Raw genomic sequence first — 53,634 nt, forward strand, 5'->3', positions numbered from 1 at the left:
AATCCCATGTCGATCCGATTGCTGCTGGCAGCCGCGTTTGTCCTGTGCGCCATCCCCGCTGCGCAGGCTGTCGAGTACACCCGGGTCAACACCCACGCCAGTCAGATCAGTTTCACCTACAACCAGATGGGCTCGCGGATGTACGGCACCTTCGCCAGGTTCGAGGCGACGCTGGATTTCGACACTGAGCATCTCGACCGCGCCCACACCACCTTGCACATCGACCTCACCAGCATCGACGCCGGCAGCGAAGACGCCAACGCCGAACTGGTGAAACCGGCGTGGTTCGACACGGCAAAATTTCCCGTGGCAGTGTTCGAATCGAGCCACTTCACCGAGGTCGCCGAGAACCGCTATCTGATTGCCGGCCAACTGACCCTCAAAGGCATTACCCGCGATGTGCAAGTACCGGTGGAATTGAAACCGGACAGCGCCATCGGCATTTTTGACGGCGAACTGCTGCTCAAACGCGAAGAGTTCGGCCTCGGCGCGGGGGAGTGGGCGGACAGCGTGGTGTCCAAGGACATCGCCATCAAGTTCAAGGTGGTGGCGCCCCAGCAGTGAGTCCGTTGGCTGGGGTGACAAGGTATGATGTCGCGGTTTTCTGCCGGAGTTCACCCGCCATGCCACGCATCACCCACTACAAATCCCCTTGCCCGGAAGGCGTCAACAGCCAGATTCTGCAGATGGTCGTCGACTACCTGACGGACATCAGCGCCGTGGGCCTGGGCCCGAGCAATCTGCTCTACAACGTCTATCAGTACGCGGTCGGCTATGAGGTGCATCTGTATCTGGAAGCGTTGAATGGCGAGAAGGGCACCGAGGTGGAGTTGTTGGTGGCGACTGATGAGGATGATCCCGAGCAGGTCATCGGTTTCCTCCTGTACCTGCCGGTGCAGGGCGATTGGGAAGCCTGCAGCGTCGCCTACATGGCAGTGCGCGAAGGGCACCGGCGCCAGGGTGTGGCGCGGGCGATGATTGCTGAAATGGTTGGCCGCTATCCCCATGCCGAACTGGGGTGCACGGTCGGCAAAGTCCCGTATTTCGAAGCGATGGATTTTGAAGTGATCGGCTCGCGTGAGACCCAAGTGCTGATGAGCACACGGCACTATCGCAGCAACGGCTTGCGCGGATTTATCGATACCACGCCGATCTACCGTTCGCTGGAAGTGCAGCAGATTCACACCTATCTGCTCCAGAAAAACAGCAAGCGCGCGATGCTCGATGCCGAGAAACAGCGGGATCGGCACCTTGATCAAACCACTCGCCACACCGAAGAGTTTGTCCGCCAGCGCCTGACGCTGCACTGAGGCGTGGACTGTTCGCATAGCCCCTTGTAGGCCTTCGCCTGCTCGCGATAGCGGTGCGTCAGTCGAATCATCAATAACTGATAGACCGCTATCGCGAGCAGGCGAAGGTCTACAGGTTCTGCGGGGTTAGCGCGAGCCGGGCCAACCTGCTTTTTCGAGCGCGGCGAGCAGCGTTTCCGCGTCCAAGCCTTGCACGGAATGCCCATTGCCCTCGGTGCTGTCGCTGGCGAGCAAGGCGTTGATGATCGCTTCCTCGACCGCCTCAGTGGCCGCCAGAAACAGCTCGCTGATGTGATCGTTATTGACCATGCGCAAGCCGTCGCAGGTTGGCGCGCCTCTGCCTTCGTAGGCTGCTGGCGGGACGTGGTCGTTGCCGGTGGCGAAGGCGATGAAGATGTCGCCGCTGTGATCTTCGTTACCGCCGCCGGTGCGGGCCAGGCCGAGGCTCGCCCGTTGCGCTAGACGCGTGCATTGATGGGGTAACAGCGGCGCGTCTGTCGCCAGGCACACGACAATCGAACCCATGCCTGGGTGCGGTAGGGAAGCGCGCAGAAACGGCGAATCCTTCTGTTCCATGGAGCGCCCGACCGGGTAACCGTCGACGCGCAATTCGCTGCGAATGCCGTGGTTGGCCTGGACGATGGCGCCGACAGTCCAGCCGCCCTGCACATCGCTCAACTGGCGCGAGGCGGTGCCGATGCCACCCTTGAATTCGTGGCAGATCATGCCGCTGCCACCGCCGACCGCGCCTTCCACAACAGGCCCGTCAGTGGCTGTATTCAAGGCCTCAGCGACGTGCAGCGGTTTGACGTGGAAACCGTTGATGTCATTGATCAGGCCATCGTAAGTCTCCAGCACCACTGGCATGTTCCAGTAGAGACGACCGTCGTCCGGTTGCTGCTCACGGTCCAGCGCAATCAGCGCATCACGCACCACGCCGAGGCTGTGGGTATTGGTGAAGGCAATCGGGCTGGTGAGCAAACCGGCTTCGCGAATCCACTCAAGGCCCGTGGCATCGCCATTGCCGTTGAGCACATGCACCCCGGCGAAACACGGTTGCTGGTTGGTCGAACCCCGACGCGGTTCGATCAGCGTGACGCCGGTGCAGATGTCCCGACCGGCCTCGCTACGACCGCGCACATTGCTATGGCCGACTCGCACACCGGGCACATCGGTGATCGCGTTGAGCGGGCCGGGTTGCATCTGGCCAATGCGAATGTTGAGGTCACGGGCACGAGGTTTCATCGATTCTTGTCTCTCTTTAAAGGCAGATAAAAATGGCCCGGTGTTGCAACCGGGCCGGGTTGAACTCGGCCATGCGACACCGCATGATGCGGCGGGCCGGTATTCATAACGGGGGTCAGCCTATCGGGCCGATCGCGCCTGACCCATTCCCATCATGGGTTACACCGAAGGGGTAGAACGTGGACGCGTTGTTGCAGGAATTGCCGGTGCATCAGAGCCTGGCGCGGGTATTTGCCAGTGTCGGGCAGGACGGGTTCTGGCGTGCGCTGGTCGACACCCTGCGCTTGCTGGTGCCCGTGGACAACGCGCTGGTGGCGGTGATGAAAGCCGGACAAATACCGCAATTGCTGATCGACTTCGACAGCAAAGGCAGTGCCGCCGAACAGGAGGAACTGGCCGATTACACCGCCGGCATGTACCTGCTCGATCCGTTTTATCAAGCCGCGTCGGTGGGCATCAGCGATGGCCTACACAGTCTGGCTTCGGTCGCGCCGGACCAGTTTCTACACAGCGAGTACTACCAGAGCTACTTCCGATCGGTGGTCGGCGAGGACGAGTTGCAGTTCATGATCAACCTCGAAGCAGGCGTGCTCGGATTGTCCTTGGGGCGTTCGACGGCGTTCGGCTTGGCCGAGCAGGGCAGGTTGCTATGCGTGAGGGACTGGGTGTTGGCGGCGATGCGCAGACACGTGCAGTTGCTGCCACCGCAGGGGCCGGTGGCTGACGTGGCGGTCGGTGACCTGGCGACGTTGCTCGATCGCTTCGATGCCCGACTGACCGCCCGCGAAGTCGATACGGCGCGGCTGATTCTGCGGGGCTTCTCCAGCAAAGCGATTGCCCAGCAGCTGGGCATTTCACCGGAGACGGTGAAAGTGCATCGGCGCAATCTTTATCAGAAGCTCAACGTCAGCGGGCATGGAGAGTTGTTTGCGCTGGTGTTGCGCCCACACGTGAACTGAGTCACCGCGAACCCTTGTAGGAGTGAGCCTGCTCGCGATAGCGGTGTGTCAGATATCACCTATTTGACTGATAGACCGCTATCGCGAGCAGGCTCACTCCTACAAAGGAACTTCTCGGTGTCAGATAGCGCGCTGGAAGACTAAAGCCTTGAGTCCGCTTTCAGGATCGACATCCGCAAACTCCGGCGGATTCTCCAGCCGCTGCTCAAAACGCAGCCCCGGCGCTTCCTGCGTAACGCCATCAATCAGAAAGTCCGAACCGAACGCCGGATCGTTCATGCACGCGAGCACGGTGCCCTGCGCCGTCAACAATTCCGGCAAGCGGCGCAGTACGCGCTGGTAATCCTTGGTCAGCAGAAAGCTGCCTTTCTGAAACGATGGCGGGTCGATGATCACCAGATCGTAGGGGCCGCTGTTGATGACTTTACCCCAGGATTTGAACAAGTCGTGGCCGAGGAAACTGACCTTGCTCAGGTCATGGCCGTTCAAGCGGTGATTGTCGCGACCGCGGCTCAAGGCTGCGCGGGACATGTCCAGATTGACCACGTGATCGGCGCCACCCTCGATCGCGGCCACGGAAAATCCGCAGGTGTAGGCGAACAGATTCAACACACGCTTGCCGTTTGCCTGTTCGCGTACCCAGTTGCGGCCGTAGCGCATGTCGAGAAACAACCCGGTGTTTTGCTTGAGGCCCAGATCGACGCGGTATTGCAAACCGCCCTCGACAATGGTCATTTCCTCGATCTCACTGCCGACCAGCCATTCAGCGGTGCTTTGTGGCAGATAGCGATGCTGGATCAACAAGGTGTGCGCGCCGCACTGCTGCCATGCCGGCGAACGGCTGATCTCCAGCAGCAAACGCTTGAGGTCGTCCAGTTGCTCGGGCAGTGGCTCTTTGAACAACGCCACCAGCACCACGCCTTGCAGCCAGTCCACGGTCAACTGTTCCAGGCCCGGCCAGCAACGTCCGCGTCCGTGGAACAGGCGACGGGTTTCGCCGGGTGCCGCCGCCAGCGCGGGCAGCAAATGAGCGTGGAGGGTGGCGAGGGCTTCAGGGTTCATCGGTCACGGTCGGCAAGCAAAAGGGCCGGCATTTTAACCATAAACCAGACGCCGCGAACGATTGTCGCTGAAGGGCCAAACCGGCCTTTTTGAAAAGAGCTGTATCAAAAATGAATTTCTGCAGAGTCCGCTGCTCATACCAGATAAGCAGCGGATTCAAGCCGCTAAATCGTTAATGCTATTCAGGGAGTGCAGTTTCATGTGCCCAACACCAACGGCGGACGCGCACCTTCCTGGCGGGTTGATTCTGGTAGTCGAAGATGATCCGTTGATTCTGGAGTTTCTCTGCGAAATTCTTCAGGAGGAAGGTTTTGTGGTCGAACCGCACACCAGTGCGGACGCGGCTTCGCTCTATCTGGAGCAGCATGCGCAGCAAGTGGCGCTATTGCTCACCGATATCACCATGCCCGGCACCCTCAACGGTGCTGATTTGGCCAACCTGGTCGGTGACCGCTGGCCGGAAAAACCGGTGATGGTCATGTCCGGCTATGAAACGCCGGAGACTTCCGGGGTCAAGCATTCGGTGGCGTTCATCAAAAAGCCTTGGGCCATCGGTCAGTTGCTCGACTGTGTGGACAGCGCTTTCAAGTCCAAGGCCCCGCGCCTGCACTGACACGCTGGGTGAATCGGCCCGGCAAGTGCTACATTGCCGGCCCGGTTTCTTGTCAGAGGATGCGACGTTTTGTCTGCTCACGATTCTGTTTTCGATCGCGCGTTCGGCGCGTTCCTGTTCGACATGGACGGCACCGTCCTCAATTCCATCGCCGCTGCCGAGCGCATCTGGTCAGCGTGGGCCGTGCGTCATGGGGTTGATGTGGCAACATTCCTGCCGACCATTCACGGTGCGCGAGCCATCGACACGATCAATCGCCTGAACCTGCCCGGCGTCGATGCCGAGGCGCAAGCGGCGTTAATCACCCAAGCGGAAATCGAAGACGTCGAAGGCATTGTCGAGATTCCCGGCGCGGCAGCGTTTCTCAACAGTCTGCCGAAAGATCGCTGGGCGATGGTGACCTCGGCGCCACGGGATCTGGCCTTGCGGCGCATGGCGGCGGCGGGAATTCCCGAGCCTTTGCTGATGATTACCGCTGAAGATGTGCAGGCGGGCAAACCGGATCCGGCGGGTTATCTGCTGGCCGCCAAACGTCTGGGACTCGAACCGTGCGATTGCCTGATTTTCGAAGACGCCACGGTCGGGATCCAGGCGGCTGAAGCGGCCGGCGCGCCGTTGGTGATCATCACCACCACGCATCAGCATCCGCTGCAAACGGCGCATGCAACGTTGGCCAGTTACGCGGACCTCCGCGTTGAAGTCGACAGTGATGGTCTGCGCCTGCAACGCCACTGACACACCGTAATTCCTTGTAGGAGTGAGCCTGCTCGCGATTGCGGTGTGTCAGACCCACAGATTTCACTGACAGACCGCGATCGCGAGCAGGCTCACTCCTACAAGGGGTGGTCTTCGGTAATCAGTAAACACCCGGCACCAGCCGCCAACTCCGCGCGCAGTAAGCGTCGTACTCCGCGCCAAACTGCGCACGCAGCAGCGCCTCTTCAGAATGAATCCGGGCAATCAGCGGAATCAACGTCAGCGCCGCCAGCAGTAATCCGACCGTTGAGCGAAACGCCAGCGCCCAGCCCACGGCATTGATCACCAGCCCCAGATAACTCGGGTTGCGCAGGTGCTGATAGATGCCATCGGTGACCAACCGATGCCCCGGCTGAATCGCCACCAAGCCGCTAAACCGTCGCCCAAGCACAAACACTGGCCACAACCGCAGCGCGCCGCCGACGATAAACAGCAACGCCCCCAACCAGCGCACGCCGTCGCCACCGAACGTCCAGACGTTCACCCGGTCGCAGTAAGCAGGCAAAAAACCACTGAGCAAACCGATCACGGCAAACGCCGGCAGCACCCAGCGATTGGCGCGGTCTTCGCGTTTGCCAGAGCTGAGATTGACTTCGGTAAACAGCGACGCCACCACCATCGCCACGGTTGCCAAAGCCACCACGACCAGCGAGCCGTGGGAGAAAAAGATCGCCACGCCGCCAATGCCCCACACCGCCAGGCCCAGGTAGGCGAGGGTGGCGAGCACGGCGACCACGGTCATTTGCGCGGACATTCTCATGGCGATCTCACGGCGGATGGCTGATTCGGTCAGTGTAGATCCGTCACAAAATCTGTGGCTGAGCACTGCGTTCAGGATGGTCACAAAACATTGTGGGAGCTGGCTTGCCAGCGATAGCGGAGGGTCAGTCACCCTCGATTTTGGCTGTTCCGGCCTAATCGCTGGCAAGCCAGCTCCCACAGGGATTGGCGTCGTACAGAGGACATCAAATCCCTACTGAACCTGTGGGAGCGAGCTTGCTCGCGAAGGGGCCATCTCAGTCAGCGGAAATCTCGCCGTCAGTCAGCACTTTGCGGAACGTTTCCACCAACGGCCGCAAATTGACCCGGTGCCACGCCGCCCACAATGGCGTGGTCAACGTCAGCCACGGCACTTCACGCAACACCACCCCGGGCGGTGCGTTATGGCTCAAGCCCTTCTGGATCATCGCAATCCCCAGCCCCGACGCCACCAGCCCCAGTGCGGTAAACGGCTCGGTCGCCTGCATGCGCACATCCGGGGTGAAGCCTGCGCGGATGCACGCGCTGACGAATTCGTCGTTGGCATCCTGGCGCGGCTGCACGCCGATCCATTCCTGACCAGCCAAATCCTCGGGCTTCAGTGAAGCCTGCTGCGCCAACCGATGATGCTCGGGCAACGCCAGCAGCATTGGATCATCCAGCACCTGAAACCCCAGCAGATCCGGGTCGTCAGCGGTCGGCGGCTCACTCACCAAGGCAATATCGAGACTACGCTGTCGCAAGCCTTCCAGTTGCTCGGCGGAACTGAGGTTGTACAGCGCAACGTGGACGTTGGGGCGATCGCCGCGCAGCACGCGCAAGGCATTCGGCAGCACCCCGGCGTGCATGGCGTTTTCGATGTAGCCGATGCACAAACCACCTTCTTCGCCACGGCCCAGACGCTTGCCGAGGGATTCCAGGCGATTGGCGTGGGTGAGCAGGGCGCGGGTTTCGGCGAGGAAGATCTGGCCATCGCGGGTCAGGCGGATGCGCTGCTGGCTGCGCTCGAACAGGGTCAGGCCCAAACGTTCTTCGAGCTGGGCGATCTGCCGGCTCAGTGGCGACTGGGAAATATGCAGCCGTTCGGCGGCGCGGCCGACGTGTTCTTCCTCGGCGACTACAACGAAATAGCGCAATTGACGGATGTCGATCATGTCAGACCTATAGGGACTCAAGTGCTGCACATTATGTCTTGGACGGTCTCGGTGTCGCAATCTAGGATCTGCTCAACGGTCACACAGACCCAGAACCTATCGAGGAAAAACCAATGAGCTTGAAAGACAAACTGCCCGGTCAACTGGGCTTCGGCACCGCGCCACTGGGCAACATGTTCCGCGCCATTCCCGAAGCGGAAGCGCAAGCCACCGTGCATGCCGCGTGGGAGGCTGGCGTGCGTTATTTCGACACCGCGCCGTTCTATGGCTCCGGACTGTCGGAAATCCGCCTCGGCGAAGCGCTCAAGCAATACAAGCGTGACGACTACGTGCTCAGCAGCAAGGTCGGCCGGGTCATTCTCGATGAAGTCGAAGATGCCGCCGCCCGCGATCTCGGCGAGAAAAGCGGGGTGTTCGAGCACGGTCGCCCCAACAAGATCGTCAACGACTACAGCGCCGACGCGACCCTGCGCTCCATCGAAGACAGCCTGAAACGCTTGCAGACTGACCGTCTCGATATCGTTTGGGTACATGACATTGCTCAGGATTTCTACGGCGATCAATGGCTGGAATACTTCAACCAGGCCCGCACCGGCGCGTTCAAAGTGCTGACCCGCTTGCGCGAAGAAGGCGTGATCAAGGGCTGGGGCCTGGGCGTGAACAAAGTCGAGCCGTGCGAACTGACCCTCGACCTCAGCGAAGCGCAGCCGGACGGCTTCCTGTTGGCCGGTCGCTACACGCTGCTCGATCACGAACGTCCGCTGCAACGGCTGATGGATGCAGCGCGGGCGCAGAACGTCGAAATCGTCGTCGGCGGGCCTTACAGCTCGGGCATCCTCGCCGGCGGCTCGCACTTCGAATACCAGCAGGCCAGCCCTGAAATCATCGCCAAGGTGGAGCAGATCAAACGCATCGCCGCCGCGTACAACGTCGATATCAAGGCCGCTGCGCTACAGTTCTCGCTGGCTAATCCTGCTGTTGCGGCGGTGATTCCCGGGGCGAGCAAACCGGGTCGAATCGCTGAAGATGTCGCGGCGCTGTCGGCAACCATTCCTGCCGGTTTCTGGCAGGCCATGCGCGACGCCAAACTGGTTTCCGAACGTGCACCATTGCCAATCGATGAGGTGAAAGCATGAAGATTGATCTGAGTGGAAAACTGGCCATCGTCAGCGGCAGCACCGCTGGTATCGGTTTGGGCATCAGCCAGTCGCTGGCCGAAGCCGGCGCGACGGTAGTGGTGATCGGCCGCGACACCGGCAAGGTCGAGCAGGCGTTGGCGAGCATCCGCGAGAAAGTCCCGGGCGCGCAATTGCGCGGTTTGGCTGCGGATCTCGGCACAGCAGAGGGCGCGCAGACTCTGTTCGCCGCCGAACCGCGCGCCGACATTCTGGTGAACAACCTTGGCATCTTCGACGCTGTCGACTTCTTCGAAGCGCCGGACAGCGAGTGGACGCGTTTCTATGAGGTCAATGTGATTTCCGGCGTGCGCCTGGCGCGGCATTACGTGCCGGCGATGGTCGAGCAGGGTTGGGGCCGGGTGATTTTCCTGTCTTCGGAATCCGGTGTGGCAACGCCGGCCGACATGATCAATTACGGCGTGACCAAAAGCGCCAATCTGGCGGTGTCCCACGGTTTAGCCAAACGTCTGGCTGGCACCGGGGTGACGGTCAATGCGATCCTGCCGGGGCCGACCTTCACCGATGGCCTGCAAGACATGCTTAAAGATGCCGCCGCTGAATCCGGGCGCAACTTGCGCGATGAGGCCGACGCCTTTGTACTCAAGGCCCGCCCGACCTCGATCATCCAGCGTGTCGCGGACGTTGAAGAGGTTGCGCACCTGGTCACCTATATCGCTTCGCCGCTGTCCTCGGCCACCACCGGCGCTGCTCTGCGCGTCGATGGCGGCGTGGTCGATAGCCTGACGATCTGAATTCCCCAGAGAGACGTTTATTTATGCCTACAGCATCAGCAACCATTGATATTCCAGCTTCGGCTGATCAGGTCTGGCAATTGATCGGCGGCTTCAACACGCTGCCGGACTGGCTGCCGTTCATTCCCAACAGTGAACTGAGCGACGGCGGGCGTGTACGCACGCTGCAAACCGCTGACGGCGGCGTGGTGGTCGAGCGTCTGCAAGCGTTCGACAACGCCGCCAAGACCTACAGCTACTCCATCGAGCAGGCACCGTTCCCGGCGACGGATTATCTGGCGACGATCAAGGTCGAAGCCCAAGGGCAGGGCGCACGGGTGACGTGGTCGGGGCGCTTCAACGCCAAAGGCGTGAGCGATGAGGAAGTGGTGGCGCTGTTTAGCGGGATCTACCAAGGTGGCCTCGACGCACTGCGAGCCAACTACCCAACTTAATCATCCAGCACAAAAACCTGTGATGATCGTTCCCACGCTCTGCGTGGGAATGCAGCCCGGGACGCTCCGCGTCCCTTTCGCAAGCTGGAACGCGGAGCGTCCCTTGAGGCATTCCCACGCAGAGCGTGGGAACGATCATGTCGGGAATCAGGAATTTTCGATCAGGCTCTGCCGGCAATCGAGCACCAGTTTCGCCCCGCCCAGATCACTGCTGCCGACTTCAAGGCTGAAGCCATGCAGGCTGACAATCGCCGCGACAATCGATAACCCCAAACCAAAACCACCCTGCGGCTGCCCGCCCTCGGCGCGATAGAAGCGCTGGAACACCGCCTCACGCTCAGCCTCGGGAATCCCCGGCCCGGAGTCGTGCACTTCAATCCGCGTCCGCCCACCCGCATTCACGCCGCGCAACATCACCGTGCCGCCCGGCGGGGTGAACTTGATCGAGTTGCTCAGCAGGTTCGCCAACGCTTCGAACAGCAATGCCCGATCACCGTTCAGCGGCGGCAACGTCTCTGGCATGTTCAGCTCAAAACGCAGTTCGCCTTCCTCGGCCAGCGGCAGGTAAAACTCATGCAATTCTTCCAGCAACTGCACCGGATCGAGCTCGACAAAACCTGAGCGGCGCTGACGATCCTCCAGCTCGGAAATCCGCAGCAATCCGCGAAACCGCGCCATCAGCGTATCCGCTTCCGCCAGCACCAGATCCAGTTGCGCTGCTTCCTGCGACCCTTCGCCGGCCTGTTGCTGCATGCGGTAAAGCTGCGCGCGCAGGCGCGTCAGCGGCGTGCGCAAATCATGGGCGATGTTGTCGCAGACGCCTTTGACTTCATTCATCAAGCGCTCGATGCGCTCCAGCATCGCGTTGACGATGGCGGCGAGCATGTCCAGTTCATCGCGGCGATTGGACAACGGCAAGCGGTGTGTCAGGTCGCCGGCGACAATCGCTTGGGCGCTGGCCTGAATCGCCCGGATCCGCCGCAGCGGTCGGCGCCGCAGCAAATGCCAACCGGCAATCCCCGGCAGAATCGTCAGCGATACGCCCCAGAACAATGCATGCAAAATGATCCGCGTCACCGCGAACAGCGAGCCGTTGTCGCGCAACAACACCAGCCAGCGCCCGTCGCGGGTTTGCGTGGCGACGGCGTCGCAGCTGTCATTGGGCAGGGTCGGGTCATCGGAGTTGGCGCAGTCGGCGAGCATGTGGATCTTGCCGTCCAGCGGCAGGCCTGCGGGGATCTGCTGGAGTGCGCCGCCGAGGTAAACGCCTTCGGCATCGAACAGGCCATAGGCGTCGATGCCGCGAATGTCGAAGGTCATGCTGGCGGCGAGCGCTTCTTCCAGTTGCTCACCGCGAAAGTGCGAGAACAGGTGCTGACGTTGCATCAGCGAATGTTTGGCGAGGTTGTCGAGGTAGCCGGAGACTTCGTAGTACATGACCCCCATGAGGATCGCGCTCCACGCCACGAACAGCGAACTGTACAGCGCCAGCAAGCGGCTGCTGGAAGAGCGCCAACCGTCAGACGGGTTCGGCAATGACATAACCCGAGCCCCGTACCGTGCGGATCAGCGGAACATTGCCCGCAGCGTCGATTTTCTTGCGCAGACGGCCAATGTGCACATCGATCAGGTTGGTCCCCGGGTCGAAGTGATAACCCCAGACCTCTTCGAAAATCATCATCCGCGAGAGTATCTGGCCGCTGTTGCGCATCAGGAATTCCAGCAGTTTGTATTCGGTCGGCAGCAGCGTCAGCACCTGCTCGGCACGGCGTGCTTCATGGCTGATCAAGTCGAGTTCGAGGTCGGCCACCTGCAACGTTGTAGCTTGGGTAGCGCCGCTGTTTTGTCGACGCAGCAACACTTCAACCCGCGCCGCCATTTCATCGGTGGCGAACGGTTTGGTCAGGTAGTCATCGCCGCCGGCGCGCAAGCCGCGCACACGTTCGTCAACATCGGAGAGGGCGCTGATCATCAGAATCGGCGTGGCCACGCCCATGGTGCGCAGGGTAGTGACGATGGCCAGACCGTCGAGTTCGGGCAACATGCGGTCGAGGGTAATCAGGTCATAGTTGCCGCTCACGGCACGGTCGAGACCTTCGCGGCCATTGTCGACCCAGTCGACCTCCAGCCCGTGGCTGCTCAATTCGGCAACGATTTCCCGGGCGGTCACGGCGTCGTCTTCGATGGTCAAGATACGAGTCATAGGCAGGCCTGCTGATCGGTTCAAACGGAATGGCTGCATTTTGCCAAGAAATTTCCGTGACGCTTTAAATTAACTTTCATGTTGACCTGTCACAAACGCAAATTTCGAACCTTATGGATATTCGCCGCCAATGCATAAAACCCGCTGTTATTCGGCGCTTGTTGCAATTTGCATGGTCTTAGGAAGTTCATCTTTTCTAAGTCATTGAAACAAAAGGATTAATTTAATTGATGCGACTGGCACGGTCACTGCAATTCATCTGATGACGAGTTGTAACACTATTTTTCATGCCTGGAGCAGAACAACAATGAATAGATCCCCTGATGGGTTTTATCCTGCCGCAGAAGAGTCGAGCAGCGTTTCGGGCGTGTCCTGGGGCGCGATCTTCGCCGGTGCTGCGGCTGCCGCTGCACTGTCGATGATTTTGGTCCTGCTCGGGTTCGGTTTGGGTTTCTCTGCCGTTTCACCGTGGGCCGGAGAGGGCGTCAGCGCCAAGGGCCTGGGCATTTCAACGATTGTCTGGCTGGCGGTGACGCAGATCATCGCTTCCGGTATGGGTGGCTACATCGCCGGTCGCTTGCGCGTGAAGTGGGCGAACATGCACGGTGACGAGGTGTATTTCCGTGACACTGCTCACGGCTTCCTCGCTTGGTGCGTGGCTACTCTGGTCACTGCAGTTCTGGTGGTCGGCTCGGTCAGCAGCGTGATCAGTGGCGGTGTGCAGGCCGGTGCCAGCGTTGCTGGCGGTGCAGCCAGCGCCATGACCCAAGCGGCCGGTACTGCTGCAGCGAACACCGACAGCAACCAGTATGGCTACTACATCGACAGCCTGTTCCGCGATGATCGTCCAGCCTCCGTCAGCGATGACGCAGCCCACGGCGCCGTGGCCCGTATCTTCGCGCAAAGCCTGGCCGATGGTCAGATGAGCGCCGAAGACCGTACCTACCTGGCGCAGTTGGTTGCACAACGCACCAACCTGACTCAGGCAGATGCTGAGCGCCGTGTCGACGAGATCTACGCCCGCACTCAAAAAGCTCTGGCCGACGCCAAACTGAAAGCTCAGCAAGCTGCTGACACCGCCGCCAAAGTCGCCGCCCTGACGTCGCTGTGGATGTTCGTCGCGCTGCTGGCCGGTGCGTTCTTCGCCAGCTTCGCTGCAACCTTCGGCGGTCGTCGTCGCGATGCGGTCGAGTACGTCGAAGTCGACACCTACACCACTACCACTCCGGTCCGTTAAACAAGGAGATCCGCCATGCGCTCACTACTGCTGTTTTTCCTCGGCATACCGATCCCGATCATTATCCTGATCGCCCTGTTCGTGCACTGATTGCTCTATTGAGGCTCGTGCCTCGGCCGCTTCCACCTTCGGGTGGAAGCGGCTTTTTGCTTTCTGGCTGCCAACAGGGCGAGAATCCGCGCTGAAACATTTGCTGTGTTTCATTTCGGGTTTACCTCTGATTAAGGATGAGTACGTTGGACAAGAAGGAAATCAAACGCCAAGTGGGTGAAATGCTGGCGGCCGGCCGCTCGAAAACCGAGATTTTCAAGGCGTTTTCAGGTGGCGCGATCAAGGACAAGGTGTTGGCGTATCTGATCGGTTCTCGGCCTGATCCAGAGCTGGTGGATCGGCACGCCGGGAAGATAAAAATCCTCCTGGGGCTGACTTATGTCCAGGCGTTGATCGGGTTGGTGGGCGGTTATTTTGTCGGTCTTTCGATCGGCACCGGTTGGGCCATTGGCATAGGCTTGTTTGCCGGTGGCGTGCCCTTGCTGTTCGCTTGGGGTTTTTACCGCAATGTGGCGCAGGCCTACACCGTGTACGTGTTCCTCTCGATCATGCAGGTATCGCAGTTGTTCAAGGACTATGGCGAAGATCCGATAGGCACGCTGATCGGTATAGCCATCACGCTGGCCATGGTGTTCTTCGTCGCCTGGGTGAAAAACCTGCTGTTCCCTGATCTGGGTTTCTTCGGCGCCAAGAAGATCAAAGGGCAGTTCGTCTTCTCCAACTGATCGTTGGACAATCCCACCGCATTCACTGGCCTGGATCAATATTTCGTCCGGCGATATCGCCTACCTTAAATGATCCAAGCCTTTGCTGCGGTATCGACTACATTGCCTGTACGCGCACCGGTTGCGCTGACGGAGTACCGCAGTCAGACCCTCAAAATGCATTAGAAAAACGGGTCGACTCGGTGTAGTGCAGCAAGGAGCTGGCGCAACACTCCACTGACATTTCACGGAAGATCATCGCAATGCACTGCCTAGAAAGAACCTTCGATATCCAGCCGTTGGCGCAGGCGGATATGACCGTGCACATCAACGGTCAACCCGTAACGGCCGCCATCGGCGAAACCGTCCTCAGCGTCATCCAGTCCCTCGGCGTACGCCAGATCGCGCGCAATGACCATAACCAGATCACGGGCGCCTATTGCGGCATGGGCGTGTGCCAGTGCTGTCTGGTGAAAATCAACGGCCGGCACAAGCGCCGCGCTTGCCAGACCGTGGTGCGCGACGGCATGCAGATTGAAACCCAGGTCAACCGCATCACCGCGCAGGAGGTCGTATGAGCCTGCAACCGGTGATCGTCGGCGGTGGCCCGGCGGGGATGGCAGCGGCCATCGAACTGGCGCGCCACGGCGTGCGCTGCACTTTGCTGGAGGAAGCCTCGCGCCTGGGCGGCGTGGTCTATCGCGGACCGCTGCGTGACGGCGTGCAACTGGATTACCTGGGGCCGCGTTACGCCGAAGCGCTGGGCACACTGCACGGCGAATTCCAGGAGCAATCCGGGCTGATCGATGTGCGCCTCAACCATCGCGTGGTCGGCGCCGAAGGCACCCGCGCATTGATCGTGCTCGACAGCGATGAGCAACTGCACGAAATCGAATATCCACAGTTGCTGCTGGCTGCCGGTTGCCACGAACGCAGTGTGCCGTTCCCAGGCTGGACCTTGCCGGGAGTGATCATGCTTGGCGGTCTGCAACTGCAAATCAAAAGCGGCGTGGTCAAGCCGCAAGGGCCGGTCATCATCGCCGGCACCGGGCCGTTGCTGCCGCTGGTGGCGACGCAACTGCATGCCTCCGGCGTCACCGTCGCCGGCGTCTATGAGGCCTGCGCGCTCGGCAAGATCGCCCGGGAAAGCCTGGCGCTGTTGAACAAGCCGCAGCTGTTCCTCGATGGCTTGAGCATGCTCGCCTACCTGAAACTCCATGGCATCCCGATGCAGTACGGCTGGGGCGTGGTCGAAGCCCACGGCGAGGGCGAATTGAAAAGCGTCAGCGTCGCGCCATACTCGGCCACGTGGGAACCGGACCTGTCTCGCATCGAACGCTTCGAGGCGAAAACGCTGGCGGTGGGTTACGGCTTCATTCCGCGCACCCAACTCAGTCAGCAAATGGGCCTCGATCACGGTTTCAGTGACGACGGTTACCTGCGCGCCAACTCGAACATCTGGCAGCAAAGCAACGAACCCCATGTGCATCTGGCCGGCGACATGGGCGGGATTCGCGGTGGCGAAGCGGCGATGCTCGCCGGCAAGATCGCCGCAACCTCGATTCTGCTGCAACGCGGCGTGCTCGAAGAGGAATTGGCTCGCGTGCGCCGCGACCGTTACCTGGGCAAACTCAAAGCCATCGTGCGTTTCCGCGCTGCCGTGGATCGCTACACCGAACGCGGCGCCGGCCAGACCGCATTGCCCGCCGCCGACACGGTGATCTGCCGGTGCGAACACGCCACCCGCGCCGACATCGACAAAGCGCTGGAGCAGGGCGTGCAAGACATCGCCAGCCTGAAAATGCGCACCCGCGTGAGCATGGGCGATTGTCAGGGGCGCATGTGCATCGGCTATTGCAGTGACCGACTGCGTCAGGCCACCGGGCGCAAGGACGTCGGTTGGCTGCGTCCGCGTTTCCCGATCGATCCGATTCCTTTTTCCGCGTTCCAGTCCGTCGACACGGAGGCCGCTTCCCATGAGTAAGTTCTACGATGTGATCATCGCCGGCGGTGGTGTGATCGGCGCGTCCTGCGCCTATCAATTGTCCAAGCGCAAAAACCTCAAGGTAGCGCTGATCGATGCCAAGCGTCCGGGCAACGCGACCCGTGCTTCAGCCGGCGGTTTGTGGGCGATTGGCGAGTCGGTCGGCCTCGGCTGCGGGGTGATTTTCTTCCGCATGATGTCGGCCAATCGCAAGCGCGAAACCCAAGGCGCAGCGGTGGCTGTGGACGCCAGTACGCCGCACATTCTGCCGCCGTCGTTCTTCGATTTCGCCTTGCAGTCCAACGCCTTGTACCCGGCGCTGCACCGTGAGCTGAAAGACAATCACGGCATGGATTTCAAGTTCGAAAAGACCGGGCTGAAATTCGTTATTTATGACGACGAAGACCGGCTCTACGCCGAGCACATTGTCGGCTGCATTCCGCACCTGGCCGATCAGGTGCGCTGGCTCGATCAAGCCCAATTGCGCGAAGCCGAACCGAGCGTCAGCCATGCAGCACGCGGCGCGCTGGAGTTTCTCTGCGACCATCAGGTCAGCCCGTTCCGCCTCGCCGACGCCTACATGGAAGGTGCGCGGCAAAACGGCGTCGACATCTTCGTCAACACCAATGTCACCGGCGTGTTGCACCACGGCACCCGCGTGACCGGTGTGCAGACGGCCGAGGAGGGCGTGTTCCACTGCAAGACCCTGATCAATGCGGCGGGCGCGTGGGCGGCGGATCTGAGCGAGTGGGCCAGCGGCATTCGCATTCCGGTCAAACCGGTCAAAGGCCAGATTCTGCTGACCGAGCGCATGCCGAAAATCCTCAACGGCTGCCTGACCACCAGCGATTGCTACGTGGCGCAGAAGGACAACGGCGAGATCCTGATCGGCAGCACCACCGAAGACAAAGGCTTCGACGTCACCACCACCTACCCGGAAATCGCCGGGCTGGTACAGGGCGCCGTGCGCTGCTTGCCGGAGCTGAAGGACGTCAACCTCAAGCGTACGTGGGCGGGGCTGCGTCCGGGCTCGCCGGATGAGTTGCCGATCCTCGGGCCAATGCGCGGCGTGGAAGGGTATTTGAATGCCTGCGGACACTTCCGCACCGGCATTCTGACCTCGGCGATTACCGGCGTGCTGCTGGACAAACTGCTCAACGATGAACCGCTGCCGCTGGACATTACGCCGTTTTTGGCAGATCGCTTTGAGGTGGCTCCGGTCAAGCAAGCGCCCGAACTCGAACTGGCCTGACCTCGGCAAGATGATCGTTCCCACGCTCTGCGTGGGAATGCCTCAAGGGACGCTCCGCGTTCCAGCTTTCGAATTGGAACGCGGAGCGTCCCGGGCTGTATTCCCACGCGGAGCGTGGGAACAATCAGGTAAGGCTCAGGATTTTCGGGATTCCTCTTCGAGCTGATCCGATTCAAACAGCCGCGCCAATTCCGCCCGGGCTTCCTGGGCGGTTTGCAGGACTTTCGCGGCGTCGTCGTAGACCGCGTGCTGCGCCTCCAGCACCTGTTCGTCGTGATGTTTGAAGCGCTTGATCCGCGCATCGGCCTGAGCTTGGGTCAGCCCCAGCCCCACCAGCGTGCGCCGGCTCATTTCCAGGCTCGAATAATAGGTTTCACGAATCGCCTCCGCGCCGACATCGACCAAGCGGTGCACGTGCTGACGGTTACGTGCCCGGGCGATGATCTTCATGTGCGGGTACAGCTTGCGCACCACCTCAGCGGTCTTGATATTGGTCTCCGGATCATCCGTGGCAATCACGAAATATTCCGCCTCGCCAACCTTGGCCGCGTTAAGGATTTCCGGACGCATCGGGTCGCCGTAGAACACCGGCACACCGCCGAAACTGCGCGACAGTTCGATGGTTTCCACCGACGTATCCAGCGCCACGAACTTGATGTTCTGCGCACGCAGAATACGCGCCACGATCTGGCCCATCCGGCCCATGCCGGCAATCACCACGCGCGGCGTGTCAGTGTCGATCTCACGGTATTGTTCCGGCACTTCCACCGGTTGCACTTTCGGGCTGACCAGGCGCGCGCAGATCAACAGCAGCAACGGTGTGACCGCCATCGACAGGGTGATGGTCAGCACCAGCAAGTCGTACAGACGCGGCTCAAACAGACCTTGATCGCGACCGATCTTGAACACCACAAAGGCAAACTCACCGCCGGCCGCCAAGACAATCCCGAGGCGAATCGCACTGATCTTGTTCAAGCCGCCGGCCAGGCGACCGACCACAAACAGCAGCGGCAATTTCAGACCAATCAACAGTAGCGTCAGGCCCAGCACCGTGATCGGTGCGCTGAGCAGCAGACTCAGGTTCGCGCCCATGCCGACGCTGATGAAAAACAGCCCGAGCAGCAGGCCCTTGAACGGCTCGATCTGCGCTTCCAGTTCATGCCGATATTCCGAATCTGCCAGCAGCAGACCGGCGAGAAACGCCCCCAGCGCCATCGACACACCGACCAGATCCATCAACCACGCCGTGCCAATCACCACCAGCAACGCCGTGGCCGTGGACACTTCGGGCAGACCGGTTTTCGCCACCACGCGGAACACCGGACGCAGCAGATAACGCCCGCCGACCACGACCACGGCGATGCCGCCGAGCACTTGCAAGGCGTGATTCAGGTCTTCGGCGGTGCTGGTGGTGTGATTGCCGCCCGCGAGCATTGGCACCAAGGCAATCAACGGGATCGCGGCGATGTCCTGGAACAGCAGAATCGCAAACGCCAGCCGCCCGTGGGGGCTGGTCAGTTCCTTGCGTTCAGCGAGGCTTTGCAGGCCGAACGCCGTGGACGACAGCGCCAAGCCGAGGCCGAGCACAATCGCACTGTTCAACGGTTGGCCGAACACCGACAGCGCCAGCACGCCGATCACCGAAGCGGTCAGCAGCACCTGCGCCAGGCCGACGCCGAACACCGATTTGCGCATCACCCACAAGCGTCGCGGCGACAGCTCAAGCCCAATGATGAACAGCAGCAACACCACGCCCAGTTCGGAGATATGCGCAACGCTCTGCGGATTGCCGATCAGGCCCAGCACCGACGGGCCGATGATCACCCCGGCAAACAGATAACCGAGCACCGCGCCCAGTTGCAGACGTTTGGCCAAAGGCACGGTGAGCACGGCCGCGAACAGAAACACGACAGCGGCTTGCAACAGATTGCCTTCATGGGGCATGGGGAAACTCCTGACAGCGGTACGGCGGGGGGTGACAAGCATAAGGGCTGAATCGATTTCAGATCCACCGAAGATCCCCTTGTAGGAGCTGACGAGTGCAACGAGGCTGCGATCTTTTGATCTTGTTTTTGGATTGCAAAGAATCAAGATCAAAAGATCGCAGCCTGCGGCAGCTCCTACAGGGGATCTTCATGGTTTCTGTAATAATTGGCATCAATTAGTTACATTCATCACCTCTACGAATCAATCACTCCGAGTCTCGCCATGGCCATCAACTTCGACCTCAACGACCTGCAAGCCTTCCGCGCCGTGGTCGAGCAGGGCAGCTTTCGCAAGGCCGCCGATACCGTGCGCCTGTCGCAACCGGCGCTGAGCCGGCGCATCGAAAAGCTCGAAGACGCCCTCGGCGTGAAGCTGTTCGAGCGCACCACGCGCAAGGTCAGTCTGACCCAGGCCGGACGCGGTTTCATGCCGAGTGTCGAGCGGTTGCTGGATGATCTCGATATCGCCCTGTTAGGGATTAGCGAGGTGGCGTCAACGCGACTGGGCCACGTTACCGTCGCCTGCGTGCCTTCGGCGGCGTACTACTTCATGCCGCGGGTGGTCGCCCGCTATCACCAGCAATTCCCGCGGATCAAGGTCAAAGTCCTCGATTCCAGCGCCCACGATGTGCTTAGCGCAGTGGTCAATGGCGAGGCGGATTTCGGTTTGAGTTTCTTGGGCACGCAGGATGCCAAAGTCGACTTCGAAGCGCTTGTGCAGGAGTGCTACGTGGTCGCCTGTCGCCGCGATCACCCGTTGGCCGGGCGCAACAGCGTGACGTGGGACGAGTTTTATCAGCAGGATTACATCTCGCTGGACAAGACGTCCGGCAACCGCTTTTTGCTCGATCAAGCCCTGAGCACCGTGGTGCCGCAGCGGCAGAGCATCTGCGAAACCAAGCATGTGACGACCATGATCGGTCTGGTCGAGGCGGGGTTGGGAGTGGCGGCGGTACCGCTGATGGCGATGCCCGGCCCGGATCACCCGATCCTGACGCGGGTGCCGTTGACCGATCCGCAAGTGATGCGCAGTGTCGGCATCATCAAGCGCCGGGGTCGCACGTTGACCCCGGCGGCATTGGAACTGGAGCGGCTGGTGGTGGAAATGAAAGTCCAGCCGCCAACGATCAGCGCTTGACCGAATCCAGCCCGGTGGCCTGCACGTCAGCTTGCGCTGCCGGAGCGGCGAGGTAGGCGAGCAGGGCTTTCGCCTCTTGCGGGTGCTGTGCGCCAACCGGGATGCCAGCGGCAAAACGCGTCACCGACTGCACCGATTCTGGAATCTTCGCGACGAAACTTACCCCCGGCACCGGCAGCAATTCGCTGACCTGCTGGAAGCCGAGTTGATAGTCGCCGGTGGCAACGACCGAGCCGACCGGGACTTTCGGAATCATCTTCGCCTTCGGTTTCAGTTGATCTTCGATGCCCAGTTTCTTGAACAACTGCTGCTCGATGTACACGCCGCTGGCGCTGTCGGAGTAGGCCACCGACTGCGCGTCGAGCAAGGTTTTCTTCAGATTGTCGACGCTGCTGATATCCGGTTTCGCCGCGCCTTCGCGCACCACCAGGCCGATCCGCGAATCCGCCAGTTCCACGCGGGAAGCCGGGTCGACCTTGCCTTGTTTGATCAAGTCATCGAGGGCGTAGCCGACCATGATCACCACGTCGGCATGCTCACCGCGCGCGAGGCGATTGGGGATCGCTTCCGGCGCCTTGCCCATCGACGGGCCGAGTTGGGTGTCGAGGGTGTTGTCGGTGGCGGCGGCGAATTTCGGGCCGAGGATTTTATAGGCGGCGGTGAAGCCCCCGGAAGTCATCACGTTCAGCTGTTCAGCATGGGCCAGGGCGCTGAAAGCGAAGAGGGCAATGGCGGTGAAGTTGACGAGTTTTTTCATGATCAGGGTTCCTTATGCTGCAACCGGTTGCAGACGACCGCCCGCGCGGCGATAGAGGTACAGCGTGGCGCACAACGCGCAGAGCGCACCGATGCTCATCCAGTAACCCGGCGCGGCTTTGTCGCCGGTGTACTGAATCAGGAAGGTCGACATCGCCGGGGTGAAACCACCGAAAATCGCCGTCGCCAGGCTATACGCGAGGGAGAAACCGGCCACGCGCACTTCCACCGGCATGATCTCGGTCAGCGCCGGAATCATCGCGCCGTTGTACATGCCGTAGATGAACGACAACCACAGCAGCGACAGCAACATGTGGCTGAAGCTCGGCGCCTGCACCAGGTACGACAGCGCCGGATACGTGGTGGCCAGCGCCAGCAGCGACATCGCAATCAGCACCGGACGACGACCGATGCGATCGGACAACATGCCGCCAATCGGCAACCAGAAGAAGTTCGACACACCGACCAGCAAGGTCACCAGCAGCGCATCGGACGTGCTCAGGTGCAGCACGGTTTTACCGAAGGTCGGCGCATACACGGTGATCAGGTAAAACGCCGTGGTGGTCAGGGCGACCATCAGCATGCCGCCGAGCACGACCGCCCAGTTCTGGCCGAGGGTGCGGAACACTTCGCCCATGCTCGGACGGTGTTTGCGTGCGGCGAACTCTTCGGTTTCTGCCAGATTGCGGCGCAGAAAAAAGATGAACGGCACGATCATGCAGCCGACGAAAAACGGAATCCGCCAGCCCCAATCGGCAATCACGTCCGGCGCCATCCACGCGTTCAGCGCGTAGCCCAGCGCCGCGGCAACGATGATCGCCACTTGCTGACTGGCCGACTGCCAAGCGGTGAAGAACCCTTTGCGGCCCGGTGTGGCGATCTCGGACAGATACACCGAAACCCCGCCCAATTCCGCACCGGCGGAGAAGCCTTGCAGTAGGCGCCCGACCAGCACCAATGCCGGCGCAAACAGGCCGATGCTTTCGTATCCGGGCACCAGCACAATCAATATCGTGCCGCTGGCCATGATCGACAGGGTGACGATCAAGCCCTTGCGGCGACCGACATCATCGATGTACGCGCCGAGCACAATGGCCCCCAGCGGACGCATCAAAAAGCCTGCGCCGAACACCGCAAAGGTCATCATCAGGGAAGCGAACTCACTGCTCGCCGGAAAGAACACCGCCGCGATCTGCGTGGCGTAGAAGCCGAACAGAAAGAAGTCGAACTGTTCGAGGAAGTTACCCGAGGTCACCCGGAAAATGGCACCGGCCCGCGAGCCGCCGTGTGGGATTGAGGCTGTCATAACAAAGGACTCCACCGCTTTTATGACGTGCGCCACGGAGAGGCAGCGCACGGTTCTTATTGAGGCGGATGGTGGCCCAGCTGTAACAGGATGTTAATTGCATTATTGGCATGCATTGATGTGCAAAGTGGATCAATGCCAAGTCTCAGCTTTTACAAGACTCTTCAGATGCACTTTGAACTGGGCAAACACAGGAGAAACTCCGTGGCAGTTCCCACCACTCCTGCAGACACCTGAGAACCCTGTGGGAGCTGGCTTGCCAGCGGATTGCCCGCTAACGAAGATTTTGCGGGTGTAAAGCCATCCCGACGTCACCCTTGCGCCGGCAAAGCCAAACTCCCGTCCCACTGCGGATCAATCCGCCGAATCCGCACGCTCAAATCAGGGTGAGTGGCAAACATCCGACTCAGCGTGCCCGAAACCCCCGTGTTGAAATACAAATGACTGTATTCACCGGCTCGAGCGGCACTGATCGTCGAACCTTGTGCGGCGATTTTTTTCAGCGCGCTGACCAGCGCTTGGGGGTTGCGCGTGAATTGCACCGCACTGGCATCAGCCAGAAACTCACGTTGACGACTCACTCCGGCCTTGACCAGATTGCCGAAAAGGTTACCGATGAAGCCGGCCAGGCACAGCAAAAATCCAGCGAACAATCCCAGCAGTATCAAGCTGAAATCGCGTTTGCCACCCTTGAACAGACTGGCTATCAACAGTCCGCCCGAAATTCCGAGCACCACAAGCCCATGGACTACCGCAACGAGTTGGGTATTGAGGCGCATGTCACCATTGAAAATGTGGCTGAACTCATGGGCAATCACACCCTGCAACTCCTCGCGAGTCAGCTGGGTGACCGCACCCTGTGTGACACCGATCACCGCATCCTCAGGTTTGAAACCGGCGGCGAAGGCATTGATCGTTTGATCGGGCAACAGGTACACCGTCGGCATGACGCTGCCAGAAGCAATGGCCATTTCCTCGACCACGTTCATCAGGCGTTTCTCATCCTGCGTTTTTGCAACGCCGTTGAGGCAACGCCCGCCAAGCTTCAAGGCGACCACTTTACCGCCCGCGCGCAGCTCGTGGTATTTCAGCAGGCCGCCGATCACGATGATGCCGCCGACCACTGACGCGATAACGCCCAGCGCCATGAAAGCATCCAGCAGCGTGCCGGTGCCGCTCAGGTAATCCTCAAAACCACTGAAGACAAACGGCAGGCTGGTCAGCCCGATCAACATGACGATTGAGATAATCATCATGTTGATCAGGCGTGTGGTCTGGCTTTTGGCTTGGCGTTGTTGTTCGAAGAAATTCATCGGGCCTTCCATGGGCAGCGGGGTTTAAAAAGAAACCTTGGGAGCGGTCTTGATCGCCAGGGTGTCGGCGAATTTAAGCGGCGCGGCATCGTCGCGGTGGCCGAAGCTGGAAGCTAACAGCACGGTCGGAAAACTCTGCTTGAGCGTGTTATAGGCCATCACCGCGTCGTTGTAAGCCTGGCGGGCGAAACTCACTTTGTTTTCGGTACTGCTCAACTCTTCGCTCAGGTGCAGCATGTTCTGCGAAGCTTTGAGATCGGGATAAGCCTCCAACGTTACCGTCAGCCGATCCACAGCGCTGTTGAGTGCGCTGTCAGCGTGGCCCAACTGTTCGATGTTTTGCGCGTTACCTGGTCGCGCCTGGGCGGCCTCGAGCACGGCCACTGCCGCATTACGCGCAGCGATCACCGCTTCGAGGGTTTCGCGCTCGTGAGCCATCGCGCCTTTGGCGATCGCCACCAGATTGGGGATCAGATCGTAGCGACGCTTGAGTTGCACTTCGACTTGGGCGAAGGCGTTTTTGATCTCGTTGCGGCGCGCCACCAGCGCGTTGAACGCACGCACGGCGTAGAGCGCGCACAGCACAAGCAGAACCAGATTGGCGACGAGATAGGTGTTCAAGGTGATGTCCTTTTCACTCGGCGGGATTTTGCGCGGCATGGTAGCGCAAAAACATCACGCCGACAGTGGCTCTATGAGATTGCCCATCTTGCGAACATTCCGAAACACCGTGGGAGCTGGCTTGCCAGCGATGGCTATCCGACTGACGACTACAATCCCAGTCCATCAAAGCAAAAAACAAGGAATGATTTCCGCGCCGCGCAGTCCGATTTCAGGTATCGCACATCTATGGAGTTTCACCGATGAACAGCAAAACCCTAATCGCCAGTCTGGCCCTAGTTGCTGGCATTGCCGGCATCAGCCCAATCGTTCAAGCGGCGCAAAACTCAAGCGATCCCTCCGTCCAATCCCCGGTCAGCGACCGCGAATTGAAGGTCAACGACCGCGCCCCGGACATTTATCAACGCAGTGAAAAAGCCATCGACTGGAAAGCCAAAGGCCTGAAAAAACCGGTCGAGCAGGCGCAATGGGTGCAGATCAATGACCAGTACGTCATGGTGATGATCACCAACGGCACCATTGTCGAGATGCAACCGGTTCCGCGTTAAACACCGGCAATAATTAGCCATGGACGGTTGATTGCAATCGAGCGCCATTCGGGTAAAACCCGTGGGGCGTCTCGAGTGACCGGATGTCAGGAGCAATGGGTTGGACAAGAAACCGCTCTATCGCAAAGTCAACACGCGCACTTGGGGTGTGCGACGTCATGAATCGGTCGCGCATTACCGCGATCAACGCAATACCAAGGCCGAAAGCCGCCGCGAAGCATTGCGAAGCTCAATGCATCCAGGCAAACGATATGGGTTGGATTACACGCCGCTGTTCCGGTTCTTATTGTCCCGTGTGGGCGGCCATTGGGACCGGATTTTCAGTGAAGCGGTGGCTCGCCTCGACCGTCCCGATCCACTGTTCTGGATGGTTGCCATCCGGGAAGACGAGCGCAAGGACATCGTCCGATTGGGTGAATCGAGCTACTTCAATGGCCTGTACGTCGATGAGCAAAACCTTCTACAGATCGTCGATTCCGACTTGAAGGCCGAGAACATGACGCCGAGTTGCCAGTGCTGCACTCACACCTTCAACGGCGTTCCATTTGGCCATCCTGCGAATTGAACGGGCCGGTCCAGCCGCTGTGACTCAACACTTGCCCGCCGCCCAACCGATACTGATTGTTACCACTGCGCTTGGCCTCATACATCGCCAGATCGGCAATGTGCAGCAAGCGATCCATCGCCGTCGCATGATCCGGAAACACCGCCACCCCAAGGCTGGTGCCGACGTGGCGTTGGTCGTTGCCAATGCTGATCGGTGGCGACAGCTCGATGAAAATCTTCTGACAGATGCGGCGGGCTTCCTCCTGCAGATTGAGGCTCGGTGCGAGGCCTTGCAGGATCACCACGAATTCGTCACCGCCAACCCGTGCGACGGTGTCGGTGCTGCGCATGATGCGTTTCAGGCGAGTGGCGGTAGTGATCAATACGCGGTCGCCGGCGGCATGGCCGTAGTGGTCGTTGATGGTTTTGAAACCGTTGAGGTCAACGAACACCAGCGCGACGCGGGTTTCGCTTTGGCGCGCCTGATCCAGCGCTTCGGACAGCCGTTCTTCCAACACCAGACGATTGGGTAAACCGGTCAGTGGATCGAAGTGGGCGAGGTGTTGCAGATAACTGGCCGAGGCCTTTTCTTCGGTGATGTCGCGTACCACGCCCATCATTTTAATCACCGCGTCGTGATCGTTGCGCACCACGTTGCCGGTCTCGCGCAGCCAGCGAATCGTGCCGTCGGGCCAGACCACGCGATATTCCTCGTCGTGGTTTTCACCGGTTTCCAGACAACGCAGTTCACCGTCGCGCACCCGAACGCGGTCATCCGGGTGTACGCAGGAGCAGAAGAGAGCGTAGGACGGCGTGATCTCACCGATCTTGAAGCCGAACATGCCGTAGATTGCGTCCGACCAGTACAGCCGATCGCTGTCGACTTCCCAATCCCAGGTGCCGATGCGCGCAAAATATTGGCTGCGTTTGAAGCGCTCGGCGTCGCCGTCCTGATGAATGTTGCGGCCTTCAGCGGCGCGGTTGAGCAGGTCACGGTATTCGGCGAGCTGGCGACGCAAATCGCGCTCGCGCCAGATCAGCATGGCAATCACCGCCAACATGACAATGCCGATGGCAAGGCCGATCCAGAGCTGAATCATTTAGGCGTTGCCTGCATGGCAAATCGATCCGTGAAGTAGTGGCGGTTGGTATGTTAATGCTTCATCACTCGACTCGGATACAGCGTTGACCTTCGCGTGCGGGTTGCCAATATTCGCCATTTCTGGGAAAACGGCGGCCAGCTGAACAATAGAGTGATTGTTATGAATGATGAACTGCAGGTAATCGATCTTCAGGTGGGCGATGGCAAAGCCGCCGTCAAAGGCGCGCTGATCACCACGCAATACACCGGGTGGCTGGAAGACGGCAGCGAGTTCGATTCTTCCCACAGCCGTGGCAAACCTTTTCAGTGCGTGATTGGCACCGGCCGAGTTATCAAGGGCTGGGATCAGGGGCTGATGGGCATGCAGGTGGGCGGCAAGCGCAAACTGCTGGTGCCGGCGCATCTGGGTTATGGAGAGCGGACGATGGGCAAGATTCCGCCGAATTCGAATCTGGTGTTCGAGATTGAATTGTTGGAGGTTTTGACGCGGGAGGATTGAGGTGAGAGGTGGAACGACACTTCCTGCAACCTTTGCATAATCCCGTGGCGAGGGAGCTTGCTCCCGCTGGGTTGCGTAGCGAGCCTGAAACCATTCTCCCCGCGTACTTCAGGTACTCCGCAGGGACTGGGTTTGCGACTGCTTCGCAGCCGAGCGGGACGGTACGACGATTCGACAAGCTCCCTCGCCACAGGTACTCACTTCAATTTCTGGTCGGCGGCTCAAGGTTGTCGAGGGCGCGGTTGACGGCGAGTTCGCCGAGCATGACCACTTGCTGGATGCCGAGCAGGGTGTTGCGGTAGGGCGTTTCGAGCAGGCCGGCGAAGTCGCTGAGCATGATGCTGGCCGAGGCCATGGATTCGCAGGCGTGGGCCAGGAGCGATTCGGTGTCGATGTTCGGGGAGACGACGAACATGGAACTGGGTGTTCGCTGGGGTGGCGCGGGAGGTTTGAGGTAGTGATCGAGGGCGCGTTCGGCGGCGTCGTTCAGTTTTGTCGGGTCAAGGGCGGAGTAGGGGGATGTTGGATCTGATTCGGGTAAGGCATCTGTTTCGGGCGGATTCGGCGTTACTTTGAACATAGCTTGGATAACCTCAATGAGGCTGACACGGTCTTGCGACTAAACAATAGGTGGCAGCTGTACGCAGGTTAGTCGACCAGTATCCAAGCATTACCGGCGCACCCGAAGGCGCCCTGCGCACAGCTACCATTTAGCGCAGGCGTATAAATACCTGACTGAATGACAGCTTGCGAACCTGGAAAAACACCGAGCGACTAAACCCGATCACTGAACATTCAGTGACGCGAATCAAGTTACCGGCGACCCCCAAACCGCACAAGCCGGCGGATTCTGGCGTAGTTGTAGGCAAAGGCGCAAGGCGCTGTAGCCTGCACGATGGTGCGGAAATGATGCTGCGTTTTTCCAGGCCCTATCGCCAGCAGGGCTGGCTTCCACAGGCGTTTTACGCACGACGCCGATTCAACGTGGAAGCTAGCCCTGCTAGCGACAGCGTTAGGTCAGTCACAGACGAAACTGAACATTGGAATGCGCCCATTCAGTGAAGGCCGGTAATGCCAGGCCAGTCGATCCAGATTCACACCGTGATCGAGGATTTCCCTGACAGTCGCACTGGCAATTTCCATCGCCAACAATTCGCCCGGACACTGATGCCGGCCACTGCCAAAACTGAAACTGCGCCGATTCGTGCGCTCCAGCAAAAACGCGTCAGGCTGTTCATTGAGCGCTGGATCGCGATTGGCCGAGGCCAGCAGCACCAGAATCACATCTCCAGCCTCGACGCGAACGCCATCAATTTCACAAGCCTCAACCACAAATCGCCGCGTATTTTGCACCGACGGATCGAAGCGCTGCACTTCGGCTAGCAGAGTGTCCATCGACGCACCGCGCCACTCAGGCTGCCGCCGCAACGCCACCAGCGCGTTGCCGATCAATCCCGCAGTGGCTTCATGCGTCTGCGAACAAAGCCCGATCAGATTGGCAATCAACGTTTCTTCATCGCCCTCGAATCGCTGCTTGATCGCCGTCAGCAAAGCGCTGTCCGCTTCCGTTAGCAACTCGATGAAATAACCGCGCAACTGCTCCGCCGCCGAATGTGCGGCCGTCAGTTGCAGGTCATTGCTCAATGGCGACAGGCAGGCAACGAAATCGCCAGTCAGCTCGCTGATCGCTCGACCCTGCGCCGGGGTGAAGCCGAGTAGCGCCGCAACCACGCACACCGGGCCGCGAAACAAGGCTTTATAGAGGCCGTCGGTGTTGACCGTGATCAATCGTGCCGCCACCAAGGCGCGTACTTGCGCCGCATAAACCCGCTCAAGCGCAGGTGCGATTGCCGAACGCGGGCAGCGCTGACGCTCGCCATCATTCATTCGCATCAACTGCCCGAACACGTTGCCGGCCATGCCCGAAGCAATCGCTTTGGGCACCGGTTCCTGCGTCGGACGCACCCGGCAATTCGCATGCGCCAGCACCGCGCACACCGCGCGGGCGCTGCTGGCGACCCACAGTTTCAATCCATGATGAAACGTGAATCCGCCCTGAGCACGCAGTTCAGCGTAATAAGGATAAGGATCGGCATGAGTCGCAGCGATGATCGGGTCCATGGTTCGCAGCCTTGTCGTCGTGAAAGTAGTGCGAGTATCTTCAGCCCACAGCGGCGATGATTCGTCCGGGAGCGAAATATGCACGCAGAACATCGAGACATCGGCGTCTCGCAAGTGGCCGCCGCCATTGCGGAACCGGCGCGGACGAAAATCCTCTGCTCGCTGATGGACGGCCACGCACGCACTAGCACGGAGTTGGCGGCCATCGCCGAGGTCGGCGCGTCTACCGCCAGCGCGCACTTGGCCAAGCTCAAGGATCTGGCCTTGGTGCGCCTGCACGTGCAGGGCCGTCATCGTTATTACAGCCTCGCCGACAAGCGTGTGGCGCAAGCGCTGGAAGCCTTGATGGTGATCGGTCAGAACGCCACACCAACCTTCAAACCGCACACACCGGATCGCCTGCAATTCGCCCGCACCTGTTACGACCACATGGCCGGAACCCTGGCAGTGATGCTGCATGACCGTTTCCTCGAGGCAGGGTGGCTGGTCGAGTCGGACGAGCAGGCGTATCGCTTGAGCGACAGCGGCGCGGCGTTGTTCGAAGGCTTGGGCATTGAAGTGGAGGATTTGAGCACGTTGCGGCGCAAGTTTGCCTGCCCGTGCCTGGACTGGAGCATGCGCCGCCCGCATCTCGGTGGGTCGCTGGGGGCGGCATTGTTGCAAACCGCGTTGAAGCGCAAGTGGGTGACGCAGGATCTGGACAGTCGGGCGCTGGCGTTGACGGTCGTGGGGCGCAAGGAAATCGCTGCGCGGTTTGGCATTGAGTTGGCGATTGAACACGGCCAGAGCAAAAGATCGCAGCCTTTGCCAGCTCTTACAGGGGTTCGAGATCTCATGTAGGAGCTGCGGAACGCTGCGATCTTTTGATCTTGAGCTCCTGACCGACGAGGTGCACTTCTACCACCTTGTAACCCCGAGCTCGACCCTATACTGTATATCCAAACAGTAAAGGGCTCGCGCCATGCAAATCATCGATAAGCTGAGCATCCTCGCCGACGCCGCCAAGTACGACGCGTCCTGTGCGAGCAGCGGCGCGCCCAAGCGCAGCTCCGAGGGCAAGACCGGGCTGGGCTCGACCGATGGCATGGGCATTTGCCACAGCTACACGCCCGACGGGCGTTGCGTGTCGCTGTTGAAAATTCTGCTGACCAATTTCTGCCTCTACGATTGCCAATACTGCGTCAATCGCCGCTCCAGCGACGTACCCCGCGCGCGCTTCACGCCCGAAGAAGTGGTGACGCTGACCCTGGATTTCTACCGGCGCAACTGCGTCAGCGGGCTGTTCCTCAGCTCGGGAATCATCCGCTCGGCGGATTACACCATGGAGCAACTGGTGCGGGTGGCGAAGCTGTTGCGCGAAGAGCATGAGTTTCGCGGCTACATCCATCTCAAGACCATTCCCGACGCCGACCCGGCACTGATCGAAGAAGCCGGGCGCTACGCCGATCGCCTGAGCGTGAACATCGAACTGCCCACCGATGCCAGTTTGCAAACCCTGGCACCGGAGAAAGATATCGCTTCGATCAAAAAAGCGATGAGCACCATCTACACCGGTGTGCAGACCGTTTTGAACGAACCGCGCTCGGCGAAGTTCGCCCCTGCCGGGCAGAGCACGCAACTGATCGTCGGCGCCGATGACACTGACGACAGCACGATTTTGCACAGCGCGCAGTCGCTGTATGGCAACTACCGCTTGCGCCGCGTTTACTATTCGGCCTTCAGCCCGATCCCCGACAGCCCGAAAAGCGTGCCACTGGCCGCGCCGCCACTGATGCGCGAACACCGTTTGTATCAGGCGGATTTCCTCTTGCGCAGTTACGGGTACAGCGCCGACGAACTGCTCAAGGGACCGGGCAATCTGGCGTTGGACATCGATCCGAAACTGGCGTGGGCGTTGCAGAATCGCGAAGTGTTTCCGCTTGATCTCAACCGCGCCGAAGCGTCATTGATTGCGCGTATCCCCGGCATCGGTTTGCGCACCACCGAACGTCTGGTCGAGCTGCGCCGGCAACGAAAGATCCGCTACGAAGATGTCGCACGCATGCGCTGCGTCCTGGCCAAGGCCAAACCCTTCATCATCACCAGCGACTATCACCCGCAGCAGGCCGAGGTCACCAGCCACTTGCTCTATCAGCAATTGCGCGACCGGCCGATGCCGCAGCAGATGGGGTTGTGGGGATGATCAATCTCGACTGCGACGATTTGTTCGACACCTGGCGCCAGCAGGCGCGCTGGCTGCTCAGCCATGAAGTCGATCCGAGCCTGGTGAGCTGGGCGTCGGAAGGCGTGGGCGATCTGTTTGCCAATGATGATCCGGTGCCGGAAGGGCAGGGACCGTTTATGGCGAAGATCCCGCGCGTGCTGCTCGATACCTTGGAGCAAGCGGCGCAATACCGCGGTGATCAACGCTGGAGTCTGTTGTACGAAGTGTTGTGGCGCGTCAGCCACGGTGATCGCACCGCAATGATGGCCGGTGACAAGCTCGGTAGCGAATTGCAGCGGCGCATCAAGCAAGTGCGCCGCGAAGCTCATCATCTGCATGCGTTTGTGCGCTTCATCGAGCGGCCCAAGGCCAGTGCCGGCCCTGAGTACGTGGCGTGGCACGAACCTGCCCACGATATCCTGCACAGTGCCAGCGAACATTTTGTAGCGCGTATGGGCCGACATCGCTGGTTGATCGCCACCCCGCGTGATGGGGTTTATTACGATGGCGAGCAATTGATCCATCAGCGTGAATGCCCGGTGCAATGGCAGCAACTGGCGCAGAACGTTGATGACCCTCATGGCGATCTTTGGCTGACCTATTACAGCCACATTTTCAATCCGGCGCGGTTGAACGAGAAGGTCATGCAAGGGCATTTGCCGGTGCGGTTCTGGAAGAATCTGCCGGAGGGCGAATTGATTCCGGGATTGATTACCCAGGCGCGAATGGGCAAACAGCAGGATGGGCAGGCGAGTGGGATAGCCAGTCGGGCCGGAAAAAGGATTGCCTTGAAATAATCTTCATCTTCACAACAAAAAAGCCCCCCACCGATCACTCGGTGGGGGGCTTTCGCACATCCAAAGCCGTCAAATCAAACCTTGACGATCCAGCCCGCTGGCGCTTCGATGTCGCCGGTTTGCACACCAGTCAGTTCTTTGTAGAGCTTCTGGGTGACCGGGCCGACTTCGGTTTCGCTGTGGAATACGTGCAGATGATCGTTGTAGCTGATGCCACCGATCGGGGTGATCACCGCCGCAGTACCGCAGGCACCGGCTTCCTTGAAGTCCGACAGCTTGTCGATCAGCACGTCGCCTTCAATCACTTCCAGACCCAGGCGCGATTTCGCCAGTTCGATCAGCGACAGGCGGGTGATGCCTGGCAGAACGGACGGCGAGTTCGGGGTGATGAACTTGTTGTCGTGGGTGATCCCGAAGAAGTTGGCCGACCCGACTTCCTCGATCTTGGTGTGGGTCATCGGATCCAGGTAGATCGCGTCAGCGAAGTTGGCTTTCTTCGCTTTCGAGCCCGGCATCAGGCTGGCAGCGTAGTTGCCGCCGACCTTGGCTGCGCCAGTGCCTTGTGGGGCGGCGCGGTCGTAGCTGGAAATCTGGAAGTTGTGCGGAGTCAGGCCGCCCTTGAAGTAGGCGCCGACCGGGATGCAGAAGATCGAGAAGATGAACTCCGGCGCAGTACGCACGCCGATGTTGTCACCCACGCCGATCACGAACGGGCGCAGATACAGCGCGCCGCCGGTGCCATACGGCGGAATGAAACGCTCGTTGGCGCGAACCACTTCTTTACAGGCTTCGATGAACTGCTCGGTGTCGACTGTCGGCATCAGCAGACGCGCGCAGCTGCGTTGCATACGCAGGGCGTTCTGGTCCGGGCGGAACAGGTTGATCGAGCCGTCCTTGCAACGATAGGCCTTCATGCCTTCGAAGCACTGCTGACCATAATGAAGGGCAGTCGAGCCTTCGCTGATGTGCAGCACGTTGTCTTCGGTCAGGGTGCCTTTGTCCCACTCGCCATCGCGAAAGTACGACAGATAGCGCTTGTCGGTCTTGATGTAGTCAAAACCCAGCTTGTCCCAATTGATGCTTTCGTTACCCATGACACCCTCTATCACTGAACAACCGTCGAAACGGTTCAAGGCTTCTGACGTTTTTTGGATGGGCACAACAATACTTCATTATTGAGCGGTTTCGCAGCCCGGACTATCGGATGACAGGTAGATAGTTCCGTTTGCCCCTGACAATTCGCGAGCAAGCTCGCTCCCACAGGGGAATACATTTCAAATGTGGGAGCGAGCTTGCTCGCGAAGGGGCCATCACTGCCACCGCACATCACATATGCAATGCATGCCCGAGAGCACGCAACGCCGCTTCCTGCACCGCTTCACCCAAGGTCGGATGCGCATGGATGGTGCCGCCGATGTCTTCCAGCCGCGCGCCCATTTCCAGACTTTGCGCAAATGCCGTCGACAACTCCGACACACCAACACCCACTGCCTGCCAGCCGACAATCAGATGATTGTCCCGACGAGCGACCACCCGCACGAAGCCGCTTTTCGACTCCAGCGTCATCGCCCGGCCATTGGCGGCGAACGGGAAACTGGAAACGATGCAGTCCAGACCGGCCGCTTTAGCCTCGTCCGGGGTCTTGCCGACCACTACCAGTTCCGGGTCGGTAAAGCACACGGCGGCAATGGCGGTCGGGTTGAACTCGCGGGTTTTGCCGCTGATCAACTCGGCAACCATTTCGCCTTGTGCCATTGCACGATGAGCCAGCATCGGCTCGCCGCTCAAGTCGCCGATGGCGTAAACGTTGCGCATGCTGGTCTGGCAGCGGCTGTCGATCTTGATCGCCGAGCCGTTCATGTCCAGATTCAGCGCTTCGAGGTTCCAGCCTTGGGTATTCGGTTTGCGACCGACCGCGACCAGCACCTGATCGGTTTCCAGATTCAGCGTTTCGCCGTCAGGGTCGCGCACCTGCAAGGTGCCGTCGAAGCCCAGCACGCTGTGCTTCAAATACAGCTTCACGCCCAGTTGCTTCAGCGCGTCATGTACCGGTTGCGTCAGTTCGGCGTCGTAGGCCGGCAGGATGCGATCCTGCGCCTCAACAACGCTGACGTCGGCGCCAAGCTTGCGATAAGCGATGCCCAGCTCCAGACCAATGTAACCACCGCCAACCACCACCAGACGTTTCGGCACGGATGTCGGCGCCAGCGCTTCAGTGGAGGAGATGATCGGCCCGCCGATTGGCAGGATCGGCAGATTGACGCTGGTCGAACCGGTTGCCAGCACCAAATGTTCGCACTGAATGCGCGTGTCGCCGACGTCTACGGTTTTGCCGTCGATGACTTTGGCCCAGCCATTGATGACTTGAACCTTGTTTTTCTTCAGCAGGGCCGCAACGCCAGTGGTCAGGCGATCAACGATACCGTCCTTCCACTCGACACTTTTAGTGATGTCGAGCGTCGGCGCCGAAACGCTGATGCCCAGCGCCGAATGCTCACTGTGATGCTGGGTCTGGTGAAACTGCTCAGCGACATGAATCAACGCTTTCGACGGGATGCAGCCGATATTCAGGCAAGTACCGCCCAGCGATTGGCCTTCGACCAGAATGGTTGGAATGCCCAGTTGCCCGGCACGAATCGCTGTTACATAACCGCCGGGGCCGCCGCCGATGATCAGCAGCGTGGTGTTCAGAGATTGCATACGCGCCTTACTCCACAAACAAAGTGGCTGGTTGTTCGATCAAGCCGCGAATGGCCTGGATGAAGAGCGCCGCGTCCATGCCGTCGACCACGCGGTGATCGAAGGAGCTGGAGAGGTTCATCATCTTGCGGATCACCACTTGGCCTTTGACGACCATCGGCCGTTCGACGATTTTGTTGACGCCGACGATGGCCACTTCCGGCAGGTTCAACACCGGCGTGCTGACGATGCCGCCCAGCGCACCGAGGCTGGTCAGGGTGATGGTCGAACCGGACAACTCATCGCGGCTGGCCTTGCCATTACGCGCGGCGTTGGCCAAACGGGAGATTTCTGCAGCGCTGTCCCACAAGCTGCGCGCTTCGGCGTGACGCACTACCGGCACCATCAGGCCGACATCGCTTTGCGTGGCGACGCCGACATGCACCGCGCCGAGGCGGGTAATGATTTGGGCTTCGTCGTCGTAACGGGCGTTCATCTGCGGGAAGTCGCGCAGGGCGACGACCAAGGCGCGGACAAGAAATGGCAGCAAGGTCAACTTGCCACGGCTGGCGCCATGTTTTTCGTTGAGGTGAGCGCGCAGTTCTTCAATCGCAGTGACGTCGATTTCTTCGACGTAACTGAAGTGCGCGGCACGCTGGGTCGCGTCCTGCATACGCTGAGCGATCTTGCGGCGCATGCCGATCACTTGAATCTGTTCTTCGTCGTTACGCTGGGCGTAAGCAGCGCCAACCGGCGCCGAGGCGCTCGACTGACCTTGCGCCAGATAAGCGTCGAGGTCTTCGTGTAACACCCGACCGGCCGGGCCGGAGCCGCGTACCAGACGCAATTGAATTCCCAGATCCAGCGCATGTTTGCGCACGGCCGGGGAGGCCAGTGGGCGTTCATCCGCTTCACGCGCAACCATCGGGCCTTGGCAAACGGCAGCCGGGCGCGGTGCGGCTGGAGCAGGTTTGCTTTCAACAACGGCCTCAACTTTCGGCGCCACAGGCGCTTCTTTGGCTGGAGCAGGCGCGGCCGATTCCTTCAAATTGCCGGCACCTTCAACCTCGATGCTGATCAGCACACTGCCAACTGCCATCACTTCCCCCGGCTGACCGCCAAGGGCAATTACCTTGCCATGCACCGGCGACGGAATATCGACCATCGCCTTATCAGTCATCACGTCCGCCAGCACCTGATCCTCAACCACCAGATCGCCCACTTTGACGTGCCACTGCGACAGTTCTACTTCTGCGATGCCTTCGCCGATGTCCGGCATCTTGATAACGTGCGTGCCCATTCAGACCTCCATGACCCGTTTCAACGCCGCGCCCACTCGGGACGGCCCTGGGAAATACGCCCACTCCTGCGCGTGCGGGTAGGGGGTGTCCCAACCGGTGACGCGTTCGATCGGCGCTTCCAGGTGATGGAAGCAATGTTCTTGCACCAGCGACACCAGTTCGGCGCCGAAACCGCAGGTGCGGGTGGCTTCGTGAACCACCACGCAACGGCCGGTTTTCTTTACCGACTTGACGATGGTTTCCAGGTCCAGCGGCCACAGGCTGCGCAGGTCGATGACTTCGGCATCAACGCCGCTTTCTTCGGCAGCGACCTGCGAGACATAAACGGTGGTGCCGTAAGTCAGCACGGTCACGTCCTTGCCCGGACGGGTGATCGCGGCAACGTCCAGCGGCACGGTGTAGTAACCGTCCGGGACTTGTGCGGCAGGGTGTTTCGACCACGGGGTTACCGGGCGGTCGTGGTGGCCGTCGAACGGGCCGTTGTACAGGCGTTTCGGCTCAAGGAAGATCACCGGGTCATCGTTTTCGATGGAGGCGATCAGCAGGCCTTTGGCGTCATACGGGTTGGACGGCATCACCGTGCGCAGGCCGCAGACCTGAGTGAACATCGCTTCGATGCTCTGGCTGTGGGTCTGGCCACCGTAGATGCCGCCGCCGCAAGGCATGCGCAGGGTCATCGGTGCGGTGAACTCGCCAGCCGAGCGATAACGCAGGCGAGCCGCTTCGGAAATGATCTGGTCGGAGGCGGGGTAAACGTAGTCAGCGAACTGAATCTCGGCCACCGGACGCAAACCGTAAGCGCCCATGCCGACGGCAACACCGACGATGCCGCTCTCGGAAATCGGCGCATCGAACACGCGCGAGGTGCCGTACTTGGTCTGCAGACCTTCGGTGCAACGGAACACGCCACCGAAGTAGCCGACGTCCTGCCCGAATACCACCACGTTATCGTCACGCTCAAGCATCACATCCATGGCCGAGCGCAGGGCCTGGATCATGGTCATGGTGGTCGTGGTCATGGCGGTTTCCAACTGAATATTGTTGTTGTGATCGTTCATGTCAGATCCCCAACTGCTGACGCTGGCGCTTCAAGTGCTCCGGCATCTCTTTGTAGACGTCTTCGAACATGGTCGCGGCGCTTGGAATCTGGCCGCCGGCGAGGGTGCCGTACTGTTCGGCCTGTTTCTGCGCGGCAATCACTTCGGCTTCGAGCTCGGCGCTGACGGCGGCGTGCTCTTCGTCCGACCAGTGGCCGGCTTTGATCAGGTGCTGTTTGAGACGAGCGATTGGGTCGCCAAGCGGGAAGTGGCTCCAGTCATCGGCAGGACGGTATTTCGATGGATCGTCGGAAGTCGAGTGCGGGCCGGCGCGGTAGGTGACCCATTCGATCATGGTCGGACCGAGATTGCGGCGGGCGCGTTCGGCGGCCCAGGCCGAGGCGGCGTAAACCGCGTAGAAATCGTTGCCATCCACGCGCAGCGAAGCGATGCCGCAACCGACGCCGCGTCCGGCGAAGGTGGTGGCTTCACCACCGGCGATGGCCTGGAAGGTCGAAATCGCCCATTGGTTGTTGACCACGTTGAGGATCACCGGCGCACGGTAAACGTGAGCGAAGGTGAGGGCGGTGTGGAAGTCCGATTCGGCGGTAGCGCCGTCACCGATCCATGCCGAGGCGATTTTGGTGTCGCCCTTGATCGCCGACGCCATGCCCCAGCCCACGCCCTGAATGAACTGCGTGGCGAGGTTGCCGGAGATGGTGAAGAAACCGGCGTCCTTGACCGAGTACATGATCGGCAACTGCCGGCCCTTAAGCGGATCGCGCTCGTTGGACAGCAGTTGGCAGATCAGGTCGACCAGCGGAACTTCGCGGGCCATCAGAATGCTTTGCTGGCGATAGGTCGGGAAGCACATGTCGTCGATGTTCAAGGCCAGGGCCTGGGCACTGCCGATGGCTTCTTCGCCGAGGCTCTGCATATAGAACGACATTTTTTTCTGACGCTGGGCGACGACCATGCGGTTGTCGTAGATGCGCGTCTTGAGCATCGCGCGCATGCCTTTGCGCAGGATCTCGACCGGCACGTTCTCAGCCCATGGGCCGAGGGCGTTGCCCTGATCGTCAAGCACGCGAATCAGCCCACGCGCCAGGTCGGCGGTGTCGGCAGGTTCTACATCAACGGGAGGTTTGCGCACCGTACCGGCATCGGTCAGATGCAGGTAGGAAAAGTCTGTTTTGCAGCCTGGGCGGCCCGAGGGTTCAGGGACGTGCAGACGCAGCGGTTCATACGCTTGGGTCATGGCTTCTACGCTCGATCTTGTGAATTTCTTGTAGTGAGCTGGCAGTCATTCCTCGGTAGAGGAAATCTTGTCCTACAACAATCATAGGCCCGGCCAAGAAGAATATTTATCTCTGTTTCGTTGCGCTGCAGACGATTTGCAGATAGAAATTCTGCATAAACATAAAAAATAGGTGGTTTTGTCTCATGCGCAAACTGGACCGTACCGATATCGGCATTCTCAACAGCCTTCAGGAGAATGCGCGCATCACCAACGCTGACCTCGCGCGCTCGGTGAACCTGTCGCCGACACCGTGCTTCAATCGGGTGAAAGCGATGGAAGAATTGGGGCTGATCCGCGATCAGGTCACCCTGCTGGACGCCGACCTTTTGGGCCTGCACGTCAATGTGTTCATCCACGTCAGCCTCGAGAAACAGGTCGAAGAAGCGTTACAGCATTTCGAAGAGGCGATTTCCGATCGCCCCGAAGTCATGGAGTGCTATTTGATGGCCGGCGACCCGGACTACCTCATCCGGGTTTTGGTGCCGACTATTCAGTCGCTGGAGCGCTTCATGATGGACTTTTTGACCAAGGTGCCCGGGGTGGCGAACATCCGCTCGAGCTTTGCCTTGAAGCAGGTGCGCTACAAAACGGCGTTGCCGTTACCGGTCAATGGTCTGATTCTCGGTTCGTGAGCATCAGCCGTAGGCGTAACCGAGCGCCTTGCTATCGAGTACTTGCTTCACCTTCCAGTCAGTGGCCCAAGGGGCGGGCTCGCTGTCCAGGTGAAAGACAAGCCTTGTGCCATACATTTCAGGGGAAGCATTTTCGTGAAACGAGAACGGTGCTTCTGCAGGGTGTCGGCTCTTCCACTGTTCCCAAAGAAAATCGAGGTGACAGTGATGGAGAAAAAATATCGGGTCGTTGGGGGATGCAGCCGAGGTCATGTTGCCGCCGACCCACGAGCTCACTTCGTCATGCATGCCTTCGAGGAGATTTGCCCAACCGTCCGGCACTGACCAGTAAGGGGTTTTGGCAGAAACGGACTCGAGATCTGCCGACGAAGGTAACAAACCTTGCGCACCAAAGTTACGTCTAACCCCCGCATCGCCTCCTTCTTCGTCGTTGTCCCATATCCTGACGGCGTAGAGGCCTTTGTCGAGAGCGAAGGCCCCGAACGTTACTCGCTGGTCATGATTGGGATCACCGTCTCGACCCATAAAGTCATCGGTGAAGGGATCATTGGCCCCGCTCATGCTCCAGTTCCAATAAGGCAGGGTAAGCGACGGGTCGCCGACGGCAGCTTGCAATTCCAGTTCGAACTGGCGAATCAGAATCCGGTGCCAAGGGAAGAACAGGGGGGAGCGATGCGGGTTGGGGACAGCCGGAGTACCTGGACCCATGAAGTTCTTGTGAATCTGCACAAAGTCGTCATAACGGTGCTGCAGACCGGGCCGAAGTACGCTGGGGGTGATGTTTTTCAATACCAGAAGGGCCGTGATGAAGCCTTTTTTCTGTTCGGGAGTCATGTCCCGATGGTTTCGGCGAATGTCCATATTTCGAAAAATTCCATTGGTGAGGTGCCCAATGAAGTCTGGCCCCGGAGGGTCATTTTTCCAGTTCATGACGATCGCCGCATAGCATGGGAAATGTGACGCTATCAATGAGTTGTGCGGATTTTTCTTACACGGAGTTGAGCGGAATCTTCAGGTAAACCACACCGTTTTCCTCCGCCGCTGGCAAATTCCCCGCCCGTACGTTGACTTGAATCGCTGGCAGTAACAGCGTGGGTATGCCGAGGCCGGCGTCACGCGTGGTGCGCATCGCTACGAACGCCGCTTCATCAATCCCGTCATGCACATGAATATTGCTTTTGCGCTGTTCGCCGACGGTGGTCTGGCATTGCGCGGCGCGACCTTCCGGCGGGTAGTCGTGGCACACGTAGAGTTTCACGCTGGCCGGGAACGCCAACAATTTGTGAATCGAGTTGAACAACTGCTGGGCATTGCCACCGGGGAAGTCGCAGCGGGCGGTGCCGACGTCGGGCATGAACAAGGTGTCGCCGACCAGGATCTGTTCGCCGTCGATCAGGTACGCCATGTCTGCCGGCGTGTGTCCGGGCACGTGCAGGGCGGTGGCCTTGAGGTTGCCGATCCTGAACGATTGACCGGGGGCGAACAGATGATCGAACTGCGAGCCGTCGACGCGAAACTCTGGCTCCAGATTGAACAGTGCCTTGAACACGTTCTGCACTTTGCTGATCGATTCGCCGATGGCGATTTTGCCGCCCAGTTCCCGGCGCAGATACGGTGCGGCGGACAGGTGATCGGCGTGGGCGTGGGTTTCCAGCAGCCATTGCACTTGCAACTGGTGGGCGCGCACGAAGGCAATGATCTTGTCCGCCTGCGCGGTGCAGGTTCGTCCGGCGGCAGCGTCGTAATCGAGCACTGGATCGACGATTGCGCATTGTCCGCCATCGTCTTCATAGACCACGTAGCTGTAGGTCGAGGAGGCGGGGTCGAGGAACGATTCAATCTGCGCGGGCATGGACACCAACCTGAACAAGGAAAATGGGTTGCATCACTTTATCTAAAAACATAATGTTCGCAGCTTAAGTGACGTTGAAGGCATCGTGCAAATGCAATCCAGTCTGACCGAATGTGAAGTTGCCCAACTGCGCGCCTCGGCTTCCAAGGCCTGCGCATTGCTCAAGGCCCTGGCCAATGAAGATCGCCTGTTGATCCTGTGTCAACTGACCCAAGGCGAACGCAATGTCGGCGAGCTGGAAACAATGACCGGCGTGCGCCAGCCGACGTTGTCCCAGCAATTGGGCATCTTGCGCGATGAAGGCCTGGTCGCGACCCGCCGTGAAGGCAAATACATTTTCTACGGGCTGGCCAGTCACGAAGTGATTCAGGTGATGAAGACCCTGTCGGGGCTTTATTGCGGGGCGGTACTGAAAAACCTCGGCCATCAATAAATGCCAGCCAGAACACCACGTACCCTGTGGGAGCTGGCTTGCCAGCGATGAGGCCGGCACATCCGACATCTATGGTGAAGGACAGGTCGCCATCGCTGGCAAGCCAGCTCCCACAGGTTTAGTGGTTGACTCGGAAAAATCCTTGCGTGCAGCAAAAAGGAACAAGCAATGAACGATCAACACTGGGGCCCATCCATCAGTGCGGACATCGTGGTCATCGGCGGCGGCACTGCCGGTATCGGTTTTGTCGCCAGTCTGCTCAAGCGTGATCCAGGGAGCATCACGGTCATTGAACCGAGCACTCAGCATTACTACCAGCCGGCGTGGACGCTGGTTGGCGGTGGCGCCTTCAACGTGAAAGACACCGCACGGCCAATGGCCAAGGTGATGCCACGTCAGGCCACCTGGATTCAAGCTGCCGTCACGGGCATCGATCCCGACAAAAAACAACTTACCCTCAACGACGAACGCACAGTCGGCTACCAGAACCTGATTGTCTGCCCCGGCCTGCGTCTGGCCTGGGAGAAAATCGAAGGTTTGCAGGAAAGCCTCGGCCAACACGGCGTCACCTCCAACTACAGCTATCAACACGCGCAGTACACCTGGGATCAGGTGCAGAAACTGCGCGGTGGCACAGCGCTGTTCACCCAACCGGCGATGCCGATCAAATGCGCCGGCGCACCGCAAAAGGCGCTGTACCTGTCTTGCGATCATTGGCTGAAAAACGCTGTGCTGAACAACATCAAGGTCGAATTTAATGTGGCCGGTGCCGCGCTGTTCGGCGTGGCGACATTCGTCCCGCCGTTGATGAAATACATCGAAAAGTACAACGCGCAACTGGCTTTCAACTCGAACCTGGTCAAGGTCGATGGGCCGGCGAAAACCGCGTGGTTCGAGATCAAGGACGCCGACGGCAACGTCACGCGCGAGGCGAAAACCTTCGACCTGCTGCACGTGGTGCCGCCACAAGTCTCGCCGGATTTCATCGCGCAAAGTTCGCTGGCCGACGCCGCCGGCTGGTGCGAAGTCAACCCGAACAGTCTGCAACATCCGCGTTATCCGGAGGTGTTCGCACTCGGTGACATCTGCGGCACGAGCAATGCCAAAACCGCTGCGGCAGTGCGCAAGCAAGTGGTCGTGGTCGCGGAAAACCTGTTGGCGCTGCGCAAGCAAAAACCGCTGCCGCTGAAGTACGACGGCTATGGTTCCTGCCCGCTGACAGTGGAGAAGGGCAAAGTGATCCTCGCCGAGTTCGGCTATGCCGGTAAATTGCTGCCGACGTTCCCTCTGGACCCGACGCAGGCGCGACGTTCGGCGTGGTTCCTCAAGGCGACGTTGCTGCCGTGGTTCTACTGGAATGGCATGCTCAAGGGCCGCGAGTGGCTGACGGGTTTGTCCAAGGTCGACTGAGAAAAACCTATGTTGCTGGCAACTTTGTTTGGCGTGGTGATGGGGTTGGTACTCGGTTTGACCGGGGCCGGTGGCGGCATTCTTGCGGTGCCGGCGCTGGTGCTCGGGCTTGGCTGGACGATGACGCAAGCAGCGCCGGTCGCATTGTTCGCGGTCGGCAGCGCGGCGGCGGTCGGCGCTATCGACGGTTTGCGTCATGGCTTGGTGCGTTATCGCGCGGCGCTGTTGATTGCGGCGTTGGGTGCGGTGTTTTCGCCGCTGGGGATTTACTTCGCGCATCAGTTGCCGGAAAAAATCCTCATGGTGCTGTTCAGTCTGCTGATGGTCATGGTCGCCTGGCGCATGCTGCGGCGCGAGCGCCAGCAGGCAGGCCCGAGCGATCACGGTCACGCCAGTTGGGGCCAGAAGAACTGCATGCTCAACGAAGACACCGGTCGCTTCGACTGGACCGCCAAATGCACCGCGACCCTGGCGGCATTGGGCGCAATTACCGGGGTGGTGTCCGGTTTGCTCGGCGTTGGTGGCGGCTTCTTGATCGTGCCGGCGTTCAAGCAACTGACCGATGTGCAGATGCGCGGCATCGTTGCCACGTCGTTGATGGTGATCAGCCTTATTTCGGCGATTGGCGTGATCGGCTCGTTTCACGCAGGTGTGCGCATCGACAGTCAGGGTGCAGCGTTCATTGTGGCCAGCATTGTCGGCATGATCATCGGGCGCAAACTGTGCGCGCGGGTGCCGGCGCGGGCGTTGCAGGTGGGGTTTGCCAGTGTCTGTCTGGTGGTGGCGGGGTATATGTTGTTGCGGGCTTGAGTTTCAAAAAAGAAACCGCAGCCCGTTGAGGGCTGCGATCTTTTAGGTTCTTACAACACCAAATGCGGCAACCACAGGGAAATTGCCGGAATGTAGGTGACCAGCATCAACACCAGGAACAGCACCGCGTAGAACGGCAGCAACGCTTTGACAGTGCTTTCAATACTCACTTTGCCCACCGCTGACCCGACAAACAGTACCGCGCCCACCGGCGGCGTTATCAATCCGATCCCCAGGTTCACCAGCATGATCATGCCGAACTGCACCGGGTCGACGCCGATGCCGAGAATCACCGGCATCAGGATCGGCGTGAGGATCAGGATCAGTGGCGCCATGTCCATCACCGTGCCGAGCAACAGCAGCATGACGTTGATGCACATCAGGATCACATAGCGGTTGTCCGACAGGGTCAGGAACAGCGTGGTGATTTTCGCCGGAATCTGCATCAGCGTCATGATGTAACCGAAGCTCGCGGCGAAACCGATCAGGATCATCACGATCGAAATCGTCCGCACCGTGCGGTGCATCAGTTTCGGCAGCTCACGCCACTTGTAGTCGCGGTAGATGAACATGGTCACGAAGAACGCCCAGAGCACGGCGATGGCTGCCGACTCGGTCGCGGTGAAGATACCGGAGAGAATCCCGCCGAGAATGATCACCATCGCCATCATGCCCCACAGCGCTTCGCCGACGATTTTCAACGCCTGGCGCATCGGGATTACTTCACCCTTTGGGTAGTTGCGCTTTTTCGCGAAGATCAGGCACAGCACCATCAGGCAGGCGCTCATCATCAGGCCCGGGACGATGCCGGCCATGAACAGCGAGGCAATCGAAACCGTGCCACCGGCCGCCAGCGAATAGAGCACTGAGTTGTGGCTCGGCGGTGTCAGCAAGGCCTGCACCGAACCGCTGACGGTCACTGCCGTGGAGAAGTCGCGCGGATAACCTTTGCGCTCCATTTCCGGAATCAGCACCGAACCCACCGACGCAGTGTCGGCCACCGACGAACCGGAGATCGCGCCGAAGAAAGTCGATGCAACGATGTTGACCAGTGACAGGCCGCCGCGCACGAATCCAACCAGCACCCCGGCACACGCTACCAACCGGCGCGACATGCCGCCCTCGGCCATGATCGCACCGGCCAGCACGAAGAACGGAATGGCCAGCAACGAGAATTTGTTCACCCCCGAAGCAACCTGGATCATCACCGCCTGGAACGGAATGTCGATCCACCATGCCCCGATCAGGGCAGCAGCACCCAGCGCGTAGGCGACCGGCATGCCGACCAGGATCAATACGATAAAACTGCCCAGCAGAATCAGAGCGTCCATTAAGCGGCACCTTCACTTTCTTCGACCAGGTCGAACTGCACGACTCGACGTTTGCTCTGGTCACCGAGCAAGAGTTTTTCGACAACGAAAATCAGCGTGAGCAAGCCGCCCACTGGAATCGGCAAATACGTCACGCCAACCCGCAGGTCGGGCAGGGCGGCCATGAACTGGTTCCAGGTGGACATGCACAGCTTGAAGCCCCAGATGGTCATGAAGAGGCAGATCAGGCCCATGAGCAGTTGGGAAAAAATCGACGCAGCGGATTTCAGTTGCGGCGGCATGCGGTCGGTGAGCATCGCCACGGCCATGTGCGCGCCAGCGCGATAACTGGCGGCAGCGCCGATAAAAGTGAACACCATCATCAGCAGAATCGCTGTGGGTTCCGGCCAGCTCGAACCGGTGCCCAGCACATAGCGGGCAAACACGCCCCAAGGGATCATCAGGGAAATCGCCAGGACGGAAAGGCCGGCGACCCAGATGCACGTCATGTAAATCTTGTCGTTGATACGCAGCAGCAAATTCTTCATCGGGTTCCACCGTAACCGGGCGCGCCTCGAACATCGGGCGCGCCGGGCCTTTTCATGAGTATGGAGCGGGAGGCGTTACTGAACGGCTTCGATCTTTTTGATCAGATCGGCATACGGCGCGCCGTATTTCTCCCGAACCGCGGCGGTGGCGTCGTAGAAGGGTTTTTTGTCGACGGTGATGAACTCGACGCCGGCAGCCTTGAGTTTTTCTTCGCTGGCAGCGGACTTCTTGTCCCACAGCACGCGTTCTTCCGCCTGGGCAGCCTTGGCGGCTGTCTTGACCAGCGCCTGTTGATCCGGGGTGAGTTTTTCCCAAGTGATTTTCGACATCACGATCGGCTCGGGCAGGATCAGGTGACCGGTCAGGCTGTAGAACTTGGCGTTCTGGAAGTGGTTGTGTTCAAGCAGGGTCGGCGGGTTGTTTTCCGCGCCATCGATCACGCCGGTCTGCAGGGCGCTGAAGATTTCGCCAGTGTCCATGGCGATGCCGTTGCCGCCCATGGCGTTCATCATGTCGATGAACATCGGGTTGCCCTGGACACGGATTTTCATGCCCTTGAGGTCTTCGAGTTTACGTACCGGTTTCTTGGTGTAGATGTTGCGTGTGCCGCCGTCCATCCAGGCCAGGGCCACCAGGCCGAATTCGGAGTTGGTGATTTTGCCGAGGATCTCGTCGCCTACCGGGCCATCGATGACGTCACGCATGTGTTGCTGGTCGCGGAAGATGAACGGCATGTTGAACACGTTCACGTCCGGCACCACAGGGCCGACGATACCCAGGCTGACGCGCGACAGCTGCACCGCGCCGACCTGCATCTGCTCGATGACTTCCTTTTCCGAACCGAGCACACCGCCCGGGAAGTACTTGAAGGTCAGCTCGCCGTTGGTTTCCTTGGTCAGGGTCTTGCCCATGCTTTCTTCGGCTACGACAGTCGGGTAACCGGCGGGGTGGATGTCAGCGAATTTGAGTTCCAGCGCCTGGGCGGCACCGGCGAAGGTGAACATCAGTGGAAGTGCAGCGGCGAGCAAGGTGCGTTTGAAGTCCATGGGGGTGTCTCCAGTCTTGTTATTGTTGTGTTCAAGGCGCAGCGGTGCAGCAATCGGGTTACAGCAAAGAGTCGAACAGTGGCTCCGGCAGGCCTTTGACGCCGGTGTTCAGGGCGAACACGCCGCCGGCCAGGGATTGCGGATCGTGGTCATCGCCGGGACGGATCGAGGCGACGAACAAGGTGTCCATCCCGCTGCCACCGAAGGCGCACATGGTGGGTTTTTTCACCGGCACGGGCAGCGAGTAATCAAGGCGTCCGTCCGGCGTGAAGCGATGAACCAGGCCGGCGTCGTTGGCGCAGATCCAGTAGCAACCGTCGGCGTCTACTGCCGCGCCGTCGGGGCGGCCGCAGTAATCGTTCATGTCGACAAACACCCGACGGTTCGACGGGGTGCCGGTGTCGGTGTCGTAATCGAACGCCCAGATCAATTGCACGTTGGGGTGCGAGTCGGACAAGTACAGGGTTTTGCCGTCGGGGCTGAAGCCGAGGCCGTTGGGCACGATGAAGCCGTCGAGCTGCGCTTCGACCACCCCGGACTGCCCGGCGCCGTAACGATAGAGCCGACCCTCGGGCGCGTTCAGGCCCATGTTCAGCACCATGCTGCCCGCCCAGAATCGACCCTGACGGTCGCAGCGACCATCGTTGAGACGCATGTCATCACGGTTGTGCTCGACGCTGGCCAGTAGCTCACTGTCGAGGCTGCCGTCGCTGTGCGGGTGCAGATGAAAGAAGCCGCTTTCCATGCCGGCGATCCAGCCGCCACGGCTGTGGCGGGCAATGCAGGCGAGCATTTCCGGGGCTTTCCAGGCATGTACATGGCCGTTGTCGGCGCTCCAGCGTTGCAGTCCACCGTTGGGAATATCGACCCAGTACAGCGCATTTTCCTGCGGTACCCAGACCGGGCTTTCGCCCACGGCGTTGCGGGCGTCGACGATCAATTCGGCTTGCATACTCAATCCCTTGTGTCGTTGTCAGAGTGATCAGTCGCCGAACGGACCGGCCGCGACAAACGCGCCGCCCTGATAGATGCGTGCCGGGTCATCGGCGGCCGGCATTGGTTGCGCTTCGACTTTTTCACGGAACACTTCGGAGCTGTCCTTCGCTTCATAGCCGAGGTGGCTGGCGAAGCGGTTGTCCCACCACACGTCCTTGTTGTCGGACATGCCGTAGACAATGGTGTGGCCGACGTTGGGCGTGTACAGCGAGTGTTCGAGCAATTGCGTGAGGTCGTCGAAGCTCAGCCAGGTGTGCATCATTCGACGGTTTTGCGGCTCGGGGAACGAGGAGCCGATGCGGATGCTGACGGTCTCGATGCCGTAGCGATCGAAGTAGAAACTGGCCATGTCTTCGCCGTAGGACTTGGACAATCCGTAGTAGCCGTCAGGGCGGCGGGCGGAGCTGGCGTCGAGGTGTTCGTCCTGTTTGTAGAAGCCGATGACGTGGTTGGAACTGGCGAAGATCACCCGCTTCACGCCATGCCGCCGCGCGGCTTCATAAATGTGGAAGACGCCGCAGATGTTGGCGCCGAGGATTTCTTCGAACGGGCGCTCAACGGAGACGCCGCCGAAATGCAGAATCGCATCGACGCCTTCGACCAATTGGTGCACGGCGTGTTTGTCGGCGAGGTCGCAGACGACGATTTCTTCGCGATCATCGACCGCCGGGGCGAGGGCGGCGATGTCGGACAGGCGCAAGACATTGGCGTAAGGGCGCAGGCGTTCGCGTAGAACTTTGCCCAGGCCACCGGCAGCGCCGGTCAGCAGCAGGCGATTGAATGGAGCACGGGGTGTGGAGGTAGACGTCATGGCAATCCCTGAACACATTGTTATTAGGTTTGTTGTAGGTTGTCGTATGACTGCGCTGAAGTATCGGTAGGGTTTCCAGAACTTGTCAACGCGACTTTCGGTGTAGATGACGGAAGGCCCAATGCTCTTTTCGTTCGATACTCCAATCCTGTACTTGCAATGCGATCCCTTGTGGGAGCGAGCTTGCTCGCGAATGCGGTGTGTCAATCAACACTCATGTTGAATCTGCAGCCGCCATCGCTGGCAAGCCAGCTCCCACAGGGTGCTGCCGTGAGCACAGATATCGAAAATAACTTTGGTAACTGTGGGAGCTGGCTTGCCAGCGATAGGGCCGGTGCAGGCGATTTTTGCATCGACTGACAGGACGCATTCGCGAGCAAGCTCGCTCCCACAGGGGAAATTGCTTACAACAACGAAATCGGATAGCTGACAAAGATCCGGTTTTCGTCAAACTCGTTGGTGCTGAAATCCCGGCGAATCGTCGCGTTACGCCATTTCACGTTGAGGTTTTTCAACGGACCGCTCTGTACGGTGTAAGCCAGTTCCGACTCGCGGCCCCATTCCTTGCCATCGGTGATGGTCCCGGTGTGCACGTTATCGCCGCTGATGTAGCGGTTCATCAGGGTCAGGCCGGGAATGCCGAGGGCGACGAAGTTGTAGTCGTGACGCAGCTGCCAGGAGCGCTCCTTGGCGTTGTCATAACTGGCGTTGTAACTGTCGTTGGCCAAGGTGCCGCCGCTGGTGCCGTTGACCCGCATCCACGCGTCGTCGCCGCCCAGTTTTTGCAGGCCGACGTAGAAGGTGTTGCCACCGTATTTGGCGGACAGCATGGCGAACGCGGTCTTGTTGTCGAGGTCGCCGGCCTGGGCGCTGCCGTCTTCCTTGCCGGTGAAGAAACCGAGGTTGGCGCCCAGCGTCCAGTCGCCGAGCGGCTGGCTGTGGCTGAGGTTGAAATACTGCTGCTGATAGATGTCGCTGAGTTCGGCGTACCACACGCCGACCAGGGTGCGCTTGTCGTTGAAGGTGTATTCGCCGCCGCCGAAGTTGAAGCGATCCGAAGTGAACGCGCCGCGGCCGTTCATCGACATGTCTTCCATGCTCGCATCGTTGCGCGGGCTGTTGCCGCGGAACTGGCCGCCGTAAACGGTCAGGCCATTGATTTCGGTGGAAGTGATCTGGCCGCCGCGAAAGGTTTGCGGCAGTGAGCGACCATCGTCGGAGCGCAGGATTGGCAGGACCGGCATCCACTCGCCGACCTTCAATTCTGTCTTCGACACCTTGGCTTTCAACGCCACGCCGAGACGGCCGAAGTTGTCCGCCGGACGCCCGTCATCGTGGATCGGCAACAGCTGCGTGCCGCCGGTGCCTTTGCCGCCATCAAGCTTTTGCGAATACATCCCCAGCACATCCAGACCGAAACCGACGGTGCCTTGGGTGAAGCCGGATTTGGCGTCGAGGATGAAGTTCTGCGTCCACTCTTCGGCCTTGCCCTGGGCGTTGGCCGGGTTGACGAAGTTGCGGTTGAAGTAGGCGTTGCGCAGGTTCAGCGTGGCTTTGCTGTCTTCGAGAAAGCCTTCGGCATCGGCGCTCATCGGTAGCGCGAGGGCCAGGCTGCTGCAGCCGATCAGGCTCAGGGTGGAACGCGGGCAAATAACGGAAAAGCGGGAAGGGCGGACGGAATTGCGGACGAGTGTGCTCACTGTGACGCTCCCTGTTGCGTTTATTGTTTTTATTTTTGTTATACGTCGTCGTACAACATGGTTGCGGATATTTCCTAGGTTTTCGGGGAATGTCAATAACAAGTTATACGATGACTTGGTGAACCTGAATTTCCAGCTCTCTGCCCAACCTTGTGGGAGCTGGCTTGCCAGCGATTGCGCAGTGTCATTCAACAAGGATGCTGGATGTGCCGGCCTCTTCGCTGGCAAGCCAGCTCCCACAGGGTTTGGTGGATAACAGGGGGAAAAGTGTTTTAGCAATGAATTTGCGGCAAACTTAACCACCTTCCGCACAAGGCCTTTCAATGGATCAATACGCCCCGCGCAACTGGCAACCCCACGAGAAGCCCAGTCTGCCCGGTTCTCCCTCGACGCCGTTGCACTCCAATCCCAAGCGCCTGGCCTATGCGCTGGTCGGTTTGCTGGTGGCGGTGACCGGTGGTTTGGGTAATTCGCTGGTGGTCGCCAACCTGACGTATCTGCAGGGCGCCCTCGGCGCAACCACCGCAGAAATGGCCTGGCTGCCGGCGGCGTATGTGATGACCAACGTGTCGATGAACCTGCTGTTGGTGAAGTTTCGCCAGCAGTTCGGTTTGCGCGCGTTTACCGAAGTGTTTCTGGTGCTGTATGCGCTGGTGACCTTCGGCCATTTGTTCGTCAACGACCTGAATTCGGCGGTGGCGGTGCGTGCGGCGCACGGCATGGTTGGCGCGGCGCTGAGTTCGCTGGGCCTGTATTACATGGTTCAGGCGTTCCCGGCAAAGTGGCGAATGAAGGCGCTGGTCCTCGGTCTCGGCACCTCGCAATTGGCGCTGCCGCTGGCGCGTTTGTTCTCCGAAGACTTGCTGCAAATCGCCGAATGGCGTGGCTTGTACCTGTTCGAGTTAGGCATGGCGTTGCTGTCGCTCGGTTGCGTGTTGATGCTCAAATTGCCGCCGGGCGACCGCTTCAAAACCTTCGAAAAACTCGACTTCCTGACCTTCGCGATTCTCGCCACAGGCGTTGCGCTGTTGTGCGCAGTGTTATCACTGGGGCGGATCGACTGGTGGCTGGAGGCGGACTGGATCGGTGTTGCCCTGGCCTCGTCCATCGCGCTGATTCTCGCCGGCCTGGCCATCGAACATAACCGCAGCAACCCGATGCTGATGACCCGTTGGCTTGGCAGCGGAACGATGATCCGCCTGGCGCTGGCGGTGACTCTGATTCGTATGGTCACCTCGGAGCAGTCCACCGGGGCGGTGGGTTTCATGCAGAACCTGAACATGGGCTACGAGCAGTTGCACAGCCTGTACGTGGTCATGCTGATTGGCAGCGTCGCGGGGCTGTTGACCAGCGCGCTGACGATCGATCCCAAGCACCTGTTGATGCCGCTGATCATCTCCCTGGGTCTGATGGCCACCGGGTCGGTGATGGACAGTTTTTCCAACAACTTGACCCGCCCGCAGAACCTGTATTTCAGCCAGTTCCTGCTGGCGTTCGGCAGCACGTTTTTCCTCGGCCCGACCATGGTTCTCGGCACGCGCAATGTGCTGACCAATCCGCGCAATCTGGTGAGTTTTTCCGTGCTGTTCGGGATCTGCAATAACCTTGGCGGCCTGCTTGGCGCCGCGCTTCTGGGAACCTTCCAGATCGTCCGTGAGAAATTCCATTCCAGTCATATCGTCGAGCATCTGGTGCTGTCCGATCCGTTGGTTGCCGCCCGGGTGCAGAGCGGCGGCTCAGCGTTCGGCTCGGTGCTGGCCGACCCGAGCCTGCGCAACCTCGCGGGTATTCGCACCCTGGCCAATGCCGCTACCCGTGAGGCCAACGTGCTGGCCTATAACGACGTGTTCATGCTGATCGCCGTGATTGCGGTGCTGACCATGATCTGGCTGTCCATTCGTGCGCTGTGGCTGATGAGCACCACCAAAGCCGTCGCCCCCGCGCCATCCACACCTTCGAGCGGTGCCATTTCTTCATGACCGAACCGACCACCACAACCACCCACGCTATTGCCGCCACGCCTGAAGGTGTCGCGCCGCCGTCATCGCCGAACACCGAGCCACGTTCGCTGCGGGTGCGGATTATTTCCTCGCTGGGCTTCGCCATGATTGCCATCGTTGGCGTGTTGATCGTCTTGTATGCGTGGCAGTTGCCACCGTTCAGCAGCGCGGTCGAGACCACCGAAAACGCGTTGATTCGCGGGCAGGTGACGATCATCGGTCCGCAGCTTGCCGGTTATGTGTTTGAAGTGCCGGTGCAGGATTTCCAGTACGTGAAGGCCGGCGATTTGCTGGTGCGCCTCGACGACCGTATCTACCAGCAGCGCCTCGATCAGTCGTTGGCGCAACTGGCGGTGCAAAAGGCATCTCTGGCCAACGTGGTGCAGCAGCGCAACAGCGCCGAAGCGACGATCAAGTTGCGTCAGGCCGTGCAAGCCGACAGCGAAGCGCAGCTGCGCAAGAGCGAGGCCGATCTGCGTCGAAATCAGGAGTTGGTGCGCGACGGTTCGGTGTCCAAACGCGAGATGGACGTGGCGCTGGCGGCCAATGCGCAAAGCATTGCGGCGGTGGCGCAGGCCAAGGCCAATCTGGAAATCGCCCGCCAGGATCTGCAAACGGTGATCGTCAATCGCGGCTCGCTGGAAGCGGCAGTGGCCAGCGCCGAGGCGGCGGTGCAACTGGCGCGGATCGATCTGTCGAACACCCGTATCGTCGCCCCGCGCGACGGCCAGTTAGGGCAAATCGGCGTGCGTTTGGGCGCCTACGTCAACTCCGGGGCGCAGTTGATGGCGTTGGTGCCAAACCAGAAATGGGTGATCGCCAACATGAAGGAAACCCAGATGGACAACGTGCGGGTCGGGCAGCCGGTGCGCTTCACGGTCGATGCGTTGAACCACCGTAAATTCACCGGGCATGTGCAGCATATTTCGCCGGGGACCGGGTCTGAATTTGCGCTGTTGCAGGCGGATAACGCGACGGGCAACTTCGTCAAAATCGCCCAGCGCGTGCCGGTGCGCATCACCATCGATGCGGATCAGCAGGAAGAGGAACGGCTGCGGCCGGGGATGTCGGTGGTGGTCAGCATCGACACCGCCGCTGGCGACACCCAACCCCATTAAGATCAAAAGATCGCAGCCTTCGGCAGCTCCTACATGGGTACTCTGTAGGAGCTGCCGAAGGC

At 59.9% G+C, this 53,634-nt stretch carries 54 protein-coding genes; 26 read left to right on the top strand and 28 right to left on the bottom strand.

Going from position 1 to position 53,634, the window contains the following annotated elements:
- Positions 1–6: 6 nt before the first annotated feature.
- Positions 7–564, top strand: coding sequence for a YceI family protein (locus EJA71_RS03360; RefSeq protein ID WP_158954274.1), 558 nt, complete (start codon positions 7–9; stop codon positions 562–564).
- 59 nt (positions 565–623) lie between these two features.
- Positions 624–1,310 (top strand): GNAT family N-acetyltransferase, encoded by a 687-nt coding sequence (locus EJA71_RS03365; protein WP_158954276.1) that lies wholly within the window; start codon positions 624–626, stop codon positions 1,308–1,310.
- A 126-nt stretch (positions 1,311–1,436) separates the two neighbouring features.
- Here EJA71_RS03365 and EJA71_RS03370 read toward each other — a convergent pair whose 3' ends face one another.
- Positions 1,437–2,555, bottom strand: coding sequence for a P1 family peptidase (locus tag EJA71_RS03370; protein WP_158954278.1), 1,119 nt, complete (start codon positions 2,553–2,555; stop codon positions 1,437–1,439).
- A 179-nt stretch (positions 2,556–2,734) separates the two neighbouring features.
- Between EJA71_RS03370 and EJA71_RS03375 the strand changes: the two genes are divergently transcribed.
- Entirely contained in the window at positions 2,735–3,514 is a 780-nt protein-coding gene (locus EJA71_RS03375) for a helix-turn-helix transcriptional regulator (RefSeq protein ID WP_158954281.1), read from the top strand.
- 120 nt (positions 3,515–3,634) lie between these two features.
- Here EJA71_RS03375 and EJA71_RS03380 read toward each other — a convergent pair whose 3' ends face one another.
- The gene (locus EJA71_RS03380; protein WP_158954283.1) at positions 3,635–4,576 is read right to left on the bottom strand and encodes a class I SAM-dependent methyltransferase; all 942 of its coding nucleotides are present in this window, start codon (positions 4,574–4,576) and stop codon (positions 3,635–3,637) included.
- A 199-nt stretch (positions 4,577–4,775) separates the two neighbouring features.
- On the opposite strand from EJA71_RS03380, the gene EJA71_RS03385 reads away from it, so the two are divergent.
- On the top strand, positions 4,776–5,189 hold the full coding sequence (locus tag EJA71_RS03385) for a response regulator (RefSeq protein WP_158954285.1): 414 nt from the start codon (positions 4,776–4,778) through the stop codon (positions 5,187–5,189).
- Between the two features lie 69 nt (positions 5,190–5,258).
- On the top strand, positions 5,259–5,924 hold the full coding sequence (locus EJA71_RS03390; protein WP_158954287.1) for an HAD family hydrolase: 666 nt from the start codon (positions 5,259–5,261) through the stop codon (positions 5,922–5,924).
- Between the two features lie 121 nt (positions 5,925–6,045).
- On the opposite strand, the gene EJA71_RS03395 is transcribed toward EJA71_RS03390, so the two are convergent.
- Positions 6,046–6,705, bottom strand: coding sequence for an isoprenylcysteine carboxylmethyltransferase family protein (locus EJA71_RS03395; protein ID WP_158954289.1), 660 nt, complete (start codon positions 6,703–6,705; stop codon positions 6,046–6,048).
- A 256-nt stretch (positions 6,706–6,961) separates the two neighbouring features.
- Complete coding sequence (locus EJA71_RS03400) at positions 6,962–7,858, bottom strand: LysR substrate-binding domain-containing protein (protein ID WP_158954291.1); 897 nt, start codon at positions 7,856–7,858, stop codon at positions 6,962–6,964.
- A gap of 113 nt (positions 7,859–7,971) precedes the next feature.
- Here EJA71_RS03400 and EJA71_RS03405 point away from each other — a divergent pair, with 113 nt between their 5' ends.
- Genes EJA71_RS03405 through EJA71_RS03415 form a run of 3 tightly spaced genes read left to right on the top strand, consistent with a single transcriptional unit; the run spans position 7,972 to position 10,222 of the window.
- Positions 7,972–8,994 (top strand): aldo/keto reductase, encoded by a 1,023-nt coding sequence (locus tag EJA71_RS03405; protein WP_158954293.1) that lies wholly within the window; start codon positions 7,972–7,974, stop codon positions 8,992–8,994.
- On the top strand, positions 8,991–9,788 hold the full coding sequence (locus EJA71_RS03410; protein ID WP_158954295.1) for an SDR family NAD(P)-dependent oxidoreductase: 798 nt from the start codon (positions 8,991–8,993) through the stop codon (positions 9,786–9,788). Before EJA71_RS03405 ends, EJA71_RS03410 begins: the two co-directional genes overlap by 4 nt.
- A 23-nt stretch (positions 9,789–9,811) precedes the next feature.
- Positions 9,812–10,222 carry an SRPBCC family protein gene (locus tag EJA71_RS03415; protein WP_158954297.1) on the top strand — a complete coding sequence of 137 codons (411 nt, stop codon included), beginning with the start codon at positions 9,812–9,814 and terminating at the stop codon, positions 10,220–10,222.
- Between the two features lie 147 nt (positions 10,223–10,369).
- Here the strand turns inward: EJA71_RS03415 and EJA71_RS03420 are convergent, their stop codons facing one another.
- Positions 10,370–11,764 carry a HAMP domain-containing sensor histidine kinase gene (locus EJA71_RS03420; RefSeq protein ID WP_158954299.1) on the bottom strand — a complete coding sequence of 465 codons (1,395 nt, stop codon included), beginning with the start codon at positions 11,762–11,764 and terminating at the stop codon, positions 10,370–10,372.
- Positions 11,742–12,425, bottom strand: coding sequence for a response regulator transcription factor (locus tag EJA71_RS03425; RefSeq protein WP_122590190.1), 684 nt, complete (start codon positions 12,423–12,425; stop codon positions 11,742–11,744). The genes EJA71_RS03420 and EJA71_RS03425 overlap by 23 nt, the downstream gene beginning before the upstream one ends.
- A 307-nt stretch (positions 12,426–12,732) precedes the next feature.
- Between EJA71_RS03425 and EJA71_RS03430 the strand changes: the two genes are divergently transcribed.
- Positions 12,733–13,662, top strand: coding sequence for a hypothetical protein (locus EJA71_RS03430; RefSeq protein ID WP_158954301.1), 930 nt, complete (start codon positions 12,733–12,735; stop codon positions 13,660–13,662).
- A gap of 24 nt (positions 13,663–13,686) precedes the next feature.
- Here the strand turns inward: EJA71_RS03430 and EJA71_RS03435 are convergent, their stop codons facing one another.
- Positions 13,687–13,866 carry a hypothetical protein gene (locus tag EJA71_RS03435; protein ID WP_158954303.1) on the bottom strand — a complete coding sequence of 60 codons (180 nt, stop codon included), beginning with the start codon at positions 13,864–13,866 and terminating at the stop codon, positions 13,687–13,689.
- Between the two features lie 32 nt (positions 13,867–13,898).
- Here EJA71_RS03435 and EJA71_RS03440 point away from each other — a divergent pair, with 32 nt between their 5' ends.
- From EJA71_RS03440 to hcnC, 4 genes are all read left to right on the top strand, one after another.
- Positions 13,899–14,438, top strand: coding sequence for a hypothetical protein (locus EJA71_RS03440; RefSeq protein ID WP_158954305.1), 540 nt, complete (start codon positions 13,899–13,901; stop codon positions 14,436–14,438).
- 242 nt (positions 14,439–14,680) lie between these two features.
- A complete protein-coding gene (gene hcnA / locus EJA71_RS03445; RefSeq protein WP_158954307.1) occupies positions 14,681–14,995 on the top strand; it encodes a cyanide-forming glycine dehydrogenase subunit HcnA in 315 nt (104 codons plus the stop codon).
- Positions 14,992–16,401 carry a cyanide-forming glycine dehydrogenase subunit HcnB gene (gene hcnB, locus EJA71_RS03450; RefSeq protein ID WP_158954309.1) on the top strand — a complete coding sequence of 470 codons (1,410 nt, stop codon included), beginning with the start codon at positions 14,992–14,994 and terminating at the stop codon, positions 16,399–16,401. Before hcnA ends, hcnB begins: the two co-directional genes overlap by 4 nt.
- Entirely contained in the window at positions 16,394–17,653 is a 1,260-nt protein-coding gene (gene hcnC, locus EJA71_RS03455; protein ID WP_158954311.1) for a cyanide-forming glycine dehydrogenase subunit HcnC, read from the top strand. The genes hcnB and hcnC overlap by 8 nt, the downstream gene beginning before the upstream one ends.
- 135 nt (positions 17,654–17,788) lie before the next feature.
- Here the strand turns inward: hcnC and EJA71_RS03460 are convergent, their stop codons facing one another.
- Positions 17,789–19,597: a monovalent cation:proton antiporter-2 (CPA2) family protein gene (locus tag EJA71_RS03460; protein ID WP_158954313.1), complete on the bottom strand. Its 1,809-nt coding sequence runs from the start codon at positions 19,595–19,597 to the stop codon at positions 17,789–17,791.
- A gap of 264 nt (positions 19,598–19,861) precedes the next feature.
- Here EJA71_RS03460 and EJA71_RS03465 point away from each other — a divergent pair, with 264 nt between their 5' ends.
- On the top strand, positions 19,862–20,776 hold the full coding sequence (locus tag EJA71_RS03465) for a LysR family transcriptional regulator (protein ID WP_158954315.1): 915 nt from the start codon (positions 19,862–19,864) through the stop codon (positions 20,774–20,776).
- Here EJA71_RS03465 and EJA71_RS03470 read toward each other — a convergent pair.
- The 4 genes from EJA71_RS03470 to EJA71_RS03485 all read right to left on the bottom strand — a co-directional run bounded on the left by EJA71_RS03470 (position 20,766) and on the right by EJA71_RS03485 (position 24,778).
- The gene (locus tag EJA71_RS03470) at positions 20,766–21,533 is read right to left on the bottom strand and encodes a substrate-binding domain-containing protein (protein ID WP_158954317.1); all 768 of its coding nucleotides are present in this window, start codon (positions 21,531–21,533) and stop codon (positions 20,766–20,768) included. The two genes, EJA71_RS03465 and EJA71_RS03470, sit on opposite strands and share 11 nt — an antisense overlap.
- Before the next feature lie 12 nt (positions 21,534–21,545).
- Entirely contained in the window at positions 21,546–22,838 is a 1,293-nt protein-coding gene (locus EJA71_RS03475; protein ID WP_158954319.1) for an MFS transporter, read from the bottom strand.
- Between the two features lie 311 nt (positions 22,839–23,149).
- Positions 23,150–24,151 (bottom strand): M48 family metallopeptidase, encoded by a 1,002-nt coding sequence (locus EJA71_RS03480; protein WP_158954321.1) that lies wholly within the window; start codon positions 24,149–24,151, stop codon positions 23,150–23,152.
- A 24-nt stretch (positions 24,152–24,175) separates the two neighbouring features.
- Complete coding sequence (locus EJA71_RS03485) at positions 24,176–24,778, bottom strand: LemA family protein (RefSeq protein WP_256671472.1); 603 nt, start codon at positions 24,776–24,778, stop codon at positions 24,176–24,178.
- 236 nt (positions 24,779–25,014) lie between these two features.
- Here EJA71_RS03485 and EJA71_RS03490 point away from each other — a divergent pair, with 236 nt between their 5' ends.
- Positions 25,015–25,320, top strand: a complete 306-nt coding sequence (locus EJA71_RS03490) for an RcnB family protein (protein WP_158954325.1) — start codon at positions 25,015–25,017, stop codon at positions 25,318–25,320.
- Between the two features lie 100 nt (positions 25,321–25,420).
- Positions 25,421–25,885, top strand: a complete 465-nt coding sequence (locus EJA71_RS03495; protein ID WP_158954327.1) for a hypothetical protein — start codon at positions 25,421–25,423, stop codon at positions 25,883–25,885.
- Here the strand turns inward: EJA71_RS03495 and EJA71_RS03500 are convergent.
- Positions 25,851–26,966 (bottom strand): sensor domain-containing diguanylate cyclase, encoded by a 1,116-nt coding sequence (locus tag EJA71_RS03500; RefSeq protein ID WP_158954329.1) that lies wholly within the window; start codon positions 26,964–26,966, stop codon positions 25,851–25,853. The two genes, EJA71_RS03495 and EJA71_RS03500, sit on opposite strands and share 35 nt — an antisense overlap.
- Positions 26,967–27,128: 162 nt before the next feature.
- Here EJA71_RS03500 and EJA71_RS03505 point away from each other — a divergent pair, with 162 nt between their 5' ends.
- On the top strand, positions 27,129–27,467 hold the full coding sequence (locus EJA71_RS03505; RefSeq protein ID WP_158954331.1) for an FKBP-type peptidyl-prolyl cis-trans isomerase: 339 nt from the start codon (positions 27,129–27,131) through the stop codon (positions 27,465–27,467).
- Positions 27,468–27,669: 202 nt separating this feature from the next.
- Here the strand turns inward: EJA71_RS03505 and EJA71_RS03510 are convergent, their stop codons facing one another.
- Positions 27,670–28,047 carry a DUF6124 family protein gene (locus EJA71_RS03510; RefSeq protein ID WP_158954333.1) on the bottom strand — a complete coding sequence of 126 codons (378 nt, stop codon included), beginning with the start codon at positions 28,045–28,047 and terminating at the stop codon, positions 27,670–27,672.
- A gap of 437 nt (positions 28,048–28,484) precedes the next feature.
- Positions 28,485–29,588, bottom strand: a complete 1,104-nt coding sequence (locus EJA71_RS03515; RefSeq protein WP_158954335.1) for a cytochrome P450 — start codon at positions 29,586–29,588, stop codon at positions 28,485–28,487.
- Positions 29,589–29,666: 78 nt separating this feature from the next.
- Here EJA71_RS03515 and EJA71_RS03520 point away from each other — a divergent pair, with 78 nt between their 5' ends.
- The 3 genes from EJA71_RS03520 (at position 29,667) to EJA71_RS03530 (ending at position 32,588) form a co-directional block, all read left to right on the top strand.
- Positions 29,667–30,428 (top strand): helix-turn-helix transcriptional regulator, encoded by a 762-nt coding sequence (locus EJA71_RS03520; protein ID WP_158954337.1) that lies wholly within the window; start codon positions 29,667–29,669, stop codon positions 30,426–30,428.
- A 121-nt stretch (positions 30,429–30,549) separates the two neighbouring features.
- Complete coding sequence (locus tag EJA71_RS03525) at positions 30,550–31,770, top strand: putative DNA modification/repair radical SAM protein (RefSeq protein ID WP_158954339.1); 1,221 nt, start codon at positions 30,550–30,552, stop codon at positions 31,768–31,770.
- Entirely contained in the window at positions 31,767–32,588 is an 822-nt protein-coding gene (locus EJA71_RS03530) for a TIGR03915 family putative DNA repair protein (protein WP_158954341.1), read from the top strand. Before EJA71_RS03525 ends, EJA71_RS03530 begins: the two co-directional genes overlap by 4 nt.
- A gap of 74 nt (positions 32,589–32,662) precedes the next feature.
- On the opposite strand, the gene EJA71_RS03535 is transcribed toward EJA71_RS03530, so the two are convergent.
- The 5 genes from EJA71_RS03535 to EJA71_RS03555 form a co-directional block, all read right to left on the bottom strand.
- The gene (locus EJA71_RS03535) at positions 32,663–33,682 is read right to left on the bottom strand and encodes a branched-chain amino acid aminotransferase (protein ID WP_158954343.1); all 1,020 of its coding nucleotides are present in this window, start codon (positions 33,680–33,682) and stop codon (positions 32,663–32,665) included.
- Between the two features lie 232 nt (positions 33,683–33,914).
- Complete coding sequence (lpdA, locus tag EJA71_RS03540) at positions 33,915–35,288, bottom strand: dihydrolipoyl dehydrogenase (RefSeq protein ID WP_158954345.1); 1,374 nt, start codon at positions 35,286–35,288, stop codon at positions 33,915–33,917.
- Between the two features lie 7 nt (positions 35,289–35,295).
- Positions 35,296–36,567: a dihydrolipoamide acetyltransferase family protein gene (locus EJA71_RS03545; RefSeq protein ID WP_158954347.1), complete on the bottom strand. Its 1,272-nt coding sequence runs from the start codon at positions 36,565–36,567 to the stop codon at positions 35,296–35,298.
- Positions 36,568–37,626 carry an alpha-ketoacid dehydrogenase subunit beta gene (locus EJA71_RS03550; protein ID WP_007952909.1) on the bottom strand — a complete coding sequence of 353 codons (1,059 nt, stop codon included), beginning with the start codon at positions 37,624–37,626 and terminating at the stop codon, positions 36,568–36,570.
- Between the two features lies 1 nt (position 37,627).
- On the bottom strand, positions 37,628–38,863 hold the full coding sequence (locus EJA71_RS03555) for a 3-methyl-2-oxobutanoate dehydrogenase (2-methylpropanoyl-transferring) subunit alpha (RefSeq protein ID WP_158954349.1): 1,236 nt from the start codon (positions 38,861–38,863) through the stop codon (positions 37,628–37,630).
- Between the two features lie 185 nt (positions 38,864–39,048).
- Here EJA71_RS03555 and bkdR point away from each other — a divergent pair, with 185 nt between their 5' ends.
- On the top strand, positions 39,049–39,537 hold the full coding sequence (bkdR, locus tag EJA71_RS03560) for a Bkd operon transcriptional regulator BkdR (protein ID WP_158954351.1): 489 nt from the start codon (positions 39,049–39,051) through the stop codon (positions 39,535–39,537).
- Between the two features lie 3 nt (positions 39,538–39,540).
- Here the strand turns inward: bkdR and EJA71_RS03565 are convergent, their stop codons facing one another.
- Together EJA71_RS03565 and EJA71_RS03570 are read right to left on the bottom strand one after the other, a co-directional pair.
- A complete protein-coding gene (locus EJA71_RS03565; RefSeq protein WP_256671471.1) occupies positions 39,541–40,467 on the bottom strand; it encodes a tyrosinase family protein in 927 nt (308 codons plus the stop codon).
- A gap of 58 nt (positions 40,468–40,525) precedes the next feature.
- The gene (locus EJA71_RS03570) at positions 40,526–41,389 is read right to left on the bottom strand and encodes an MBL fold metallo-hydrolase (RefSeq protein WP_158954353.1); all 864 of its coding nucleotides are present in this window, start codon (positions 41,387–41,389) and stop codon (positions 40,526–40,528) included.
- A gap of 91 nt (positions 41,390–41,480) precedes the next feature.
- Between EJA71_RS03570 and EJA71_RS03575 the strand changes: the two genes are divergently transcribed.
- The 3 genes from EJA71_RS03575 to EJA71_RS03585 all read left to right on the top strand — a co-directional run bounded on the left by EJA71_RS03575 (position 41,481) and on the right by EJA71_RS03585 (position 44,042).
- Complete coding sequence (locus EJA71_RS03575) at positions 41,481–41,822, top strand: helix-turn-helix transcriptional regulator (protein WP_158954355.1); 342 nt, start codon at positions 41,481–41,483, stop codon at positions 41,820–41,822.
- 168 nt (positions 41,823–41,990) lie between these two features.
- Positions 41,991–43,232 (top strand): FAD/NAD(P)-binding oxidoreductase, encoded by a 1,242-nt coding sequence (locus tag EJA71_RS03580; protein WP_158954357.1) that lies wholly within the window; start codon positions 41,991–41,993, stop codon positions 43,230–43,232.
- Positions 43,233–43,241: 9 nt separating this feature from the next.
- A complete protein-coding gene (locus tag EJA71_RS03585; protein ID WP_158954359.1) occupies positions 43,242–44,042 on the top strand; it encodes a sulfite exporter TauE/SafE family protein in 801 nt (266 codons plus the stop codon).
- Positions 44,043–44,092: 50 nt separating this feature from the next.
- Here EJA71_RS03585 and EJA71_RS03590 read toward each other — a convergent pair whose 3' ends face one another.
- The 6 genes from EJA71_RS03590 to EJA71_RS03615 form a co-directional block, all read right to left on the bottom strand.
- Entirely contained in the window at positions 44,093–45,373 is a 1,281-nt protein-coding gene (locus tag EJA71_RS03590) for a TRAP transporter large permease (RefSeq protein ID WP_158954361.1), read from the bottom strand.
- Positions 45,373–45,900: a TRAP transporter small permease gene (locus EJA71_RS03595; RefSeq protein ID WP_158954363.1), complete on the bottom strand. Its 528-nt coding sequence runs from the start codon at positions 45,898–45,900 to the stop codon at positions 45,373–45,375. Before EJA71_RS03595 ends, EJA71_RS03590 begins: the two co-directional genes overlap by 1 nt.
- A 75-nt stretch (positions 45,901–45,975) precedes the next feature.
- Positions 45,976–46,947 (bottom strand): TRAP transporter substrate-binding protein, encoded by a 972-nt coding sequence (locus tag EJA71_RS03600; protein WP_158954365.1) that lies wholly within the window; start codon positions 46,945–46,947, stop codon positions 45,976–45,978.
- Between the two features lie 58 nt (positions 46,948–47,005).
- The gene (locus EJA71_RS03605; RefSeq protein ID WP_158954367.1) at positions 47,006–47,899 is read right to left on the bottom strand and encodes an SMP-30/gluconolactonase/LRE family protein; all 894 of its coding nucleotides are present in this window, start codon (positions 47,897–47,899) and stop codon (positions 47,006–47,008) included.
- A gap of 30 nt (positions 47,900–47,929) precedes the next feature.
- A complete protein-coding gene (locus tag EJA71_RS03610) occupies positions 47,930–48,754 on the bottom strand; it encodes an NAD(P)-dependent oxidoreductase (RefSeq protein WP_158954369.1) in 825 nt (274 codons plus the stop codon).
- A 404-nt stretch (positions 48,755–49,158) separates the two neighbouring features.
- Positions 49,159–50,454 carry an OprD family porin gene (locus EJA71_RS03615; RefSeq protein ID WP_158954371.1) on the bottom strand — a complete coding sequence of 432 codons (1,296 nt, stop codon included), beginning with the start codon at positions 50,452–50,454 and terminating at the stop codon, positions 49,159–49,161.
- 323 nt (positions 50,455–50,777) lie between these two features.
- On the opposite strand from EJA71_RS03615, the gene EJA71_RS03620 reads away from it, so the two are divergent.
- Together EJA71_RS03620 and EJA71_RS03625 are read left to right on the top strand one after the other, a co-directional pair.
- On the top strand, positions 50,778–52,433 hold the full coding sequence (locus EJA71_RS03620; protein ID WP_158954373.1) for an MFS transporter: 1,656 nt from the start codon (positions 50,778–50,780) through the stop codon (positions 52,431–52,433).
- Positions 52,430–53,572: an HlyD family secretion protein gene (locus EJA71_RS03625; RefSeq protein ID WP_158954375.1), complete on the top strand. Its 1,143-nt coding sequence runs from the start codon at positions 52,430–52,432 to the stop codon at positions 53,570–53,572. Before EJA71_RS03620 ends, EJA71_RS03625 begins: the two co-directional genes overlap by 4 nt.
- The last annotated feature ends 62 nt before the right edge of the window (positions 53,573–53,634 follow it).

Source organism: Pseudomonas sp. PB106 (assembly GCF_009764645.1).
Taxonomy (GTDB): Bacteria; Pseudomonadota; Gammaproteobacteria; order Pseudomonadales; family Pseudomonadaceae; genus Aquipseudomonas.

Coding starts and splice junctions, on each gene's coding strand:
- EJA71_RS03525 (WP_158954339.1), top strand. CDS start 30,550: ATGCAAATCATCGATAAGCTGAGCATCCTCGCCGACGCCGCCAAGTAC.
- EJA71_RS03585 (WP_158954359.1), top strand. CDS start 43,242: ATGTTGCTGGCAACTTTGTTTGGCGTGGTGATGGGGTTGGTACTCGGT.
- EJA71_RS03365 (WP_158954276.1), top strand. CDS start 624: ATGCCACGCATCACCCACTACAAATCCCCTTGCCCGGAAGGCGTCAAC.
- EJA71_RS03590 (WP_158954361.1), bottom strand. CDS start 45,373: ATGGACGCTCTGATTCTGCTGGGCAGTTTTATCGTATTGATCCTGGTC.
- EJA71_RS03535 (WP_158954343.1), bottom strand. CDS start 33,682: ATGGGTAACGAAAGCATCAATTGGGACAAGCTGGGTTTTGACTACATC.
- EJA71_RS03415 (WP_158954297.1), top strand. CDS start 9,812: ATGCCTACAGCATCAGCAACCATTGATATTCCAGCTTCGGCTGATCAG.
- EJA71_RS03475 (WP_158954319.1), bottom strand. CDS start 22,838: ATGACAGCCTCAATCCCACACGGCGGCTCGCGGGCCGGTGCCATTTTC.
- EJA71_RS03490 (WP_158954325.1), top strand. CDS start 25,015: ATGAACAGCAAAACCCTAATCGCCAGTCTGGCCCTAGTTGCTGGCATT.
- EJA71_RS03470 (WP_158954317.1), bottom strand. CDS start 21,533: ATGAAAAAACTCGTCAACTTCACCGCCATTGCCCTCTTCGCTTTCAGC.
- bkdR (WP_158954351.1), top strand. CDS start 39,049: ATGCGCAAACTGGACCGTACCGATATCGGCATTCTCAACAGCCTTCAG.
- EJA71_RS03405 (WP_158954293.1), top strand. CDS start 7,972: ATGAGCTTGAAAGACAAACTGCCCGGTCAACTGGGCTTCGGCACCGCG.
- EJA71_RS03575 (WP_158954355.1), top strand. CDS start 41,481: ATGCAATCCAGTCTGACCGAATGTGAAGTTGCCCAACTGCGCGCCTCG.
- EJA71_RS03510 (WP_158954333.1), bottom strand. CDS start 28,047: ATGTTCAAAGTAACGCCGAATCCGCCCGAAACAGATGCCTTACCCGAA.
- EJA71_RS03580 (WP_158954357.1), top strand. CDS start 41,991: ATGAACGATCAACACTGGGGCCCATCCATCAGTGCGGACATCGTGGTC.
- hcnB (WP_158954309.1), top strand. CDS start 14,992: ATGAGCCTGCAACCGGTGATCGTCGGCGGTGGCCCGGCGGGGATGGCA.
- EJA71_RS03465 (WP_158954315.1), top strand. CDS start 19,862: ATGGCCATCAACTTCGACCTCAACGACCTGCAAGCCTTCCGCGCCGTG.
- EJA71_RS03420 (WP_158954299.1), bottom strand. CDS start 11,764: ATGTCATTGCCGAACCCGTCTGACGGTTGGCGCTCTTCCAGCAGCCGC.
- EJA71_RS03385 (WP_158954285.1), top strand. CDS start 4,776: ATGTGCCCAACACCAACGGCGGACGCGCACCTTCCTGGCGGGTTGATT.
- EJA71_RS03545 (WP_158954347.1), bottom strand. CDS start 36,567: ATGGGCACGCACGTTATCAAGATGCCGGACATCGGCGAAGGCATCGCA.
- EJA71_RS03370 (WP_158954278.1), bottom strand. CDS start 2,555: ATGAAACCTCGTGCCCGTGACCTCAACATTCGCATTGGCCAGATGCAA.
- EJA71_RS03430 (WP_158954301.1), top strand. CDS start 12,733: ATGAATAGATCCCCTGATGGGTTTTATCCTGCCGCAGAAGAGTCGAGC.
- EJA71_RS03605 (WP_158954367.1), bottom strand. CDS start 47,899: ATGCAAGCCGAATTGATCGTCGACGCCCGCAACGCCGTGGGCGAAAGC.
- EJA71_RS03565 (WP_256671471.1), bottom strand. CDS start 40,467: ATGAACTGGAAAAATGACCCTCCGGGGCCAGACTTCATTGGGCACCTC.
- EJA71_RS03625 (WP_158954375.1), top strand. CDS start 52,430: ATGACCGAACCGACCACCACAACCACCCACGCTATTGCCGCCACGCCT.
- EJA71_RS03595 (WP_158954363.1), bottom strand. CDS start 45,900: ATGAAGAATTTGCTGCTGCGTATCAACGACAAGATTTACATGACGTGC.
- EJA71_RS03360 (WP_158954274.1), top strand. CDS start 7: ATGTCGATCCGATTGCTGCTGGCAGCCGCGTTTGTCCTGTGCGCCATC.
- EJA71_RS03425 (WP_122590190.1), bottom strand. CDS start 12,425: ATGACTCGTATCTTGACCATCGAAGACGACGCCGTGACCGCCCGGGAA.
- EJA71_RS03600 (WP_158954365.1), bottom strand. CDS start 46,947: ATGGACTTCAAACGCACCTTGCTCGCCGCTGCACTTCCACTGATGTTC.
- EJA71_RS03515 (WP_158954335.1), bottom strand. CDS start 29,588: ATGGACCCGATCATCGCTGCGACTCATGCCGATCCTTATCCTTATTAC.
- EJA71_RS03380 (WP_158954283.1), bottom strand. CDS start 4,576: ATGAACCCTGAAGCCCTCGCCACCCTCCACGCTCATTTGCTGCCCGCG.
- EJA71_RS03460 (WP_158954313.1), bottom strand. CDS start 19,597: ATGCCCCATGAAGGCAATCTGTTGCAAGCCGCTGTCGTGTTTCTGTTC.
- EJA71_RS03550 (WP_007952909.1), bottom strand. CDS start 37,626: ATGAACGATCACAACAACAATATTCAGTTGGAAACCGCCATGACCACG.
- EJA71_RS03505 (WP_158954331.1), top strand. CDS start 27,129: ATGAATGATGAACTGCAGGTAATCGATCTTCAGGTGGGCGATGGCAAA.
- hcnA (WP_158954307.1), top strand. CDS start 14,681: ATGCACTGCCTAGAAAGAACCTTCGATATCCAGCCGTTGGCGCAGGCG.
- EJA71_RS03520 (WP_158954337.1), top strand. CDS start 29,667: ATGCACGCAGAACATCGAGACATCGGCGTCTCGCAAGTGGCCGCCGCC.
- EJA71_RS03530 (WP_158954341.1), top strand. CDS start 31,767: ATGATCAATCTCGACTGCGACGATTTGTTCGACACCTGGCGCCAGCAG.
- lpdA (WP_158954345.1), bottom strand. CDS start 35,288: ATGCAATCTCTGAACACCACGCTGCTGATCATCGGCGGCGGCCCCGGC.
- EJA71_RS03410 (WP_158954295.1), top strand. CDS start 8,991: ATGAAGATTGATCTGAGTGGAAAACTGGCCATCGTCAGCGGCAGCACC.
- EJA71_RS03400 (WP_158954291.1), bottom strand. CDS start 7,858: ATGATCGACATCCGTCAATTGCGCTATTTCGTTGTAGTCGCCGAGGAA.
- EJA71_RS03555 (WP_158954349.1), bottom strand. CDS start 38,863: ATGACCCAAGCGTATGAACCGCTGCGTCTGCACGTCCCTGAACCCTCG.
- EJA71_RS03435 (WP_158954303.1), bottom strand. CDS start 13,866: ATGAAACACAGCAAATGTTTCAGCGCGGATTCTCGCCCTGTTGGCAGC.
- EJA71_RS03570 (WP_158954353.1), bottom strand. CDS start 41,389: ATGCCCGCGCAGATTGAATCGTTCCTCGACCCCGCCTCCTCGACCTAC.
- EJA71_RS03395 (WP_158954289.1), bottom strand. CDS start 6,705: ATGAGAATGTCCGCGCAAATGACCGTGGTCGCCGTGCTCGCCACCCTC.
- EJA71_RS03620 (WP_158954373.1), top strand. CDS start 50,778: ATGGATCAATACGCCCCGCGCAACTGGCAACCCCACGAGAAGCCCAGT.
- hcnC (WP_158954311.1), top strand. CDS start 16,394: ATGAGTAAGTTCTACGATGTGATCATCGCCGGCGGTGGTGTGATCGGC.
- EJA71_RS03610 (WP_158954369.1), bottom strand. CDS start 48,754: ATGACGTCTACCTCCACACCCCGTGCTCCATTCAATCGCCTGCTGCTG.
- EJA71_RS03500 (WP_158954329.1), bottom strand. CDS start 26,966: ATGATTCAGCTCTGGATCGGCCTTGCCATCGGCATTGTCATGTTGGCG.
- EJA71_RS03480 (WP_158954321.1), bottom strand. CDS start 24,151: ATGAATTTCTTCGAACAACAACGCCAAGCCAAAAGCCAGACCACACGC.